Genomic DNA, 56,553 nt, shown 5'->3' with positions numbered 1-56,553 from the left:
GTGCCGACTTCTGCTGCGCGTCCTTGGTGATGTCGACGAGCACCGGGCCGGGTCGGCCGGTGGTCGCGATCTGGTACGCCGCAGCGATCGTCGCGGGCACGTCCTCGGGCTTGGTGACCAGGAACGAGTGCTTCGTGATGGGCATCGTGATGCCGACGATGTCCGCCTCTTGGAAGGCGTCCGTGCCCATCAGGGTCGAGAACACCTGGCCGGTGATCGCGATGAACGGCACCGAGTCCATGTAGGCGTCTGCGATCGCGGTGACGAGGTTCGTCGCTCCGGGGCCGGACGTGGCGATGGCGACGCCGACCTTGCCGGACGAGGACGCGTAGCCCTCGGCGGCGTGCCCGGCGCCCTGCTCGTGCCGGACCAGGACGTGGCGGATGGTCTTCGACGCCATGAGCTCGTCGTAGAACGGGATGATCGCACCACCGGGCAGACCGAAGACGTCGGTGATCCCGAGGTGCTCGAGGGACCGCAGGACGGCCCCCGACCCGGTGAGGACCTCCGGCGAACGGCGCGCTCCGGTGGCCGCGGACAGCGGTGTTGCTTCCGTGGGCATGTGGGGTTTCCTGCCTGGAGAGATGGCGATGATGCGGGTGTCGACGCTAGCCCGTGACCGCGCCCTTGGCGGCGGACTGGACGAGCTTGGCGTACTTCGCGAGGACTCCGCGGGTGTAGCGCGGGGGCAGCGGCGCCCAGCCGTCGCGGCGGGCCTCCAGCTCGGCCGGGTCGACCAGTAGGTCGAGCGAGCGAGCCGCGATGTCGACACGGATGCGGTCGCCATCGCGCACGAACGCCACTGGACCTGCGTCCACGGCTTCCGGTGCGATGTGGCCGATGCAGAGGCCGGTTGTGCCGCCTGAGAATCGACCGTCGGTCAAGAGTAGTACATCCTTGCCCAGACCCGCGCCCTTGATGGCCGCGGTGATCGCGAGCATCTCGCGCATGCCGGGGCCGCCCTTGGGACCCTCGTAGCGGATGACGACGACGTCGCCCTTCTGGATCCGGCCCTCGGTGAGGGCGTCCATCGCCGCGCGCTCGCGGTCGAACACGCGCGCGGGACCCTCGAAGACCTCGGCGTCGAAGCCGGCGGTCTTCACGACGGCGCCCTCGGGGGCGAAGGAGCCCTGCAGGATCGTCAGGCCGCCGGTGGCGTGGATCGGGTTGTCGATCTTCCGGAACACCTCGCCGTCGAGCTCGGGCGGGTCGATCTCGGCGAGGTTCTCGGCGACGGTCTTGCCCGTCACGGTCATGCACTCGCCGTGCAGCAGTCCGGCGTCGAGCAGCGCCTTCATGATGACCGGGATGCCGCCGTTGCGGTCGACGTCGACCATGACGTACTTGCCGAACGGCTTCATGTCGGCCAGGTGCGGAACCGTCGAGCCGATGCGGTTGAAGTCGTCGAGGCTGAGCTCGACCTCGGCCTCGTGCGCGATCGCCAGCAGGTGCAGCACGACGTTGGTGGAGCCTCCGAGGGCCATCGCGACGGCGATCGCGTTCTCGAACGCTTCCTTGGTCAGGATCTGGCGCGCCGTGATGCCGTGCTTGAGCATGTTCACGACGGCTTCGCCCGACCGGTGCGCGTAGTAGTCACGGCGACGGTCGGCGCTGGGCGGCGCGGCGGAACCCGGGAGGGACATGCCGAGTGCCTCGGCGACGGACGCCATCGTGTTGGCCGTGTACATGCCGCCGCAGGCGCCCTCGCCCGGGACGATCGCGCACTCGATCTCCTTGAGCTCCGCCTCGCTCATGGTGCCGGCCTTGCACGCGCCGACGCCCTCGAAGGAGTCGATGATGGTGACTTCCTTCATCGTGCCGTCGGCCTGCTTCACGTAGCCCGGCATGACCGACCCGGCGTACAGGAAGACGCTCGCCAGGTCGAGGCGTGCCGCAGCCATGAGCATGCCGGGCAGGGACTTGTCGCAGCCGGCGAGCAGCACCGTGCCGTCGAGGCGCTCGGCGTTGACGACGGTCTCGACGCTGTCCGCGATGACCTCGCGCGAGACGAGCGAGAAGTGCATGCCCTCGTGGCCCATCGAGATGCCGTCCGACACCGAGATCGTGCCGAACTGCAGCGGGTACCCGCCGCCGCCGTGGACGCCTTCCTTGGCGCCCTGGGCGAGCCGGTCGAGGCTCAGGTTGCAGGGGGTGATCTCGTTCCAGGACGAGGCGATGCCGATCTGCGGCTTCTCCCAGTCCTCGTCGCCCATCCCGACGGCCCGCAGCATGCCACGCGAGGTGGTTGCTTCGATCCCGTCGGTGACGACCCGGCTGCGCGGCTTCACGTCGATGTCAGGCATGCGCTGAGTCTAGGACGGATTGGGATACCAGCGGCGCACGTCCATGCGTCCGCATGGTGATGGGCCGGGTGGGAGGCTCGGCACGAGCCCGCCACGCCGGCGCGCCTCAGCGCGTGGCGCGGAGCCTGGCCAGCTGCTTCAGGACGTCGGTCAGGGCCGCCGGGTCGGCGACGCGGTGGCCAGCGAGCGTGTCGCCCTCCCCCACCTTCACGCCGACGTCACCGTCGCCGAGCACGCGGAAGGCGTCCTCGTCGGTGACGTCGTCCCCGGCGAAGAACACCGCGTCCGCACCCCGCAGCGCGCGCAGTCGGTCGATCGCGTCGCCCTTCGTGACGTGCCGGACGGCGAACTCGAGGATGTCCTTGCCGCCGCGCTCGAGCACGTCGGCGTCCGCCTCGTGTGCGGCCGCACTGGCCGCGGCGTCCGCCTCGGCAGCGACCTCGGCGCTGACCCGGCGGGTGTGCACGCCGTGGCCGGCCGGCTTGTGCTCGATGACGACACCGGGGAAGCGCTCCCCCACGGCGTCGAGCGCAGCGCCGATCCGCGCGACGCGAGCGTGTTCGTCCTCGGTCAGCGCCGCCTCGTCGTGGCCGTCGACGCGCCACTCGACGCCGTGCGAGCCGACGAGCGACATGCCGTCAGGGGCCTGCGAGACCCGAGCGAGGCTGTCGAGCGGCCGCCCGGAGACCAGGACGACCTCGGTGTCCTTCGCGCGCTGCAGGGTCAGGACGGCCGCCCAGCTGCCCGGCAGCGCCCCGACCTGACCGGGGTCGTCCGCGAACGGGGCGAGCGTGCCGTCGAAGTCCAGCGCGACGAGCAGGCGGTCGACCGCCGCCAGGTCCGCCAGGGCCGTGTCGAGCCCTGGAGCCGTCGTGTCGTCGACGTGCGTGGTCTGTTCAGGCATCACGGGCCTCCCGGGTGTCCTCGGCGGCACGCGCGGTCTGCGCGTCCTGGTCGAAGATGGACATGCTGTCGGTCTGCGCCTCGCGGTGCGTCTCGCGCTCGGCGCCGGAGGGGTCGATCCGCGCGGTGCGCGGTGCGTGCCGGTCGAGCGCCTCGAGGAAGGAGCGCGACCAGCGGGCCACGTCGTTGTCGCGGACGCGCTTGCGGAGCGCGCGCATGCGCGTCGAGCGCTCGCGGCGCGGCATCTCGATGGCGCGTTCGATCGAGTCCTTCAGCGCCCCGATGTCGTGCGGGTTGATGATCACCGCCTGCTTCAACTCGTCGGCGGCACCGGCGAACTCGGACAGGATGAGCACGCCGTCGTTGTCGAACCGGGTCGCGACGTACTCCTTGGCGACCAGGTTCATGCCGTCGCGCAGGGCCGTGACGAGCATGATGTCGGCGGCCAGGTAGAGCGCGACCATCTCCTCGCGCGGGTAGCCGTGGTGCAGGTACGAGATCGGCTGGTGGCCGATGGTGCCGAGGTCGCCGTTGATCCGGCCGACGCTCAGCTCGATCTCGTCACGGAGGGTCCTGTACGTGTCGACGCGCTCGCGGCTGGGGCTGGCGACCTGCACGAGCGTCGCGTCCTCGACCCGGATGCGGCCGTCCTCGACGAGCTCGCCGAAGGCCTTGATGCGGTGCCGGATGCCCTTGGTGTAGTCGAGACGGTCGACCCCGAGCAGCACGGTCTTCGGGTTGCCGAGCCCCTGCCGGATCTCGCGGGCACGCTCCTGGACCTCGGGCCGCCTGGCGATGTCCTCGAAGCTCTCGGCGTCGATCGAGATCGGGAAGTGCCGTGCCTCGACGTGACGGACCGTGATGCCCTTGCGGCTGCGGGGTGCATCGGGGTCGTCGACCGGCACGTCGATCGTGGTGCCCTTGGTCGTGTAGCCCTTGATGTGGCGGACGGCGCGCAGGAAGTCACTCGCGTCGTCGTGGCGCTGGAAGCCGATGACGTCGGCGCCGAGCAGCCCGTCGAGGATCTGCGCGCGCCACGGCAGCTGGGCGTAGATGCCGACCGGCGGGAACGGGATGTGGTTGAAGAAGCCGATCGTCAGGTCGGGACGGAGCTCGCGCAGCAGGGCGGGGACGAGCTGCAGCTGGTAGTCCTGCACCCAGACGATGCCGTCCTGCTCGGTGATCTCGGCGATCTGCTCGGCGAACCGCTTGTTCACGCTCTTGTAGGCGATCCACCAGTCGCGGTGGTAGCTCGGGTGCTCGATCACGTCGTGGTAGAGCGGCCAGAGCGTGTCGTTGCTGAAGCCCTCGTAGTAGTCCTCGACGTCGGACGCACTGAGCGGGACCGGGACGATGTGGATGCCCTCGTTGTCGAACGGCTCGACCGCGACGTCGGGCTGTCCGACCCACCCGACCCAGGCGCCGTCGTTCGCGCGCATCACGGGCTCGAGCGCCGTGACGAGCCCACCGGGTGAGTGCCGCCAGCCCTCGTTGCCGTCCTCGTCGACGACGCGGTCCACCGGCAACCGGTTCGAGGCGACGACGAAGGAGTACTTGCTGGACGAACTGGAGGGAGCAGACACGCACCGAAACTACCAGCGGCCCGTCACACCGGACCGGAGGGGGCCGTCACACCAGACCGGAGGGGGCCGGTCGGTAGGCTCGTGGCCATGGTCAGCACGCGCTCGTGGCGGAACGGATCGGCAGCCGAGCGGGACTTCCCGGTGGAGCGGGTGTCGGACTGCATCGCCGACGGCGACGGCTTCGTGTGGGTGGACTACACCGATCCGGACGCCTCGGACCTGCGACAGCTCGAGGACGAACTGGACATCCACGCGCTGGCGGTCGAGGACGCCGTCGAGCGCGGTCAGCGCCCAAAGCTCGACCGGTACCGCGACAGCCTGTTCCTGGTGGTCTACGACGTCCAGGGTCGTGACCGCGACGGCGGGCTCGTCACCCGCGAGGTGAAGGCGTTCGTCACGAAGCACGCCCTGGTGACGATCCACGGTCCCGAGGTGGACACGGCCGCGATGGAGCGTCGCCTCACCTCGAACGCCGACCTGGCGGGGCACGGGGTGCCGTGGCTCGTGTGGGGGTTGCTCGACTCGGTGGTCGACCACGCGACGGCCGAGATCGAGGCCATCGAGCAGGACATCGACGACCTCGAGGACGACCTGTTCGAGCGGGGCGACCCCCGCGAGCAGCAGATCCAGCGCCGGTCGTTCGCGCTGCGCAAGGCGCTCGGGGTCATGCGCCGGCTCGTGGTCCCCACGAAGGACAGCGTCGCCTCGCTGTTGCACGGTGACGCCGAGACCGTCGCCGACGGGGTCCGGCCCTACTTCCGCGACGTCGAGGACCACCTCGTCTCCATCGCCGACTCGGTCGAGGAGCTCCGCGATGCCGTGTCGAGCGTGCTGGACACCAACCTCAACCTGGCCTCGAACCGGCAGAACACGGTCATGAAGAAGGTCACGAGCTGGGCGGCGATCATCGCGATCCCCACGGCGATCACGGGGTTCTTCGGGCAGAACGTGACGTTCCCGGGTGAGAGCTCGTGGAGCGGGCTGTACCTGTCGCTCTCGCTCATCGTGGTGACGTCGCTGGTGCTCTACCGCGCGTTCAAGCACCGCGACTGGCTGTAGTCCGGGAGCACCGGTCGGGCAGCACGGTGCGAGGTTCGCGGCCACACCCGGCGGGCAGCACCGTGCGAGCTTCGCGCCCCGTGCCGGGTTGATGGTCCCTTGCGAGGAACCAACCGCGCACGAGACGAGCAACCGCGCACGGGCCCGGAACTCGGCACCGTGCTCCCGCGCCCCGCGCCCCGCGCCCCGCGCGCCGCTACAGCCGCAGCGCGAGCACGCCGGCGACGACCGTCAGCGGTGCGACGACGCAGCCGAGCGCCATGTACCGACCCCACGACAGGTGCACGCCCTCGGCGGCGAGCCGCGCGTGCCACAGCAGCGTCGCGAGCGAGGCCCACGGCGTGATGAGGCAGCCGGCGTTCACGCCGATCAACAGCGCGGCGTAGCGCAGGGCCTCGTGGCCGGCTGCCGGCTCGAGCACCAGGTAGGCGGGCAGGTTGTCGATCGCGTTCGCGGCCACCCCGCCCGCACCGGCGAGCACCAGGAGCGACCCGGTCCCCGTCCCGCCCGGCAGCGCGTTGACGATCGGGTCGGTGATGCCGGTCGTGTGCAGCGTCTCGACGACGACGAACAGACCCGCCGCGAAGACGAGCGTCGACCACGGCACCCGCGAGGGCTTCAGTTCGGACGGTGCCCGGAAGGCCGCGACCACGACGAGCGCGACGGCAGCGACCACGGCGGCGATCCACACCGTGACCCCGGCGGTCAGGGCGATCACGAGGGCCACCAGGACGATCGAGGCCGCCGTGAAGAACACCCGGTCGGCCGGGGGTCGGACCGTGACGGGCGTGTAGCGGCCGAACAGCTTGCCGCGGAACACGACGAGCAGCACCGCGCATGGGACCACGACGCCGGCGAGTGCGGCCCAGACCATGAGCCCGGCGAACGGGATCGGACCGTCGAGCCCGATCCGGTCGACGGCGAGCAGGTTCGTCAGGTTCGACACGGGCAGCAGCAGCGAAGCGGTGTTCGCGAGCCAGACGGTGGTCAGTGCGAACGGCATCGGGGGCAGGTCGACGCGGCGCGCGAGAGCGATGACGATGGGCGTCAGCAGCACGGCGGTGGTGTCGATCGACAGGAACACGGTGCAGAGCACGGCGAGGACGACGACCGCGCCCCAGAGCCCGATCGTGCGGCCGCCGCCGATGCGCGCCGCGACGTCCGCCAGACGGTCGAAGACCCCGGCGTCAGCGGCGAGCTCGGACACGATCGTCAGTCCGAGCACGAACCCGAGCACGGGCAGGACACGGTCGGCGAGTTCGACCAGGTCGGGGACGGGCAGCAGACCGAGGGCGACGCACACGGCACCGACGACCAACAGGACTGCACCGATGACGGCTTGACGCACTGCGACTCCTTGGTGAGCGGCCGCGATCGGCGGCGCTCCAATGTAGCGACCAGTAGCGTGGAGGCCGACGACGACAGGAGGAATCCGTGCGCAAGTTCTTGTTCAACGGTGCGGTGTGGAGTTCGATCATCAGCGGCTACAGCGTGATCCAGACCACGCGGCAGGGTCCGCGCGACTGGCGGCTCGCCCTGACGTGGGTGGCCTGGTTGTCCACCACGATCGTGGCGATCGGCACGGTGGTGGAGGACGACCGCGCGGTCCGGTCGCGCCAGCCGTGACCTGAACGCTCCATCAGACGGGAGGCCCGGTGCCAGCTGGCACCGGGCCTCCCGTCTGCTCTCGGGGGTGCGGCTACCGCTCGGACGGCGGGATCTTCGCGGTCTGGATCGGACCGGTGAAGAGCGCTCCGCGCTCGTCGTCCTCGCCGAAGAGCGAGCTGTCCCCCTCGGCGGAGCGGCCGCGCGGCCGCGCCGGCACGCCGGGTTCGGCGAGCTGCACCCGCTGGATCGGCAGCGCGTCCGGGTGGGTGCGCTGGATCCAGTCGACCATCTCCTCGCGGACGTAGCAGCGCAGGTCGAACAGGCCGCCGGCGTCCGGAGCCGTCACCAGGATGCGGACGCGCACGAGCCCGCCGACGGCGTCCGTGACCTGCAGGACCTTCGTGCGGCGGTCCCAGATCGTCGAGGTCTCGAGGATGCGGTCGAGCTCCTTGCGCATCTCGGCCGGGCTGACCCGCCAGTCGAGGTCGAACTCCACGGCGCCGAGGAGCTCGCTGCTGGTGCGGGTCCAGTTCTCGAACGGGGTGCTCGTGAAGTAGGTCGAGGGCAGCACGAAGCGTCGGTCGTCCCACAGGTGCACCACGACGTAGGTGAGGGTGATCTCCTCGATGCGACCCCACTGCGTCTCGACCACGACGACGTCGTCGACACGGATCGATCCCGAGAACGCGAGCTGCATGCCGGCGATGACGTTGCCGAGGGTCGACTGCGCGGCCAGGCCCGCGATCACCGAGATGAGTCCGGCTGACGCGAGGACGCTCGCGCCGGCGGCCTCAACCCCCGGGAAGGTCAGCAGGATCGCGCCGACGCCGATGATGACGAGCACCGCGACGGTGACCCGTCGCAGGATCAGGACCTGCGTGCGGACCCGGCGGGCGACGCGGTTGTCGGGGACGTCGACGCGGTAGCGGTGCAGCCCGAGGCTCTCGAGGAAGACCGCGAGCTCGCACGCCAGCCACGTGCCGACGCCGATCGTCGCGACGAGGAACGCATGCGAGACGTGCCCGCGCCACGGGGACGCGTCGCTGTCGGGGACCGAGGTCGCGAACGCGACCCAGAGCGACGCGACGAGCAGCATGGTCCTGGCGGGGTGCTTGGTGCGACGGGAGAGCGCGGCGGCCCAGCGCTCACGGCGTCCGAGCGTGCGGAACACCAGGTGGAGGACGAGGGCGGCCACGGCGGTCGCGAGCAGGGCGAACCCGACCGCGATCAGGAGGCGGAGGAGGATGTCCATCCGACCATGGTGCCGGATCGACGACGTCCGTCGTCCAGGCCGCGGACAAGTCGATGCGCATGTAGCGTGTCGGCCATGACAGCGCAGAACGACACGGGCGTGGACCGTGCGAAGGCGAACGACTTCTCGCACGAGCAGGAGGGCTACCAGCACGGGCTGAAGCCCCGGCAGCTGCAGATGATCGCGATCGGCGGCGCGATCGGTACCGGTCTCTTCCTCGGTGCCGGTGGACGACTGCACACGGCGGGGCCGGCCCTGGCGGTCGTCTACCTGATCGCCGGCGTGTTCGCGTTCTTCATCCTGCGGGCACTGGGCGAGCTGGTGCTGCACCGCCCGTCCTCCGGCTCGTTCATCTCCTACGCACGCGAGTTCTACGGTGAGAAGTTCGCCTACGCGGCCGGGTGGATGTACTTCCTCAACTGGGCGATGACGTCGATCGTGGACACCACCGCGGTGGCGCTCTACCTGCAGTACTGGCGCGCGTTCACGGCCGCGCCGCAGTGGCTCCTGGCGCTCATCGCGCTGGTGGTCGTGCTGGCCGCGAACATGGTCGCGGTCAAGGTGTTCGGTGAACTCGAGTTCTGGTTCGCGATCATCAAGGTCGTCGCCCTGGTGGCGTTCCTGGTCGTCGCCCTGGTCTGGCTGATCTTCGCGTTCCCCGTCGAGACCGGTGGCGAGGCGGTCCGGACCGGCTTCTCGATCTGGCAGGACAACGGCGGTCTGATCCCGAACGGCCTGCTGCCCGCGGTGCTCGTGGTGCAGGGCGTCGTGTTCGCCTACGCCGCGATCGAGCTCGTCGGCACGGCGTCCGGCGAGACCCAGGACACCGAGAAGGTGATCCCCCGCGCGATCAACTCCGTCGTGCTGCGCATCGCCGTGTTCTACGTCGGGTCGGTCGTGCTGCTGTCGCTCCTGCTGCCGTACACGTCGTACAAGGAGGGTGAGAGCCCCTTCGTGACGTTCTTCTCGTCGCTCGGCAACCCGCAGGTCGGTGTCGTCGTCGGGTCGATCATGAACTTCGTCGTCCTCACCGCCGCGCTGTCCTCGCTCAACGCCGGGCTGTACTCGACCGGCCGCGCACTGCACTCGATGGGCATGAACGGGTCCGCGCCGAAGTGGACCACGAAGATGACCAAGGGCGGTGTGCCGTTCGCCGGCATCCTGCTCACCGCGGCCTTCACGGTCGCCGGCGTCGCCCTGAACTACTTCGTCCCCAGCCAGGCGTTCGAGATCGCACTGAACATCGCGAGCCTCGGCATCATCACCGCCTGGGGCACGATCATCCTGTGCCAGATGCGCCTGCGGCAGTGGGCGAAGCAGGGCCTGGCGAAGGAGCCGTCGTTCAAGCTCCCCGGCGCCCCGGTGACCTCGTGGTTGACGCTGGCGTTCCTGGTCTCGGTGCTCGTGCTGATGGCGATCGACTGGCCCGTCGGCACGCTGACCATCGCGTCCCTCGTCATCATCATCCCGCTGCTGGCCGTCGGCTGGTTCCTGCAGCGCGACCGGATCCTCCGCATCGCCCAGCTGCGCGAGGGCGTCACCGGCCCCTACCCGGTCACCGGTCGTGACCCGGCGAACCAGGTCCGCCGCGACGCCACGGACAAGGAGTGACGCTGTCCGCGCAGCGCGACCCGCGTCCGAGCGACGCGGAGCGCTCCGGCGTCCCCCAGTACGATCAGCGGGTGCCGGACCGCTCTGCTTCCCCCACGCTCGACCTCCAGCTGACCTGGCGTGGCGCCTTCGGCCGCGTGCGGGTGTTCCCCGACCGGGTGCACGCCGAGACGAGCTACGAGCGCGACGCGCTGCAGCCGGTGCCCATGGACGCACTGCGGGGCTGGCGCATCCAGCCGTGCGACTTCGACGCGGTGTGCGTCGAGTTCCTCACGCCGGACGACACGTGGCGGGTGCTGCTCGACACGTCCGACGAGCAGGTCGCCGCGCTCGCGTTGCGCCGGGTGCTCGGACAGCCGGTGCCCGCCGACTCCTGAGGCCTGGCAACGACCCCTGCGTCGCGCGTCACGCGGTGTACTGCATCACCCGGAACGATGCGCCCTGCGGGTCGACGACGTCGGCTGCGCGGGTCGCCGATCCCTCCCACGTCGCGAGCACACGTCCTCCGAGCGTCGTGACCCGGGTTGCCGTGTCGTCGCGGTCCTCGACCCCGAAGGTCACGTACCAGTCGTCCGGTCCCTCGTCGACCCGGGCGAGCGCCGCGACGACGTCGGCGAACTCCGCCGGCGCGCCGGCCTGCCGTTCGCGGATCTGCGGGTCGGACGTCGCCGCGAGGTGATCGCCGTACCCGGGGAGCAGGAGCATCGCGCTCGGGCCCTCCTGCACCGACGACCGCTCCCAGCCGAAGAGCCGTGCGTAGAACGACAGCGCCGCATCGGGGTCGGTCGAGCGCAGGTCGCTGAGGACCCAGCCGCCGGGAGCGTTGATGTACTGCGCCCCGAGGCGGTCGCGCGCCTGCCAGAGCGCGAACGTCGCACCGCGCGGGTCGACGCACTCCGCGCCCCGGCCGGCAGCCCCTCCCGGACCGGCGTCCATCGGTGCCGTCGCCGTCCCGCCGAGGTCGACGACACGAGCTGCGGTGACGTCGACGTCGTCGACCGCGATGGTGGTCCCCCATGCGGCCGGATCGTCGCTCGAGCCGATCGCGCCGACGTCGTGGCCGTCGACGCTGGCGATCCGGTAGGACCCGGGCGCCGACGGCGGAAGCCGCTCCTCGAACCGCCAGCCGAACAACCCGCCGTAGAAGTCGGCTGCGGCGTCCGGGTCGGGGAACCGACCCTCGATCCAGCTCGGGACGCCCTGCGGGTACCTGCGTGGTGTCGCGTCGGTCATCGTGGCCTCCGATCGGGTCCGGTCGATGCGCTCCGGTCTACTCCGCCCCGAAGCCGTGCGACCGCCCGATCGCCGGAGCCCACGTCACGACCCGATCGGTCAGTCGTCGGTGTCGACCGTGTTCGTCACGACGTCACCGGAACCGGCGTCGATCCGGATGCTGTGCTTGGTGCCCGCGGAATCGCGGACGTCGCCCTCCCACACCACGGTGCCGGTGTGGTCGTCGAGCCCGAGCTCGGTGACGGTGCCAGCGACGGTGTCGGTGAGCCGACCCGCGGCGTCCTCGACGTCGAGCTCCGCGGCGGCGACGAACCGACGGTGCTCAGCGACGTCGTCGGCGTCGGTGTCGTCAGCGCGCGGTGTCCCCTCGGCACGGGTGCCGGCCGCGTCGGTGTGGACCTCGTGCTCCGCCCCGTCGTCCGTCACGACGAGGACCTCCCACGCCGAACCGTTGCGCTCCTGCTCGACCGAGATCACGGTGCCGGACCCGACGGCCTCGCGGGCGGTGGCACCGGCGGCGACGAGCGCCTCGTTCGAGTCGGACGCGGTCCGGGCGCCAGCACCGGTGGACGGCCCGGTCCCCGCGGACGAGTCGCTCCCGGATGACGAACCGACACCGGCGGTGTCCGTGTCGTCGGAGTCGGCGCAGCCGGTGACGGCGAGGGCTCCGGCGAGCAGGACTGCTGCGGAGAGGGCGATGCGGCGGGTACGGGGCATGTCGGTGATGGTCATGCGGTGAGCCTGCCGACCGGGTGCTGAAGCAGACCTGAAGCGAGCTGGCCGGACGGTGGACGCCGAGGGCCCGACTCTGCACGGCTCCGGTGCCGAGTGCGTCCGGCGCCGCCTGCACCCGGAGGTCAGTCGCTGCGCGGGAGCCGGACGACGAACCGTGCGCCGCCGCCAGGGGCGTCCTCGACGCGCACGCTCCCGCCGTGCGCCCGGACCGCGTCCCGCACGATCGCGAGCCCGAGTCCCGATCCGCCCTCGTCGCGGCTGCGGGCCTCGTCCAGCCGGACGAACCGGTCGAAGACCCGCTCGCGCTCCGCCGGCGCGATCCCGCTCCCGTCGTCGTCGACGACGACCTCGGCTGTGTCGCCCACGGTGCGCACCCCGACGGCGACCCGACCATCCGCGTGCCGGACGGCGTTGTCCACGAGGTTCCGGACCACCCGTCCGAGCAGCCGCTCGTCGCCGAGGACCCGCGCGGGTCCGATCCCCGAACCGTCCACCGCGACGAGACCCGCCGACCGCACGCGCGCGACCTCCGCCAGGGCGAGGTCGTCGAGGTCCACCGGGCGTCCCTCCACTGCTCCCCGCTCGTCGAGCCGCGAGAGCTCGAGCAGCCCGTCGACGAGCGCGGCGAGACGGTCGTTCTCGGCCGACACGACGTCGGCGAGCTCGACGAGGTCGACGCGGTCGGGGTGCGCCCTGGCGACTGCGGCGTGCTGCCGGACCGAGGCGATCGGGGAGCGCAGCTCGTGCGATGCGTCCGACACGAAGCGCCGCTGCGCCGCCGCCGAGCGGTCCAGCCGCTCGAGCATGTCGTTCATCGTGGCGGCCAGCCGGGCGACCTCGTCCCCGGTGCCCGGAACGGCGACCCTGGCTCCGCGGGACGCTCCCCCGACTTCCGCGACCTGCCGCCGGATCCGCTCGACGGGGCGGAGTGAGCGCCCCACGACGACCCAGGTGCCGACACCCATGAGCAGGACGAGGACGGGCACCCCGACGCCGAGCAGCGTCACCACGGTGGTGGTCGCAGTGTCGGCCGCGTCGAGCGAGGCACCGAAGACGACGGTCGCCTCGGTGCCGTCCGGCAGGTCGACGTCGTCGGCGACGAGCAACCACCGGTCGCCGTCGTCCGACCACCGCGACTCGTCGGCCGTCGGCAGCGCGGGCGGGTCGGCGTCGTCCCCGTGCGCCAGGACGCGGCCGCCACGGCCAACGACCTGCACCAGGACCTCGTCGTAGCCGTCGACGGCACGCGCGCCGTCAGCCTCGACCCGGGCCGTGGCCTGCTCGAGACCGCTCTCGGCGGTGCTCCGGACGCCGTCGAGCAGCACCAGGCGGAGCACGGTGACGAACACCACGGAGCCCACGACCAGCGCCGCCAGCACCAGCAGCACCGCCGCGAATGTGGTCCTGGCGCGGACGCTCCGTGGCCGCGACAGCGCTGCGCGCTGCGCACGCTCAGGCATCGGCCACTGCCAACCGGTACCCGGCGCCGCGCACCGTCTCGATCGTGGCCCGCCCGAACGGCCGGTCGACCTTGCGGCGCAGGTGCCCGACGTACACCTCGACGATGTTCGGGTCCCCGTCGAAGTCGACGTCCCACACGTTGTCGATCACCTGCCGCTTCGAACAGACCTGCCCGGCTCGTCGCACCAAGAACTCGAGGACCGCGAACTCCCGGCTCGTCAGGTCGAGCGCGACGCCCCCGCGGTGGACGGTCCGGGCAGCGGGGTCCAGCACCAGGTCGCCGACGGTCAGGACGCTCGGCCGCTCCCGTGCCCCGCGCCGCACCAGAGCGCGCAACCGTGCGACGAGCACCGGGTGCGAGAACGGCTTGGTGACGTAGTCGTCGGCCCCGGCGTCGAGCGCCTCGACCTGGTCCCACTCCCCGTCCTTCGCCGTGAGCATGAGCACCGGCGTCCAGTCGTGGTCGGCGCGGAGCTGCGCGCAGACGGCCCATCCGCTGAGCCCCGGCATCATCAGGTCGAGGACGATCGCGTCGTAGTCGAACTCCCGCGCGTGCCACAGCCCGTCGACGCCGTCGTGTGCCACGTCCACGGCCCAGCCCTCGGCCTCGAGACCCCGTCGGACGCCGTCCGCCAGCCGGACCTCGTCATCGACCACCAGGACACGCATGGACCGCAGTCTGTCGTGCGGCGCTGAAGCGCCGCTGAAGTGGCGGCACACGCCGCATCGGACGGGAGGCCCGTGGCGGCGCCGCCACGGGCCTCCCGTCCGTCACTCGGTCGCGTCCGGAGCCGGGCGGGAGCCGATCAGACCAGCAGCAGGATCCCCGCGACCACCGAGGCGAGGGTGATCGCCATCGCGACGAGCAGCAGGACCAGGTGCACGCGGTAGAACGTGGTCGGGCGGCCGGAAGCGTCACGGGCCCGGGTGTCCTTCGCGACCCGCTGGAAGAAGCGCGGCCAGGCGATGAGGTTGAAGACGGCACCGATGAACAGGACGACTGCGGCGAAGACGAGCACCGGATGATCCTACCGAGCGGGGCTGGAGCGGCCGGTGCCCGTGCACAGCGATCGGCAGCGCACAGCGATCGGCAGCGCACTGCACACGGCCAGCGGCGGCGCTCGGCCGCCCCCAACGCGGCCGAGTCCCACCGGCGATCACCACACGGATGTAGCAATTGCTACAGACACTACACGGTGGTCGAGACGTCGTCGAGCCACCCGTTCGGGTCACCGTCGCGCTCCCCACCGTGGCGCGCGCCGGCCACGACACGGAGCCGCGCCGGCCCCGACCAAGCCCGGACGAGCGCACGACTCGTCGCCAGTGGGACGGTGCGGTCGGCGGCGCTGTGCACGACGAGGAGCGGCATCGTCGCGCCGGTGACGACCGGCGGCCGGACCCGCAGCGGCACGGGCTGGCCTGCGAGTCGAGCCAGCCCGGGCACCGCGAGCAGCGCGAGCACCCCGTGGCCGAGGGCACGACCGAGCCGGCCACCGCCGACGCCGTGCGCGATGGTTTGGACCCAGTCGGTGAGCGGCCCCGTGAGCACCACCGCCCGGACCGCGACCGGCAGCGGGCCCGCGCGGTCGAGCACGCGGAGCCAGAGGAGCGCGCCGAAGGACCAGCCGAACAGGACGACCTCCTGCGCGCCCGACGCGGCGGCGAAGCGGAGCCAGGCGAGGGCCTCGTCGGTCTCACGCTCCCCGAACCCGTGGCGACGGGCCGGCCACCGTGCCGAGTGCGCTGCGAACAGACAGGTCAGGCCGTGCTCGGCCAGGGCGGGGGCGATCTCCTGGTGCCGGAGCGGATGCGAGCCGAGGCCGGGCAGTGCCACCGCCCACCGGGTGCCGGCACCGACGGCGGGGGTCACCCAGCCGGGCAGGTCCTGGCCGGCGGCGTCGGGGACCGCGACCCGCTGGAGCATCGGCGCCGGCTCGGTCGCCGGGGCCGGGTACAGCGCCGCCGCACGTCGGGCGACGAACGCCAGTGCCCCGACCGCCGTGGCGGCGAGGCCGACCGTGATGCCCACTGCTGTCGCGGCACCGCGCCGTGTCCTACGTGACATCGAGCGCGGCCTCGGCGTGGGCGAGCACGGCGCGTTCGCGGTCGCTCAGGGACGCCCGGGTGCTGCGGACCCCGTCGTTGATCTCGACGATGAGCCGGCTGAGTCGCGTTGCCGGGTCGTCGGTCGCGGGGTACTCGTTGTCGCTGCCGAGCCGGGCGTGCAGGGGTGCCAGGGTCGCGATGGCGCGCTCGACGTGCCGCGATCGCCGGGCCTGGGCGACGCGGTGGCCGATGACCAGGAGCAGCATGCCGGTCGCGACGAAGACCACCGCGCCGGGCGTCAGGACGTCGTACGGCAGCGAGAGCGTTCGGAGGAGGGACAGGTCCCCCAGCACGTGGGCCAGGTCCATCACCACGACGACGACCATGCGCACGACACCGAATGCCCCGCCGACGACGAGCACCCACAGCCCGACGAGGTCCGTCCGGACGCGGGCTTCGCGCAGGTGCAGGACGCAGATGATCCCCGTGGCGCCGAGCGCGACACCGAGGTAGACGGTCTGCGCGATCGAGTACACCGCCGCGGACGGGTGGTCGCCGGCGTCGAGCATGAACGTCGTCGTGGTCGGGGGCTTGTCGAGCACGGCGAACGCGGTGACGATCACGACACCGACGACCGCGCAGAACACGATGATCGCGTTGCGCAGCCAGGGTCCCGCAGCGCCGACGGCCTTGGCCACGCCCCACAGCAGCGTGCTCGTCCCGGCGATCATCAGGCAGTCGCTGACCACGGTCACGACGTTGAACCCGCCGAACAGCGGGTCGAGCCACCGGTACAGCGGGTCGACGTTCGTGACGATCGTGGCGCAGAACAGCAGGAACGTGACGGCGAGGGTGCGGTCCTGGCCGCGCTGCAGGACGAAGAGCACGACGGCGCCGGCGACGAGCAGGACAGCCTGGACGACGGCCAGGATCACAGGAGCGTTCCCGTTGCCGTGGCGTCGAGCCGGGCCCGCACCGGCGGTTGCCCCGTCATCCGAACACGCCGCGGAAGGCGCTGGGCCGACCGCGGTGGTCGCGGATCAACGCCGCGAGCTCGTCGGCGAACAGCTCGGCCTCACGCTCGAACTCGTTCTCGAACAGCCCCCGGGCCATCGCGCGCTCGACTTTGTACTCGGGCAGGTCCGGGATGACGTCGCGGATGTACGCCGACTGCGCCGAGGCCTCGTGGTGGGCGTGCAGCACGTGGCCGAGCTCGTGTCCGATGACGAACGAGCGGAACGTCGTGGACGGGGTCGGCGAGATCATGATGAGGTGCTGGTGTTCGAGCGTGGCGACGAAGCCGCAGACCGGCTCGGCAGCGAGGAACGCCTCTTCGCGGACGACGATCGGCTTGCCGACGACCTGCGCCGCGGCGGCGACGGCCTGGTCGACGCTCGACCACCCTTCGGCACGGCCCCGTTCCCAGAAGCGCGCGACATGAGCGGTCACGGCACGATCCCCCGCTGCGACTCTTCCTCGATCACGGAGGCGATCCGCCGCAGGGCCTCGGGCGACAGCTCGCCGGGGAACGTCCGTGCCGCGAAGCCGCTGACCCGGGCCGACCGGAGCGAGCGGACGAGGGCGAGCTGGGCGCCGATGCGCTCGGGGACGTCACTGTCCTCGAGCAGGAAGCGCTCGTCGACCTCGAAGAACCCGGCCAGCAGCTGCAACAGGGCGGTGTCCCGGTTGCGGCGTCCGTCGCCGGAGAGCATGTACGTCCACTTGGCCCGCGAGAGCGACCCGCCACGGGCGTCGATGTACTCCTCGATCGCGGAGAACGGCACCGGGGTCCCGCGCTGGGACTCCTCGAAGTCGAGCAGCAGGTTGAGACGGCGAGCGAGCTCTGCGGCGTCGAGGGCACCACCCTTGGGTTCCCGTGTCATCATGCTTCCCCCCGGACCGCCTCGGGGACACCGCCTGTGCAGACGCAACCCCTCGGATACACGGGAACCCCCGCCGGAGCGAGGGTTCCTTGTTCGTGGTGCACCCCCTCGGACTTGAACCGAGAACCCACTGATTAAGAGTCAGTTGCTCTGCCAATTGAGCTAGAGGTGCATGCCCGTGTTGCCTGGGCTTCGTTGTGGTGTGTGCCGCAACGGGAATCAACAATAGCATGGGTTTCGCGTGCCCGAGAACACCTGCGGGCACCGACCGAACAGGAGCACCATGACCGACCGCCTCACCCCCGGCGACACCGCACCCGACTTCACGCTGCAGGACCAGGACGGCGCCGAACACACCCTCGGAGCGCTGCGCGGGCGCAAGGTCATCGTGTACTTCTACCCCGCGGCGTCGACGCCGGGCTGCACCACCGAGGCGTGCGACTTCCGCGACAACATGTCGTCGCTGCAGGCCGCCGGCTACGAGGTCCTGGGCGTGTCCAAGGACGAGCTCCCCGCCCTCAAGCGGTTCCAGCACGAACAGGCGCTGACCTTCCCGCTGCTGAGCGACCCGGACCTGGCCGTGCACGAGGCGTACGCGGCCTGGGGCGAGAAGAACAACTACGGCAAGGTCGTCACGGGCACCATCCGCTCGACGATCGTCGTCGACGAGGACGGCCGCGTCGAGCTCCCGCTCTACAACGTCAAGGCGACGGGGCACGTCGCGAGTCTGCGGAAGAAGCTCGGCCTGGTCTGAGCGGTGTCGTCTACTCCACGCGACGGGCCAGCGCGGCCGTCACCGACTTCGACAGCACCAACGTGATCGCGACCAGGGCGGGCAGCAGCAGTGCCCACCCGACCGACGGCACGCGGAAGACGCCCTGGAACGCGCCGATCGCGAGCGCCCCCTGCAGGACCTGCCACACGATGATGCCGCTGCGCACCCAGGGGCGGCGGCGCCAGAGCCCGACGAGCATCGAGCCGAGCCAGAGCGCAGCGATCGCCGTCAGGACCGTGAGCGCGATGCCGGAGGCCAGGCTCGAGGCGGGCGAGACCACCACCTCGACCAGCAGGACCACCGTCGCCACCACCAGGGCCGCGAACTCCAGCGCGACGACCGCGAGCAGCACGAGCATCGCCCGGGAGCGGGGCTCACGACGCGGCTCGACGGGGTCGTACGAGTTCGAGGTGGGCTCAGACACAGTGTTCCTCCAGCATTGCAACCCTTGATTTGGCCATATCAGTATGGAACGATGTCCGAGGTCGTTTGGACGGCACGATGTGGTGTGCGTCTCCCGTGGTTCGATGCTCCTCCCCCGAGCATCTGCGGGCGTCGGACTCTCCCCGCACGGTTTCCTCCCCACAGGATCCTCCCGTACGTCACATGAGCATGTGCAGAGTCCTCGAGCCCCGAACCACGGCCCCGGCCTGCCGTTCGAGCATCGACATCAAGGAGCACCACCACATGGACTGGCGTGACAAGGCAGCGTGCCTCACCGCGGACCCCGAGCTCTTCTTCCCCGTCGGGAACACCGGGCCGGCTGTTGACCAGATCGAGAAGGCCAAGTCGGTGTGCGCACGGTGCACCGTCACCGAGATGTGTCTGCAGTACGCCCTCGAGAACAACCAGGACTCCGGCGTCTGGGGCGGCCTCAGTGAAGACGAGCGTCGTGCCCTGAAGCGCCGCGCCGCTCGCGCGCGTCGCGCATCCTGACACCGCAGCACTGACCGACCAGCACTGACCCTCGACGCCCGTCGCGCCCCTCGGGGCACGGCGGGCGTCGTCGTGCCCGGAGCGGCGACCGTCTGGAGGCCCGGTGCCGGCCCGCCGGACACGCACCGGGCCTCCAGGTGGTCAGCTCCGTACCGCACCGCGGGACGGACACGACACCGCGCATCGGCGCGGTGTCGTGTCCGGATCCCGGTGTGCTGTCGGTCCGCACCATGACGGGCCTACGCTGCCGCGGTCTCCCACCGGAACGGGATGGAGATCGTGACCTCGGTCCCGCTGCCGGTCAGCGTGTGCCAGTCGATCGTGCCGCCGAGCTCGCCCTGGATGAGCGTCCGGACGATCTGCGTGCCCAGGCCGGAGCCGACCTTGCCCTCCGGCAGGCCCACCCCGTTGTCGCGCACCTGGATCGACAGGTGGTCGTCCGACCGGTGGGCGACGATCTCGACCTCGCCGTCGCGCCCGTCCAGGCCGTGCTCGACCGCGTTCGTCACGAGTTCGGTGAGCCCGAGCGCGAGCGGCGTGGCGGCCTCGGAGGGCAGCACCCCGAACTCCCCCGTCTTCTTCGGGTGCACCGTGGTGTTGTGCGACGCCGCGACCTCGGTCACGAGCTTGAGCACCGAGTCGAAGACCTCGTCGAAGTCGACGTTCTGGCTGAGCCCGGTCGACAGGGTGTCGTGCACGACGGCGATCGCCGCCACACGACGCATGGCGTTCTGCAGCGACGTCCGCGCCTCGTCGGAGTGCGTGCGCCGCGCCTGGATGCGCAGCAGCGACGCCACGGTCTGCAGGTTGTTCTTGACGCGGTGGTGGATCTCGCGGATCGTCGCGTCCTTCGTGATGAGCTCACGCTCCTGGTGTCGCATCTCGGTGACGTCGCGGCAGAGCACCACGGCGCCGATCCGCTCACCGTGGTCACGCAGCGGGATCGAGCGGAGCGTGACGGTGACGCCCTTCGACTCGATGTCCGCCCGCCACGGGGCACGTCCGGTGACCACGAGCGGCAGGGACTCGTCGACGTCGAGCTGCTGCCCGAGGAGCTCGGTGGTGACCTCGGCCAGGGACTTCCGCTCGAGCTCTTCCTCGAAGCCCATCCGGTTGAACGCGCTGAGGCCGTTCGGGCTGGCGAACGTCACGATGCCGTTCGTGTCGAGTCGGATCAGACCGTCGCTGGCTCGCGGGGCGCCTCGGCGCGGACCGGCCGGTGCCCCGAGGTCCGGGAAGTCCCCCGTGGCGATCATCCCGAACAGGTCGTTCGCGCTCGCGGTGAAGTTGAGCTCCTGCCGGCTGGGGGTGCGGGACTCGTCCTGGTTCGAGTGCCGGGTGACGACGGCGATCGGACGGTCGGTCGTCTGCTTGCTCTTCGGGCTGAGCCGACGCAGCACCGGGATCGCCCGCACGCGGGTCGGGGTGTCCTCGTACCAGTCGGGCTCCGCCGAGTCCGTCACGCGCGAGCTGCCGAAGCTCTCGGTCACCTGGTCGCGCCACTCCTCGCGGATCTCCTGCCCGACGATGTCGCGGTAGAAGAGCGTCGCAGCGGACGACGGCCGCGCGTGGGCGACAGCGACGAACGACCCGTCCTCGGCGGTGGGGACCCAGAGCACCATGTCCGCGAACGACAGGTCGGCGAGCAGTTGCCAGTCGCCGACGAGGAGGTGGAGCCACTCCACGTCCGCTTCGGAGGACCGGCCTTGTGCGAGGACGAGATCACTGAGTGTCGACACCGGATCAGTCTAGGTGCGGCGGCCTGTGGAGAAAGGACCTCCGTCCACAGGTGAACACCGGGTGAAATCCGAATGTTGCATTCACCATACGCTCGGTCTCCGATGGAAGGGGCCGGGGTGGCGCGGGAAGCACAGCGGATCGATGACGACGCAGAGGGCGAAGCGTGGGGAGTGAGGGCACCGGGGCTGCCGGACGACGTGGTCGTGGGTGGGGACGGCGGTCTGGTGGAGCCCCTCGAGCCGGACGGGCAGGTCGGACCGGACGGGCAGGTCGGACCGGACGGACCGGTCGGGCAGGTCGGACCGGTCGGGCCGGTCGTCGGTCGACCGGGCGATCCGACTCCCCGCACACTCGATGACCCGGCCGTCACCGCGAAGGCGCTCGCCCTCTGCGTCGCGGAGATCCTCACCGGAGCCCGTGAGGTCGACAGCATCGCGCGCTGGATCACCGAGGACGTCCACCGGCACCTCCAGCAGCGTGCCGCGTACGCCGCGCGTGCACGGTCGGCGACGCGACACCGCGGCCGACGCGCGTCCATCCGGGTCGGCAGCGCCGTCGTCAGCCGCCCGGTCGACGGTGTGGCCGAGGTGAGCGTCGTGGTGCACACACGGTCACACGCCCGCGCCGTGGCGATCCGGCTCGAGGTCCGCGCCGGGCGCTGGCGAGCCACCGCGATCGGCATGCTCTGACGACGCTCGGCCGGATGGTCCGGAGCGTGCGCGGACACGTCCGACGCGACCGTCTGGAGGCACGGTGCCGGTCCGTCGGGCGGGCACCGGGCCTCCGGAGCGGCCGGATGCGGCGGCGGCCAGGAGACGACCGGGATCGACGGACGACCACCGGGCAGACCGACGTCGGGCCCGGTACCTGACGGCACCGGGCCCGACGTGGTCGGTCGTGTGGGCGGGTCAGCCCTTCTTGGCTGCCTGTCGACGGTCGGCGCGGTTGTTCGCCGTGGACGTCGCCTGGCCGGTGGCGGTCGCCGCCGAACCGAAGGCGGAGCCCTTCTCGGGCATCGCGGCCGCTTCTTCCTCGGCCTGGGCGCGCTGTGCGAGAGCGGTGGCTGCCTGCTCGAGACGACCGCGCTCGTCGCGGACCTCGACCTCGCCGTCGATCGACGGCGCGGAGTACTCGAGACCCGGGGTCTCCTCTTCGGAGAGGCCCTTCGCCTCGATGACCGCGTTCTCGCCGTCGGACTGCACCTGGACCTCGAGGTTGAACAGGAACCCGACTGACTCCTCGCGGATCTGGCCCATCATGCTCTGGAACAGGGCATAGCCCTCGCGCTGGTACTCGACCAGCGGGTCGCGCTGCGCCATCGCACGCAGGCCGATGCCGTCCTTGAGGTAGTCCATCTCGTACAGGTGGTCGCGCCAGCGGCGGTCGACCACGGAGAGGACCACGCGGCGCTCGAGCTCCCGCATCGCTTCCTCGCCGAGGCTCTCCTCGCGCTGCGAGTAGGCGAGCTGAGCGTCCGAGAGGATCTCGCGGCCGAGGAACTCCCGCGTCGCCTTGCCCTTCGAGCCGGCTTCGGTGATGACCTCGTCGATGGTGATCGAGATCGGGTACAGCGTGCCCAGCTCGGTCCACATCGCGTCGAGGTCCCAGTCGTCCGGCGAGCCCTCGCCGGTGTGGGTGTCGATCACGTCGTCGACCACGCTCTTCAGGAACGACTGCGTGCGCTCGTGCAGGTCGTCGCCCTCGAGGATGTGACGGCGGTCGCTGTAGATCGCTTCGCGCTGGCGGTTCAGGACGTCGTCGTACTTCAGGACGTTCTTGCGGATCTCAGCGTTGCGGCCCTCGACCTGGGACTGTGCGGAGCGGATCGCCCGGCCGACGAGCTTGTTCTCGATGGCCAGGTCGTCCGGCACGTTCGACCGGCCCATGAGGCTCTCGGCGGCACCGGAGTTGAACAGGCGCATCAGGTCGTCGGTGAGCGACAGGTAGAACCGGCTCTCGCCCGGGTCGCCCTGACGGCCGGAACGACCGCGCAGCTGGTTGTCGATGCGGCGGGACTCGTGGCGCTCGGTGCCGAGGACGTAGAGCCCGCCGGCGTCGCGGACCTTGTCGCCCTCTTCCTCGACGATGGCCTTCTGGCTCGCGAACACCTCGTCCCAGGCGGCTTCGTACTCGTCCGGGGTCTCGGTCGGCGACAGGCCCTTCGCGTGCATCTCCTGCACCGCGAGGAACTCCGCGTTGCCGCCGAGCATGATGTCGGTACCACGACCGGCCATGTTGGTGGCGACGGTGACCGCGCCGAGGCGACCGGCCTGGGCCACGATCGCGGCTTCACGCGCGTGGTTCTTCGCGTTGAGGACCTCGTGCTTGACGCCCTTCTTGGCGAGCAGCTTGGAGAGGTACTCGGACTTCTCGACGCTGGTGGTGCCGACGAGGACGGGCTGGCCCTTCTCGTGGCGCTCCTCGATGTCGTTGGCGACCTGCTCGAACTTCGCCTGCTCGTTCTTGTAGACGAGGTCGGTCTGGTCGCGGCGCTGCATCGGACGGTTCGTCGGGATCGCGACCACGCCGAGCTTGTACGTCGACATGAACTCGGCCGCTTCGGTCTCGGCGGTACCGGTCATGCCCGAGAGCTTCTGGTAGAGCCGGAAGTAGTTCTGCAGGGTCACGGTGGCGAGGGTCTGGTTCTCCGCCTTGACCTCGACGCCCTCCTTCGCCTCGATGGCCTGGTGGATGCCCTCGTTGTAGCGGCGGCCCATGAGGATGCGGCCCGTGTGCTCGTCGACGATGAGGACCTCGCCGTTCATCACGACGTAGTCCTTGTCGCGCTTGAACAGGGCGTCGGCCTTGATGGCGTTGTTGAGGAACGAGATCAGCGGCGTGTTGGCCGACTCGTAGAGGTTGTCGATGCCGAGGTAGTCCTCGACCTTCTCGATGCCGGGCTCGAGCACGCCGACGGTGCGCTTCTTCTCGTCGACCTCGAAGTCCTCGCCGGCGGTGAGCCGACCGGCGATCGACGCGAACTCGGTGAACCACCTGTTCGCTTCCCCCGAGGACGGTCCGGAGATGATGAGCGGCGTGCGGGCCTCGTCGATGAGGATCGAGTCGACCTCGTCGACGATCGCGAAGAAGTGGCCGCGCTGGACCATGTCGGCCGCCTGCCACGCCATGTTGTCGCGGAGGTAGTCGAAGCCGAACTCGTTGTTCGTGCCGTAGGTGATGTCGGCGGCGTACTGCTCGCGACGCTCGGGCGGCGACTGGTTGGACACGATGCAGCCCGTGGTCATGCCGAGTGCGCGGAACACGCGGCCCATGAGCTCGGACTGGTACGACGCCAGGAAGTCGTTGACGGTGATGACGTGCACGCCGCGGGACGGGATCGCGTTGAGGTAGGCGGCCGTCGTGGCGACGAGGGTCTTGCCCTCACCGGTCTTCATCTCGGCGATGTTGCCGAGGTGCAGTGCGGCGCCACCCATGAGCTGCACGTCGAAGTGCCGCATGCCCAGGGTGCGCTTGGAGGCCTCGCGCACGGCGGCGAAGGCCTCGGGCAGGAGGTCGTCGAGGGTCTCGCCGTTGGCGTACCGCTCGCGGAGCTCCTTGGTCTCGTCCTGGAGCTCCTCGTCGGTGAGGCTCGCGAAGTCGTCCTCGAGGTCGTTGATGGCCGAGGCGTACGCCTTCAGCCGACGGAGGGTGCGCCCTTCACCGATGCGGAGGACCTTCTCCAGCACGTTTGCCACGTGAACTCCTTACGGGGTCGTCGCGCGCGGGTGGCGCGCCGATCAGCCAGTCATGCTAGCAACCCGCGGGGGCGGACTGCTGGGAGCAGCGATGTGCGCGGCCCGTCGTCGGACCGCGCACACCGTGTCGATCGGGGTCAGCGCCTAGGCGATCGCGCTGGCGGCTTCCTGCGGCGTGCCCTGGGCCGCGGCGGCGGCGGACGCATCGGCCGTGTCGGTGCCGTCGAGTCCGATGACGCCGTAGTCCCAGCCCTTGCGCCGGTAGACGACGCTCGGTCGACGGGTCTCGGCGTCGACGAACAGGTAGAAGTCGTGTCCGACGAGCTCCATGTAGTAGAGCGCGTCGTCGACGGTCATCGGGGCGGCCTCGAACACCTTCTCGCGGATGACGACCGGCGAGTAGACCTCGTCCGCTTCCTCGCGCGCCTCTTCGTCGACGACGCTGATCGACCCCGTCGCGACGTCCTCGATGAGCTTGCCGTCGGCCGGCACCACGTCCATCCCGTCGAACGCCGACCCGGCGGCCTCGGCCACCGACGTCGGACGGTGACGCCCGCGGTGCACCTTCTTGCGGTCGCGCGCCCGACGCAACCGCTCGGACATCCGTGCGAGCGCGAGGTCGAACGCCGCGTACTTGTCCGACGCCGCGGACTCGGCGCGGACGAGCGGTCCGGGGCCGATCAGCGTCAGCTCGACGCGGTCCTCGCCCTGACTGCTGCCACTCTTCTCGTGGTGGCGGCTGATGCGCACCTCGAAGGCGAGGGCGCGGTCGGCGAGCACGTCGATCTTGTCGGACTTCTGCTCGACGTAGGTCCGGAATCGGTCGGTGATCCCGACGTTCCGGCCTGTGATCGTCACGTCCATGGCGGCTCCCATCCGTACTTCGGCGCGTCGCCTCCATCCGGCGACCAACAACGCCTTGACGGGACACGCTAGACCCGCGGCGCGGCCCGCGTCACGCCATCGCGACACTGCGGCCGGACACCCACCGGATGCACAGTGGACACCGGGCGTCCACCCGGGCGACACGCACCGCTCGACCCTCGCGAGTCGCGAGTCGCGAGTCGCGAGTCGCGAGTCGCGCACAGCGGTCGCGGCCTCACGACTCGACGCTCGCGGTCGCGACGCACCGCACCACCCGCCCGCCCGCGGCCCGGACCGCACGGACGGCCTCGGCCATGGTGACCCCGGTCGTCACGACGTCGTCGACGAGCACGAAGTCGCGGCCCTGCACCCCGACCGCCCGGAGCGTGCCGACGGTGGCGTCGACCCGCTCGAGCGCGGTGCGCTCCTTCTGCCCGCCGGCACCGACCGCTCGACGGCCGCGAACCCGTCGCAGCCGGCCCGTGCCGCGCACCCCACCGCGGCCGAGCAGCAGCACGACGGGGTCGAACCCCCGGCGCCGACGCCCGCGGGGCGACGGCGGCACCCGGAGCACGCGGGTGCCCGGTGGCGCCGCGGCGAGCGCCTGCCGCACCAGGGCGGCGGTGGGCCGTCCGAGTGGGGTGGCGACGTCGACCCGACCGCGCAGCTTCAGTTCGAGCAGCAGCGTGCGCACGAGTCCCTCGTACTCGAAGGCGGCGTCGAGACGCGCCCCGGCGACGAGACGGACGCGACCGGGACGGGCAGCGAGGTCCGCGCGGCACCGCGGGCAGAGCGCGTGGTCCGGTGCCGCACAGCCCAGACAGCTGACGGGTAGGAACAGGCCGACCACGGCGGCCACGGCTGCCCACCAGGAGCGGGTGTCGGACGGGGGCGGTGTCGATGTCATGCACCGAGCCTCCCGTCCGCACCGTCGTCGGGTGGCCCGCCCGACGCAACCGTGGACGGCGGAACCGTCTGCCCGTGCTGTGGAGGAAGGGTTGCTCGTCAGCGCTGGATGCCGAGCACCGACGCCGTGACGCCGGTCCGGTCCCAGCCGCCGCCGGCGGACTGCAGGACCTGCCCGTCGGACATCAGCAGCAGCAGCGCTCCCCCGCTGCCGCCCGCGATCGCCTTCGCGGTGCCGTCCGGTTTCTGCAGGGTGGTCGCCTGGCCGCCGATCGTGGACCGGACGATGCTCGGCCCGCTCGGGCCCTGGCCGAGCGACGCCACGTCGAGGTCGCTCACCCAGGTCGCGCTGACGGCGGTCCCCGTCGCGGCCTGCAGCCGCACCGGGGCGCCGAGTGCCGTCGGGGTGCGGTCCGAGTCACGCACGATCGCCATCACGTAGAGGGCGGGCCCGCCGTCGGTGTCGATCAGCGCGAGGGCCCTGGTCGAGTCGCGCGACACCTGGAAGGACACGAGTTCGCCGTCGGGCAGCGTCGAGGTCACCTGGTGCTGGTCGCCGCGGAAGCCCCACGCCGTGATGGTGCGCGTGTTCGACGACTGCGCGGTCCAGACGAAGCCCTGGTCGTCGACGGACGGCGGGATGAGGTCCTGGCTGTCCGTGAGGCGCACGGGCTTCTTCCCGCTCTGCACGACGAAGACCCCGGCGTCGGTGCCCACCGCGACGTCGGTCCCCGACGCGGTGATCGCGACGGACTCGGGGGACAGCGCTGCGACGGCGTCGCCCACCCCGCTGGCCAGCTTCGCCACGTCCCCCGTGCCGGGTGCCGCGTAGCCGACGGCCTTCCCGTCCACGACGAGGGGTCGGGGGTCGACGTCGGGGTTGACGACCGCGCTGGTGCCGCTCGAGTCCGGGACCGCGAACGTGGTGCCCTCGGCGGTGATCTGGACCGACGACACGGTGGCCACGGAGGACAGCGACCGGGCCAACTGTTCGCGCATGCGCACGCGGTCGACGGTGGTCGCTCGGAGTGCGTCCTGGGAGAGGTCGACCTGCGCGCTGCCGTTGTCGACGGTCACGGCGTTCAGGGAGAGCTGGGTGCCCTCGGGGAACGAGGAGAGCACGGCACCCTTCATCCAGTCGGCGGGACCGGCGAGCAGGGCGCTGACGATCCGGGTGCTCGTCGACGACCGGGCCAGGAACCAGCGTTCGTCCGGCACCAGGTACCGGTACGTCGGGTCGTAGAAGTACAGGGCGTGGGCCTGGAACACCTGTCCGAAGCTGACCGGGGTGAGGATGATGCCGTCCGGCGCGTAGCTGATCCGCCACTGGCCGTCCTGCTTGGTGAACTGGAAGGTCAGCGTCGACGAGGTGGGGCGGACGGCCTGGGTGTACTCGCCGTCTCCGTCGACCGTCGCGCTCGCCGTCAGCGTGTAGGTCAGCTCGCGGTCCCCGACCTGTTCGACGTCGCCGTCGCCCTGCCGGATCGTGGTGCTCTGCCGCGGGTTCCACTTCTGGGCGAACGAGTCACTGAGGAACTCGCGGGCGACGGCGTAGTTGTCCTGCGCGCCCGTGGCGGCGTTCACGAACCCGCGCAGGATCGCGCTCTGGCTCGAGCCGTCCTCGGGGGCACTCGGGCGGTAGTCCACGCCGGACACCGACTCGTCCTTGAGGCTCTGCCCGGTGCGGACCGGGCCGCCGGTGGGGATCGCGGCGCAGGCCGACACCGCGACGAGCGTCACGGCGGCGAGCACGACGGCGAGCACGCGGCGGGTACGGGAGGCGGTGCGGGTCATCGGGAGGGGTCCTCTCGTGGGCCGTCGTACGGCTCGTCGAGTTCGGGCAGCCGGATCGCGGACGTGGCCGTCGGCTCCTGCCCCTGCCGCGGCACGGTCAGCACGAACGCCGACCCCTCGCCGGGCCGGGACCAGACGTCGATGCGGCCGCCGTGGAGCTTGGCGTCGCCCAGGCTGATCGCGAGGCCGAGCCCGGTGCCGCCGATGGTGCGCTTGCGGCTGGGGTCGGCCCGCCAGAACCGGTCGAACACGCGGGTGGTGTCCTCCGGGGGCATCCCGACGCCGTGGTCGCGCACGGCGATCGCCACGGTCCTGGCGTCGCTGTCGACGACCACGTGCACGGGCTTGGCGTCGCCGTGCTCGATCGCGTTGCCGACCAGGTTGCGGAGGATGCGGCGGATGCGGCGGGCGTCGAGTCGCATCGTCGTGTGGCCGCCCGGCGTCGCCAGGCGCAGCTCGACCCCGGCCCGTTCGGCGAGCGGACGGAACTCGTCGACGATGTCGGTGGTCAGCGCGGCCGGGACGACGAGCTCGGTCTCGAGCTCGACCGCCTGGGCGTCGTAGCGCGAGATCTCCAGCAGGTCCGACAGCAGCAGCTCGAAGCGCTCGATCTGGTCGTGCATGAGCTCGGCGGACCGGCTGATCGCCGGCTCGAAGGCGTGGCGCGCGTCGTAGAGCACGTCGCCGGCGAGCCGGATCGTGGTGAGGGGGGTGCGGAGCTCGTGCGAGACGTCGGACACGAACCGCTGCTGGACGCGGGAGAGCTCGGCGAGCTGGGTGATCTGTCGGCTGACCGCGTCCGCCATGCCGTTGAAGCTGCGCGCCAGGGTCGCGACGTCGTCCTGCCCGCGCACCGGGATGCGCTCGTCCAGACGCCCGGCCGCGATCTTGCGGCTCGTCTCGGCGGCGCCGCGGATGGGCACGACCACCAGCCGCACGACGAGCGACGTGACCAAGGCGATGAGCACGATGAGCGCCACACCGCCGATCGACAGTGTCTGGGAGACGAAGTCGAGGGTCTGCTGCGCGTCCGACAGGTCGTAGACCAGGTACAGCTCGTACTGGCCGGCGCTCGGCACCTGCAGCGTCGAGCCGACGACGATGCCGGGTTCCCGTCGGCCGCCGTCATCCAGGCGGACGGCCTGCAGGTGCAGTCGGCCGGTGTTCTTGCCCACTTCTCTCCGGAGCGCGTCGGTGATGACGGCGTCCGGGAACTCCTGGCTCGCCCGGTTCTGCAGCGTCTGCGGCGTGGACTGGTCCGGGGACCGCTCGATGGCGATGCTCGTCCCGCCCGGGCTGGTCGTGTTCGACAGGATCGCGCGCTGCGCCTCGTTCTGCAGCGTCTCGAGTTCGGACTGGTTGTTGTCCTCGGCCGCGGTGGCGGCGTCGAAGATCCCTTGCGCGACGTTCGTGGCCCGTGCGGACTCGGCCTCGATCTGGTCACGCCGCTGTGCGTAGACGTTGCTCGAGATGCTCAGCATGACCGCGGTGCCGATGACGGCGACCGCGAGCCCGGTCGTGGCGACGGTGATCGCCACGGACCGGACCATCAGGGAGCGCCGCCACAGGAACGCGAACCCGCGCCACCCCCGTCTGGCCCAGTGTCGGAGTCGTCGGCGCACGCGCCCCAGGCCCGACGAGCCCGAGGTCGTCGGCGGCACGGGACTCAGGCTCCCCCGGCGCGGTAGCCGACGCCGCGGACGGTGGTCACGATGCGCGGGGCGTCCGGGTCGTGCTCGATCTTCGCGCGGAGGCGCTGGACGTGCACGTTCACCAGTCGGGTGTCCGCCTTGTAGTGGTAGCCCCAGACCTGTTCGAGCAGCATCTCGCGCGTGAAGACCTGGTTGGGCTTCTCGGCGAGGGCACGCAGCAGGTCGAACTCGAGCGGGGTGAGCGCGATGACGGCGTCGCCGCGGCGGACCTCGTGCCCGGGGACGTCGACGGTGAGGTCCCCCACGTGCAGCACGGTGGCGTCCGAGGCCGCCGGACGCAGCCGGGTGCGGATGCGGGCGACGAGCTCCTTCGGGTTGAAGGGCTTCACGACGTAGTCGTCGGCGCCGTTCTCGAGCCCGGCGACGACGTCGGACGTGTCGCCCCTGGCGGTGAGCATGATGATCGGCGTCCCGCTCTCGGCACGGATGCGGCGGCAGACCTCGATGCCGTCGATGCCGGGCAGCATCACGTCGAGCAGGACCAGGTCGGGCTTGGTCGCGTGGAAGGCGTCGACCGCGTCGTTGCCGTCGGCGCTGAACTCCGGCTCGTAGCCCTCGGAACGGAGGACGATGCCGATCATCTCGGCGAGGGCCTGGTCGTCGTCGACGACGAGGATGCGCGGTGTCATGTGATGAGGACTCTTCGGTGGCATGCGGACGTACCCGGCCGGGCACGTGTCCTTCACGATAGCCGAGTGCCCCACGGCGGCGGGTTTTCCGCCAGGATGGTCGTGTCCGCGCCGTGCCGCGCGGCCGATGTGAGGGGGCGGTTCCATGGCGGGCGACGAGTGGCGCGTACCCGGTGCGTCCGACGGGCCGGACGACCGACCGGGAGGCCCGGTGCAGCCCCCGACGCAGCCCGCATCCGCGGGACCCGCCGGGGCACCGCCGTGGCCGGGTCAGCAGGGACCGTCCGGACCGCAGGGACCGCAGGGCCACCAGGGCTGGGCCGGCCAGCAGCCGCCGCCACCGCTCCCGCCCGGGCAGCGCCCGGTCATCCCGCTGCGACCGCTCGGACTCGGCGACGTCCTCGCGGGGGCGTTCACGGTCTTCCGTCGCAACGCCCGCGTGCTGGTCCTGTGGGCGGTGCTGCTCTCCGGCGTGCTCGGACTGGTGTCCACCCTGGTCACGACGTTCGGCCAGCGGACGCTGCAGTCCCGCATGCTCTCGGCCGTCGACGGCGGGTCCGACGCGGACAGCATCATCGCGGGCAGCGCGACGCTGTACCTCGTCCTCGCGGTCGCCGTGCCGTTCCTGGCGTACCTGGGCCGCGGCTTCCTGGTCGCGCCGGTCGCGGTCGACACCGGGCAGCGCGTACTCGGACGCCGGGGCACCTTCCGCGGGCTGTGGTCCCTGCTGGCAGGACGCCGGTGGAGCGTCGTCTGGTGGATCCTGCTGCAGCTCGGCGCCGGGGTCGTCGTCGGCGGCCTGTTCGTCCTGGTCGGCTTCGGCCTGCTCGGTGCGGTGACGGCGAACGACGGCAACGGGGTCGTCGGTTTCGTGCTCGGCATCATCGGCATGGTCCTGGTGTTCGTCGTCCTGCTGGCGTTCCTGACGACGCGGTTCGCGTTCACGGTCCCGACCATCGCGCTCGAGGGCCGGGGCGTGTTCTCGGCCGCCGCCCAGTCGTGGCGGCTCACCCGCGGTGCGTTCTGGCGCACGTTCGGCATCCTGCTGCTCGTGCAGGTGGTGTTCGGCTTCGCGGCGAGCATCGCCGGTCTGCCGCTCTCCCTCGGCGCCACCCTGGTGTCCGGCGTCTTCGACCCCCTCGGCCAGACGGACTCCGGGTCGGGTGCGTCCGTCGGGGCGGTCGTCGCCCTGGTCGTCGGCAGCCTGCTCGTGATCGCCGTGCAGTGCGTCACCGACGTGCTGAGCGCGTCGGTGACGACGTTCCTGGCGATCGACCGCCGCATCCGCACCGAGGCCCTCGACCAGCGGATCGCCTCGCACCTCGAGACCGGGCAGCCGGGTGACCCGTTCGCCCCGGCGGATCCGGTCGCCCGGCCACCGTGGACCGCCCAGCAGCAGTGGCCGCAGCAGCAACCGGGGCAACAGCCGTGGCCGCAGCAGCAGCAACAGCCGTGGCCGCAGCAGCAGCCGGGGCAGCCGCCGTCGGGACGACAGCCGCCGCGGCCGCCGCAGTGGGGACCGCCCCGTCCCGGCGGCCACGGATGACGGGCGTCGACCCGGACCAGGCGCGACGGTTGCTCGAGCGCGAGCTCGCGAAGCAGGACTACAGCGGCGCGCACGTGACCTGGTGGGACCGCGCGTCGCGCTCGTTCCTCGACTGGCTCGGCACGATCGGTCCGGACGGCCTGGGCTCCGAGGGGTTCGGGCGCACCGTGCTCGTCATCGCGATCGTGGTCCTGGTCGCGGTGGTGGTGCTCGTCGTCGTCGCACGCGGGCTCCCCCGTCGGCGAGCCAGGCTCGCGGCCACGGCCGACGGCGGGGTCTTCGACGGCGACGACCAGCGCACGGCCGCCACGCTCGCCGCCGCAGCCCGACGGGCCTTCGACGTGGGCGACCACGACCAGGCCGTGCTCGAGGGCTACCGCGCGATCGCCAGGGGCCTCGGTGAACGCGACCTGGTGCCGGACGTCCCCGGCGCCACCGCCCGCGCGATCGCCGACCGCGCCAGCACGCCCTTCCCCGGGCTCGCGGACCACCTGCACGTCGCCGCGGTGACCTTCGACGCGGTCCGCTACCTGGGCGACCGTGCCGACGAGCCCGGCGCACGGCAGGTCCTCGAGACCGAACGGACGCTCCGCGGGACCCGTCCGGCCCGGGTGGGCGGACCGACGGTGCCCGCATGAGCACCACGACCACGCCGCGCCGACACCGGGACGCCGACCCGACCGCGGACCCGACGGCTCCGGCCGGGTCACGGCGTGAGGGCCGCTGGGCGCGGACCGGGCTCTGGGTCGCGATCGCGCTGATCGGCGTCCTGCTCGCGGCGCTGACCGCGGCGGTGGGCGGTGGGGACGGCCCGACCGACACGCCGCTCGACCCGACCTCCACGACGGCGAGCGGGTCCCGGGCGCTCGTCCGCGTGCTCGAGCAACAGGGCACCGACGTCAGCATCGTGCACGACGTCGACCGCCTCGACTCGGATGCCGGCACGGTCTTCGTCGACGACTCGGCCGGCGTCCTCGCCCCCGCGGTCGCCCGACGCATCGCGCGCTCGGCACCCGACGTGGTCCTGGTGACGACGAACCCGGGCGTGCTCGAGGCGTTCCGTACGCGGGCGACTCCGGCCACCACGGTCGAGTCCGCCGCCACCGTGTCCACACGCGGCTGCGCCGTCCCCGCGGCGAGCGCCGCCCGTCGCGTCTCGACCGCCGGGGTGAGCTACACCGTCCGTGGCTCCGACACCCTCCGCTGCGCCTCGACCGGCTCCGGCAGCGACCGGACCTGGGGGCTCGTGCAGACCCCGACCGCCGCGGGCGTCGTCACCCTCGTCGGCACCACGGGCGCGTTCCGGAACGACACCGTCACGACCGCGGGCAACGCCGCCCTGGCGCTCGGGCTGCTGGGCGGCGGCGACCGTCTCGACTGGTACGTCCCGACGACGGGCAGCGCGGACGCCGCTCCGTCGCTCGGCGACCTCGCGCCGCCGTGGGTGCCGAGCGCCCTCGCCCTGCTCGGGGCCGTCGCCGTGGCCGCCGCCGTGTGGCGTGGCCGACGGCTCGGCCCCCTCGTCGTCGAGCAGCTCCCCGTGGTGGTCCGCGCCGCCGAGACCACCGAGGGCCGCGCCCGCCTGTACGCCAGGACCCGCGACCGGACCCACACGCTGGACACCCTGCGGATCGCCGCGGTGCGTCGCACGGCACGCCTGCTCGGGCTGCCCCGGTCCGCGCACGTCGACGAGGTGGTGCGCCGCGCCGCCGGGGCCACCGGCCGCACGCCCGGTGCGGTGGGTGCCGTGCTCGTCGGTGGACCGACCGCCGACGACCGCGCACTCGTGGACGGAGCGGCCGCACTCGACGAACTCGAGCGCGCCGTGACGCGAGCCGTCGCCGGGGACGCACCACGGGCCTCCCCTCCGACCACCCCGGCACCCTCCGACCAGCCCCGCCAGCCGACCGACCCCCGACCAGGAGGACGACCATGACCGACCTGCCCACCACCGCGACGAGCCCCGACACGCTCCGCGACGCCTTCGGCCGGGTCCGCTCCGAGGTCGGCAAGGCCGTCGTCGGCCAGGAAGGAGCCGTGTCCGGCATGATCGTCGGGCTGCTCGCGCAGGGCCACGTCCTGCTCGAGGGCGTCCCCGGCGTCGCCAAGACCCTGATGGTCCGGAGCCTGGCGGCCGCGATGGCGCTCGACACCAAGCGCATCCAGTTCACACCGGACCTGATGCCCGGCGACGTCACCGGTTCGCTCGTGTACGACGCCTCGACGGGAACGTTCCCGTTCCGCGAGGGGCCCGTCTTCACCAACGTGCTGCTCGCCGACGAGGTGAACCGCACGCCGCCCAAGACCCAGTCGGCGCTGCTCGAGGCGATGGAGGAACGCCAGGTCAGCGTGGACGGCACCCCGAAGCCGCTGGCCGACCCGTTCTTCGTCGCGGCGACGATGAACCCCATCGAGTTCGAGGGCACCTACACGCTGCCCGAGGCCCAGCTCGACCGGTTCCTCATGAAGCTGACGCTCGAGATCCCGCCGCGCGACGTGGAGTGGCAGGTGCTCCGCCGGCACGCTGACGGCTTCGTCCCGCGTGACGTCCGCTCCGCCGGCATCACGCCCGTGGTCGGCGTCGACGAGGTGCGCGCCGGGCAGCGCGCGGTGCGTGCCGTCGGTGCACGCGACGACGTGCTCGCGTACGTCGTCGACCTGGCCCGGGCCACGCGTGCGGCACCGTCCGTCCGGGTCGGTGTCAGCCCGCGCGGTGCGACGGCACTGCTGGCGGCGGCCAAGGCGTGGGCGTGGTTGACCGGCTACGACGCCGTCACGCCCGACCACGTCCAGGCGATGCTGCTGCCCGTCTGGCGACACCGTCTGCGGGTGGCCGCGGACGCCGAGCTCGAGGGCGTCGGGGCCGACGGGGTCCTGCAGCAGGTGCTCGAGCAGGTCCGGGTGCCCATCTAGTGGCCATCTCGGGGCGGTTCGTCGCGCTGCTCGCCGTCGGGATCGTCCCCACGGTGCTGTTCGCCAGCGGATGGGGCGCGCTGGCGTGGGTCGGCCTCGTGCTCGTCGCGGGCGCGGTCGACGTCCTGCTGGCCGCCGACCTCGGCACCGTCCGCGTGGAGCGACGGATGCCCCGCCTGGCACGGCGTGACACGACGACGGACGGCACGCTCGTGCTCGCCAACGACGGGCAGCGGGCACTGCGCGCCGTGGTCCGCGACATGTGGGAGCCCTCCGCGGGCCACACGCCGCTCCGGATGCACCTGGACGTCCCCGCCGGTGAGCGACGGACCGCACGGATGCGCTTCGCCCCGTTCCGGCGTGGCCGTCGGCGCACCGCGGGTGTCGCCGTGCGGGCCTTCGGGCCACTCGGCCTGGCCGCCCGCCAACGTGTGCTCGACGCGCCCGCCGAACTGGTCGTCACGCCGCCGTTCCGGTCGCGGCGGCACCTGCCCTCGCGGCTGGCGCGGCTGCGCGAGCTCGACGGCGAGACCACGTTGCAGCTGCGCGGGCACGGTACCGAGTTCGACTCGCTCCGGGACTACGTGCGCGGGGACGACGTCCGGTCGATCGACTGGCGGGCGACGGCACGCCGCCAGGACCTCGTCGTGCGGACCTGGCGCCCGGAGCGGGACCGGCGGGTGGTGGTCGTGGTCGATGCCGGACGCGCCGGTGCCGGCCGGGTCGGGGACGAACCCCGGCTGGACACCGCCATCGAGGCAGCGCTGCTCGTGGGTGCGCTCGCCGCCGCCGCCGGCGACCGGGTGGACCTGGTCGTGATGGACGACCGGGTGCGTGGCCGGGTGCACGGCGCCACCCGGATCGACGTCGTCCAGCGGTTCGGCGAGACCCTCGCGCTCGCGGAACCCGGGCTCGCCGCCACGGACTGGGCCTCGGTGCCGGCGATCGTCGACGCCGTCACGACACAGCGTTCGCTCGTTGTGCTCGCCACGAGCCTGGACTCCGTCGGTGCCTCCGGTGACCTGCTCGCGGTGCTGCCGGCACTCGCCCGGCGCCATGCGGTCGTGGTGACGGCCGTCGAGGACCCGGCCGTCGGCGCGATGGCGACCGGCGGCCCAGGTGCCGACCGCGGCGGCCGCACCACGGGCCTCCCGTCGGCCGCCGGTCGCGACGTCCACCGGCGGGCCGCGGCAGCCCGCACCCTGCTCGACGCCGACGGCGCTGCGGACGTCGCTCGACGCATCGGCGTCGAGGTCGTGCGCGGCACCCCGGAACAGGTGCCGCCGTCGGTCGCCGACGCCTACCTGCGCGCCAAGGCGACCGGGAGGCTCTGACCGACTCCGGTTCGCCCGCTGCGGTCGAGCGCGGCGGGAGACCACGGCGGGACGCCACGGCGTCGCACCCCGCTGCGCGCACCGCGCCCCGGTGCGCGGGGGCGCGATGTCACCCCGGGGGCGCGAACCACGGCGGACCGCTCAGCCGGCGACGATGGCCGAGGCGCCGCGGTCGAACTCCTCGACGTCCCCGCGCTCACCCGCCCGGACCGCACGACCGCCGATGACCCACTGGTAGTACAGGACCGCGGCCAGGGCGACGGTGCCGATGCCGATCTTGACCGGCCAGGGCCAGTCCTGCCGCGTGACGGTGCCCTCGACGATGCCGGACAGCAGCAGCGTGAGCACCAGGCCGATCGCGACGGCAATGAGCGCCCGACCGTCCTCGGCCAGGGCCTGTGCTCGGGTGCGAGGGCCGGGGGCGATCCAGGACCAGCAGATCATCAGCCCGGCGGCCCCGGCGAGGAAGATCGAGTACAGCTCGAGCTGGCCGTGCGGGGCGATGTAGAGGAAGAAGTCGCCCAGGCGCCCCTGCGAGTGCATGATCGACGCCGAGACCCCGAGGTTGAGGGCGTTCTGCAGGATCGAGTACGGGACGAACAGCCCCGTGATGCCGAACGCGACCATGCTCGCGGCGATGTACGCGTTGTTCGTCCACACCTGTGCGGTGAACGCCCCCAGGCCGTGGTCGGAGTAGTAGTCGACGAAGTCCTGGGTGGCGTACTGCCGGAGCGCGGCGTCCGTGCCGAAGGTCGCGACCGCGCCGGGCGTCGTGCTGATCCAGACCGCGGAGACCGCGGCGACGACGACCGTCGCGACGGCCACCCAGATCGTCACCCAGCGGATGCGGTGCAGCGCCGCGGGCAGCTGCCGGCCGAAGAACGTCGTCAGCACGGTGAGCGGGTCGGCCGGCGTGCCGGTGAACCGGAGCCGGGCTCGGTGCAGCGTCAGCGAGAGCCGGTCACCCGTGGCCGAGCGCGGGAGGGCGCCGCGGATGCGTGCCAGGTCGGTCGCGGCGGCCTGGTAGCCCGCGACCAGCCGGTCGACGTCCTCGCCCGTGGCTGGCCGACGTGCCGCGAGGCGGTCGAGGTCCTGCCACCCGTCACGGTGGACCTCGGCGTAGGCGTCCAGGTCCATGCGGCTCCCCCTCGTGCGCGGTGCGGTCCTTCGGCCAGTATGGTCCCATGCCGAAGCGATCGACGCCCCGTGACCTGACGGACGCGCGGTTCGTCCGGACGCTCGACGACGCCGGGGACGAACTCGTCGTGGGCGAGGCCGTCGCGCTCGACGTGCTGCCCGCCGGCATCGTGCTCCGCCTGGCGGCCGCGCTGCTCGACGGGCTCTGCCTGATCGCGCTGTACGTCATGCTGCTCATCGGGCTCGCGCGGGTCTGGCCCCGTGGACTCGACGACGCCTGGCAGGCCGCTGCGCAGATCGCGTCACTGGTCGTCGTGCTCGTGCTGGTGCCCGCCGCGGTCGAGACCGTCACGCGCGGCAAGAGCGTGGGCCGGTACGCCTTCGGCACGCGGGTCGTCCGGCTCGACGGGGGCGCGGTGTCGTTCCGGCACGCGTTCACCCGTGCACTGGTCGCCCTGCTCGAGCTCTGGGGCACGTTCGGCTCGCTCGCGTTGCTCGTGGCGCTGTTCGGCTCGCGGCCGCGGCGGCTCGGGGACCTGCTGGCCGGCACGGTCGTGCAGCACGAACGGCTCCCCCGTACCCGCGACCCGGTGGTGCTCCTGCCGCCGACGCTGACGGGCTGGGTGTCCGTCGCCGACGTCCGGGCACTGCCCCAGCGGCTCGAGAACCGCCTCGGGGCGTTCTTCCGCGGGGCGGCGACGGTGCAGCCCGCGCTGCGCGAGGCCACGGCGCGCGCCCTGGCGTCCGAGGTCGCCGCGTACGCCCACCCCGTGCCGCCGGTGCCGGCCGAGGAGTTCCTCGCCGGGGTCGTCGCGCTCCGCCGGGGCCGCGACCGTCGGGCGTTCGAGGCCCGCGCGCGGCTGCTGGCCGGCGCTGCCGTCACGGCCACGGCCCGCCCGCCGGGCTTCCCGCGCTGACGGCCGCGGCGCGGCGTGCGTCGCACCCCTGAACAGACATCGCGCCCCGTGGAGACGGGGCGCGACGTCGGCCAACGGGTGCGAACTGCGGAAGGGGCTCGACGGCCCCCGCCTCAGTAGCGGTAGTGGTCCGGCTTGAAGGGGCCCTCGACGGGGACGCCGATGTAGGCGGCCTGCTCCGGGCGCAGGGTCGTCAGCCGGACGCCGAGGGCGTCGAGGTGCAGGCGCGCGACCTTCTCGTCCAGGTGCTTCGGCAGCACGTAGACCCCGGTCGGGTACTCCGACCGCCGGGTGTACAGCTCGATCTGGGCGAGGACCTGGTTCGTGAACGAGTTGCTCATGACGAAGGACGGGTGCCCGGTGGCGTTGCCGAGGTTCATCAGCCGCCCCTCGCTGAGCACCAGGATCGAGCGACCGGTCGGCAGACGCCACTCGTGCACCTGCGGCTTGATCTCGACCTTCTCGGCGCCGGCCAGCGACTCCAGGCCCGCCATGTCGATCTCGTTGTCGAAGTGTCCGACGTTCGCCACGACCGCCAGGTGCTTGAGCGCGAGCATGTCGTCGACGCCCACCACACCGAGGTTGCCCGTGCACGTCACGACGATGTCCACCTGGTCCACGACGTCCGACAGGCGCGCGACCTGGTAGCCGTCCATCGCCGCCTGCAGCGCGCAGATCGGGTCGACCTCGCTGACGATGACGCGTGCGCCCTGGCCGCGCATCGCCTCGGCGGCGCCCTTGCCGACGTCGCCGTACCCGACGACGAACACGACCTTGCCGCCGATCAGCACGTCGGTCGCCCGGTTCAGGCCGTCGGGCAGCGAGTGCCGGATGCCGTACTTGTTGTCGAACTTCGACTTGGTGACCGAGTCGTTGACGTTGATCGCGGGGAACCTCAGGTCACCGGCGCGGAACAGCTCGTACAGGCGGTGCACCCCGGTGGTGGTCTCCTCGGTGACGCCCTGCACGTCCGCGGCGATGCGGGTCCAGCGGTCGGGCGACTCGGCGAGCGAGGCGGCGATGGTGTCGAGGACGATCCGGTACTCGGTGCTCGCGTCGGCTCCGGCGTCCGGGACGCGCCCGGCTGCCTCGGCATCGGCTCCGGTGTGCACGAGCATCGTCGCGTCCCCACCGTCGTCGAGGATCAGGTTCGGGCCGGTCCAGGCCGCCCCGGCCGCTGCCGCCTCGGCGCTCCAGTCGAAGACCCGGCTGGTGCACCACCAGTACTCCTCGAGCGTCTCGCCCTTCCACGCGAACACCGGAACCCCGGCGGGGGCGTCGACGGTGCCGTCCGGCCCGACGGCGACGGCGGCCGCGGCCTCGTCCTGCGTCGAGAAGATGTTGCAGCTGGCCCAGCGGACCTGGGCACCGAGCGCCGTGAGGGTCTCGATGAGCACCGCGGTCTGCACCGTCATGTGCAGCGAGCCCGCGATCCGGGCACCGGCGAGCGGCTGCGCCGGACCGAACTCCTCGCGGAGCGCCATGAGCCCCGGCATCTCGTTCTCGGCGAGACGGATCTGGTGGCGACCGGCCGCGGCGAGGCCGAGGTCGGCCACGCGGAAGGGTGCGGCCTGCGTCTGGGTGGTCATGGCGTCAGTCTGACACGCGGTCCGTGGGCACGGTCCGAGACTGCGCACGGTGACGGACGGGAGGCTCGGTGCGGGCCAGCACCGGGCCTCCTGTCCGGTCTCCGGTCCGGTCAGTCCGCGGTGCGCTCCTCGCGGAGCGGCGCGCGTCGGATGACGTGCCAGCCCTGCGGCACGCGCAGGCCGGCGGCGTGCCGGGCACAGAGGTCGTATCCGTGCGGTTCGATCCGGGTCGAGAGCGGGCCGACGACCACCATCGAGTCGCCGTAGTCGTACGTCAGGGTCGCCGAGGCGCTCGCGCCACAGGCGACCTTGCTGCAGATCCGTACGTCCATCCCGTGGACGACCCTACCGGCCCGCCCGACGGACACCCGCCGCGTACGATGTGGGGATGCGCCGCAAGCCCCGACTCGTCATCCCGGTCGACCGTGGCCGAGGACGCTCCCGTCACGGTCGTGGCTACCGTTCGAGCATCACCGGCCCGGAACTCGCGCCGGTGATCACGCGGGCCGAGGCGTTCGACCGCCTGGTCGGCGACACCGCGCACTACCTGCTGGGGCTGTGGCCCGACGAGCTGCAGGGTGTGGTCTTCCAGGTCGCGGACATGCCCACCGACACGGCCGTGCCGGAGTCGATGCCGCGCTGGCGGGTCGAACACGACGAACGCCGCGTGACCGTGTACCGGATCCCGGTCGAGCGCCTGGCACGCTCACCCGAGAAGGACGACACCGATCGCCGCGTGGTCGTCGAGACCGCGGTGTTCCGCGCGGTCGCCGAGCTCATCGACAAGGACCCCTGGGACCTGGCGCCCGACCGCTACCGGCACTGGTGAGCCACGCTGCCCGTCAGGGGCAGACGTGCACCGGGTGCGCGCCCGTCCGGGGCCGACCTGCACCGGGGTGCGCGCTGCCCGTCAGGGGTAGACGCGCACCGGGGTCGAGACCTCGCTGGCCGGACGCACCGGGAACCCCGCGACGCCGTCCCGGCCCGCGTAGCTGACGCCCGCCACCAGACCGCGGGCTCCCGTGATCTCGAGCTGCTTCGAGGCCGGCACCGACACGGTCGCGGTCGACTGCGAGGGGACCTCGACGGTCTGCCGGTCGTCGCCCGAGCGGACAGTGACCTCGGCGTCGCGGGTCGTGGGGTTCACCAGGTCCATCCGGGCGGCGGCACCGGCCGCGACGGCGGTGATCGCGCGGGACCCGAGAGGCTCGGCCGAGGCGAACCACCCCAGGTCGGTGGCGCCGTCCTCGGTCGGGGTGGTGGTGCGGGCACCGGTGACGACGGGCTGGGTGGAGCTCACGGTGAACGAGTACCGGCCGTCCGGGAAGTCGTCGAGCGCCACGTCCGTGACGACCCCGGGCTCGGCCGTGGTGTTCACGGTCGTGCCGCCGCCGTCCGCCGTGGTGATCCCGAGCGTCACCCGGGCCGACTCCGTGCCCGGGACGAAGATGCGCACGACCGGGGCCGCGTCCGCGGTGTCCTCGCCGCGCTGGGACTCCTGTACGCCGCGGAGCGCGACCGCGGGGATGACCTGGTTGCGGGAGGGAGCCGCACCGCCGGACACGATGTCGAACCCGCCGGGGGTGAGCGTCCGGACGACGCTCTCCTGCATGTGGGCGACGATCTGCCCGCCGGACGAGGTGACGTGCACGACGGTGGAGCCCTGGTCGGACACGAACCCGGACAGCGGGACGACCTTCTGCGAGTTCGGCGCCACGACGATGCCCGTGGTCCCGGGTGCGCTGACGAGCCCGGTCGCGTCGTGGATCTCCAGGTCGACGGTCGCGTTGACGTCGGTCGGGTTCGACAGCGTGATCAGGCTGGTGCGCCCGGTCTCGGTCGAACCGCCCACGAGCCACGTCGACTGCGAGGGGTCGTCGCACGACGCGGCTGCGATGCCGACCAGGTCGCCGTCGGACACGCTCTGGTAGCTCGACCCGGCGACCTGCGGGGTGCTGTCCCCGGCCGGTGCGGTGAGCAGCGTGGGGTCGCTGCTGCCGGTCGTCGAGGCCTGCAGGTCGGTGCGGTCGACCGTCTGCCCGGTGGTGGCCGTGGCGATCGTCGGACGGCCGACGGTGCTGGCGGTGGTCGCGTCGTTGCCCGCGTCGTCCGACAGGCGGAGGGCACTGCCCGCGCAGACGCGCTCGGCGTCGGCCGGCACGGGGGTCACGGTGCGGCCAGCCGGTCGTCCCGGGGTCTCGGACGTGCCGATCGTGTGCGCGGCCGCGATGGTCCCAGCGGCCACCACGACGGCGATCGCGGTGGCGGTCCCCCGGATGACCCAGCGCCGCGTGGTGGAGGTGCGCTGCGTGGTGGCGGTCATTCGTCGCGCTCCTCGTCGAAGGTGGTGGCGGGTTCGTCGGCCTCGATCACGTTCGAGGTGGCACGGCGACGACGGGGCGCGGTCGGGACGGCGAGCAGGGCGGCTGCGCCGAACACCACGCCGAGCACCACGAGGTACAGCGCGTGCGTGGCCTTGGTGGCGGCGGACCCGGTGCTCGTCCGGTCGACCCGGCCGTCGTAGAGGAAGAGCTGCCCGTTCGTGGTGTCGCCGATGCTCGTGAACCGCGCGTCCTGGCCGATCGCGCCGGCCGCCCGGTCGTGCACCTGCTGCGCGAGGTCGTCGTCGGACGCGTCCTCGAGCAGCACGAAGCTGATGCCGAGCTCACGGAGCGCGGGCTCGGGGTCGTAGCCGCTGCGGCTCGCCAGGTTGCCGGCCAGGGTCGCCAGCCGGGAGCCGGACCGGCTCAGCGAGAGTGCCGTCGCGTCGAGCGTGTTCTGGTCGTCGAGGGTCGAGCCCTGCCCACGCTCGAGTGAGACCGCGAGGGACCCGTCCGACTGCGGGTCGACCACGAGGGTGCCGACGTCCGGGTTCGCCTGCGCCTCGGCGTTGACGTAGGCGCTGAGGACCCGGCCGGTCGTCGGCTGGATGGCGGTGTTGCCGAGGTAGAACGCCGCGAAGGCCGGAGCGACCGCGACGCCGGCGAACACCGTCGCGACGAGGCCGACGACGGGCGCCTGGCGCGGCAGCGTGTCGACGCCGATGCAGGCGGCCACGACGATCGCGAGCCAGTACACGCTGAGGCCGCTGCCCGGCCACACGATCGTGGTGGTGGACCCGACCCCGGTGACGGCGACGTGGGTGGCGGCGAAGGCGGTCGCGAACCCCAGCAGACCGGCGAGCAGGGCCGTGCCCGCGACCGACCAGCGGTGCCCGAGCATCGCCCCGAGGGCGCTCGCGGCGATCGGCAGCGCCAGGACGGCCAGGGCGACGGGGAGCGCCGCGGCGACCAGGTCGAGCGGGGAGCTCGCCGACAGCCAGCCGTTCCAGTCGGGCAGGGGCTGCCCGATCGCGAGCTGCAGTGCCGAGGGTGCGCGGGTGGCCGAGGGCACGCCCGGGTCGGCGAAGACGCCGAGCAGGTTGCCGCGTCCGACCTGCGTCAGGACGAGCGGGACGAACAGCACGGCTGCCGGCACCGGGATGAAGACCCGGCGGTGCGCGTGCCGCCATCCGGCAGCCAGTGCGACGAGCCACCCGATCAGCAGGACGGGGAGCAGCGACGGCGCACTCGCGGCCACCGCGGCGAACAGCAGGGCGGCGCCCGATGCCGAGGCCCACGACCGGTGCGCCTCGAGCACGGTGAGGAACAGCCAGGGCAGCAGCACGTGCGCGATGACGGCGCCGAGGTGCCCCGTCGTCACGGCACCGACCAGTGCGGGGGCGATCGTGTAGAGCGCGGCACCGATGACGGGCACCCAGGTCCGGGTGGTCAGCTTCCGCACCACGAACCACGCGCCGAGTGCGGACACCGGGAACGCCAGCAGCATGACCACGACGACGGCGGTGGACGGCGACCAGAACACGATCGAGCCGAGCACGGCGAGCACCGCGGCGAACGGGTCGCTCGGGCCGGTGGACCCGGTGCCGAGCGAATGGAAGCCGTAGCCCACGTTCTGCCACAGCTGCGACACCGTGGTCGACATCGGCAGCAGTCCGCCGCCGGTCAGAGCGGGCGAGCCGAGCAACGGGAAGAGCGTGACGACGCTGAGCAGGGCCGCCGCGAGCACGACCCAGATGCCCCCGTCGCCGAGGAAGGACGCCCGCGCGACCGGGGCGTCCTCGACCCGTGCGAGCTCCACGTCACGCGAGGTGGTGCGACGCTCGTGCACACGGCGCCAGCTGATGCGCAGGGGCTCGACCGCGGCCCACCCGAGTCGCTTCGAGCGCGCCAGCGCCCTGCGGGAACGGGCGACACCGCCGCCGAAGGCCACGGCGACCGCCGCGGCGAGCTCACCGGACACGGCTGCGGGGTGCTTCGCGACGAGGTGTCCGACCGCGCGGCCGATCGCGAAGGGCACGAGGGTGAGCCAGTGGATCCAGAGGACCCCCGCGGGCGCGTAGGTCATTCGCCGGTGCAGCTGGGCCTGCCGGTGCAGGCGCACGCGACGGGCCTCGGACACGCGCTTGCGGCCGAACTCCTCGATCGGGCCGGCGGTGCTCGCGCGCGCGTCCGGCACGACGGCGACGCGGTGCCCGGCCAGACGGACCCGGACACAGAAGTCGAGCGCGGCGTCGACGTCGGGCAGTGCGGAGTCGAACCCGCCGAGCGTCTTCCACACGGAGCGGCGGACCAGCATGCCGCCGGCGGCGACCGCCATGACGTCGGTGTTGCGGTCGTGCTGCCCCTGGTCGAGCTCGTCCTGCACGAGGACCACGGAGCGACCCATCCGGGTCATGCTCTCGCCGAACGCCCGGATGCGGGACGGGTCCTCGACCGCGGTGAGCTTCGGACCGGCCACGGCGACGGACGGGGCGATCTCGACCGCGGCGAGCATCTCGGCCAGCGCGGTCGGGGCCGGGGCGTTGTCGTGCCCGATGAGCCAGAGCCACTCGTCGACGGCTTCGTCGGGCTCGGGGTGCGGTGCAGCCTGTTCCCCGACGGCGACCGCGTCCCCGAACGAGCGGCCCGCGGGGATCCGGGTGAGCTGCGCGGAGCCGCCGAACTCGAGCTGGGCGGTGGAGCCGTCGGTCGACCCGACGTCGACGACGACCAGGTTCTCGGGGTGCCGGGTCTGGTTCGCGAGGGCGGCCAGGGTCCGGTCGAGGTGGTCTGCCCCGTTCGCGACGACCAGGACGGCAGTGACACGGGGCTGAGCGGAACTGGGCTGCATGACGGGCGTCACTCTACGGTTCTGGAGGACCGGTGCCGGACCGTCGGGACGGCGCGCCGTGAACCTGTGGAGACGATCACCGCACGGTGTGCGACGGGCGAGCCGGGCCTCCACGGCTGGTCCCCGGCGCCGTGGTCGCAGGCGCCCATGGCGCACGCCCGGACGGCGCCGGCGCGCCGTGACCGCTCAGGCGCGCTTGCGCAGCTTGCGACGCTCGCGCTCGGACAGGCCGCCCCAGATGCCGAAGCGCTCGTCGTTCTCGAGCGCGTACTCCAGGCACTGCGACCGGACCTCGCACGAGGTGCAGATCTTCTTGGCCTCGCGCGTCGAGCCGCCCTTCTCGGGGAAGAATGCCTCGGGGTCGGTCTGCGCGCAGAGCGAGTCGACCTGCCAGGCCAGTGCATCGTCCTGGTCCGTCTCGGGACGCCGGACTCCGGGGACGCCGAGCGCCACGGGGTCGACGTGCCAGTCTTCCGGAACTCCGGCGTGGAAGTCGGAACCGCTCACCCTGATCACCCCTTGGTTTCCTCGCTCGCAACCCATCGCCCCGAACCCTGTCGGGCGATGTCGTTGCCTGTAATTACAGCGGTGTGATTCCCAAAGGTCAAGTCGCGGATCATAGAAGGCTCTGACCGTTCCGGCGTGTCATGTCCCCCGTACGGGCGTGTCGCGGCAGTTCTGTCGGCAGTCCGGGGGACGTCCCGTGTCCCTCAGCCGACGCGGCGGCGGGCCTCCCAGGCGCTGGTGACCATCTGGTCGAGGGTGTGGCGCATCGCCCACTCGAGGTCGCGAGCGGCCGCTTCGCCGGTGGCGACGATGCGCGCCGGGTCCCCCGCGCGCCGCGGGGCCACGTCGGGCTCGAAGTCGATGCCGGTGCCGCGGGCCATCGCGTCCATGATCTGCCGGACGCTCACCCCGTCACCGCTGCCGAGGTTGTAGGCGCGCTCGAGGGGCTCACCCGACTGGAGCTTCCGCGCCGCGACGGCGTGCGAGTGCGCGAGGTCGGCCACGTGCACGTAGTCGCGCACGCAGGTGCCGTCCGGCGTCGGGTAGTCCGTCCCGTTGATCCGCGGCGTGCGGCCGGCCAGCAGCGCGTCGAACACGAGCGGGAACAGGTTGTGCGGGCTGGCGTCGTACAGGTCCGGCTCCCCCGAGCCGACGACGTTGAAGTAGCGCAGCGACGTCGTGGTGAAGCCGCGGGCGACCTCCATGTCGCGGAGCAGCCACTCGCCGATCAGCTTCGACTCGCCGTAGGGCGACTCCGGGAGCTTGGGCGTGGACTCGACGACGTTCTCGACGTCCGGCGTGCCGTACACGGCGGCGCTCGACGAGAAGACCACCTTGTCGACGTCGACGTCCGCCATCGCCCGCAGCAGCGTCGCCATCCCGGTGACGTTCTGCTCGTAGGTGTGCAGCGGCCGCTCGACCGACACCCCGGCGTACTTGAACCCCGCGACGTGCACCACCCCGGTCACGCCGTGGTCGCGCATCGTCCTGGCCAGCAGCTCGCCGTCCAGGATCGTGCCCTCGACGAACGGCACGTCCGTGGGCACGAAGCCCCGGAAGCCGCTCGAGAGGTCGTCGAACGCGACCGTGTCGATGCCGGCGGCGCCCAGGGCGCGGACGACGTGGGACCCGATGTACCCGGCACCGCCGGTGACCAGCCAACTCATGCTGGTCACGCTAGCGGACCCGTGCGACGCGTCCGGTGCGACCGCGCGGCCGGTGCGGGACGCGTGCGTGGAGCCGCAGCGTCCGACCGGGCCGACGGGATGGGTCAGGTCGTCGGCGTGCCCGTCGCGATGAAGACCGTCGACGTCAGCCCGGTCGCGGAGTCGGCCTCGACCGTGACGTCGCCCTCGTCCGGCGTGACGAAGCAGGACTCACCCTGCCGCAGCAGTGTGGCCGACGTCGCGCCGACCAGCGTCACCACGCCCTCGGTGCAGACGGCGATCGAGGGACCGGAGAGCGGGGCGACGCCGCCCGTGCTCAGGCCGACCGGCCCGCCGTCGCCCGTGACCCGGACGAGTGCGAAGCCCACCCCCTCGGGGGCGAAGCGGTCGACACCGACCGCGAGCTGCTCCGGCTCGAGGAGCGGCGCCGGGTACGCCGTGAAGTCGAGCACGCGCAGGAGCTCCGGTACGTCGACGTGCTTCGGCGTGAGGCCACCGCGCAGCACGTTGTCCGACGGAGCCATCAGCTCGATGCCGAGGCCGTCGAGGTAGGCGTGGATGTTGCCGGCCGGCAGGTACATCGCCTGGCCGCGGGTCAGGGTGACGCGGTGCATCAGCAGCGAGACCACGATGCCGGGGTCGCCGGGGTACGACTCGGCGAGTGACGCCACGGTGGCGGTGTTCGGGCTCGGGTCCTGCACGTCCTGGGCCAGGTGGCTGGCGGCGTCGATGACCGCCTGTGCGGACGGGTCGGCGGTCTCGAGCCAGCGGACCGTGTCCTCGAGGCCCTGCTGCAGGTGTGCCACGAGGGGGCCGAGCCGCCCGCTGCCGGCGTCCAGCACTTCGACGTCGGCCAGTGTCTCGCCGACCGGACGGAAGCCGCTGAGTGCCTCGAACCGCTCGCTCAGCGCCACGACCAGCTCGGGCTTCGGGAACGGGTCCTTGTAGTTGCGCGCGGGGTCGTCGACCGGGACGCCGGCTGCCTCTTCGCGATCGAAGCCCTCGCGCGCCTGCTCCGGCGTGGGGTGCGCCTGCAGCGAGAGCGGTGCCGCAGCCGCCAGGACCTTGAGCAGGAACGGCAGGCCCGTGCGGTCGTCGCCGAGCGCGGTGTGCGGCTCCGCGGCGATCCAGTCGAGGACGGTGTCGGCGCCCCCGACCATCGCCGGGTTGACGACGACGCTCGGGCTGCCGGGGTGGGCTCCGAGCCAGAGTTCGGCCTGCGGAGCGCCGGTGACGGTCCGCCCGAGCAGCTCCGGGATGGCCGTGACGGATCCCCAGGCGTAGTCGCGCGGGGTGTTGGTGATGCCGAGGAACATGAGCCGAGCGTATCGGCCGCTCGCACGGCGTTAGCCTGGTCCCCGTGACGAACACCTGGCCCCTGGCCCGCGGAGCCGTGTCCGAGCGCGAGGCCTTCGCCTTCGCTGCCGCCGTCCTGTTCATCGTGTTCGCCGGCGACGCGCTCCCGAACACCCTGACGTGGTACGGCGCGGCCGTCGTGTGGGCCCTCGCCGGAGCCTGGGGCGTCGTGCTGGCGGTACGGGCGAAGCCGACGATCCAGCGGACGCCACGAGCGCTGTGGATCTTCCTCGGGTGGTGCCTGGTGACGACGCTGTGGTCGCACTGGTGGGCGGCCACGCTCGCGAGCATGGTGGCACAGGTCCTCTGTGCCCTGGTGGCGTTCGTCATCGCGTCGACACTGACCTGGCGGCGGATCCTCGACGCCCTCAGCGTCGCGATGCGCTGGGTGCTCCTGCTGTCGCTCCTGTTCGAGGCCGTCGTGGCGGTCGTCGTCCGACACCCGATCGCACCGATCTGGACCCACTACGGCGACCGGCACATCCCCGACGCCTTCTACTTCTCACGAGCGGAGCTCTTCACCGGCGGGCGCATCCAGGGCCTGCCGGGCAACGCGAACCTGCTGGCGATGGTCGCGCTGCTCGCCGCGATCGCCGTCGCCCTCCAGCTCGCCGAGGGCCGCATCCGCCGTGCCCGGGCGATCGGCTGGCTCGTCGTCGCAGCGGTGGTGTTCGTGCTCGCACGCTCCTCGACGATCGTCGTGGCGGCCGTCGTCGTCGCGGTGGTGGCGCTGGTGGCCCTGTGGATCCGGCGGACCCCCACCGAGCGCCGGACCCCGCGCTACCTCGCCGTCGCCGGTGTCGCCGTCGTCGTGGTCGCCGTCGGGGTGACGGCACGCGGCGCGCTGCTCGGGCTGCTCGGCAAGAGCTCGGACCTGACCGGACGCGGCGAGATCTGGTCGCAGGTGCAGGGCCTCATCGACCAGCACCCGGTCGTGGGGTGGGGCTGGATCGGCTACTGGTGGCCCTCGATCCCGACGCTCGCCGACCTGGCGCACCGCAAGGGCGTCACGTACCTGCAGGCGCACGACGCGTACCTCGACGTGTGGATGCAGACCGGCATCATCGGTCTGGTGCTCTTCGCGATCTACGTCGTCACGACGCTGTCCCGCTCGTGGGCCTCGGCGACGCGGATCGGCTACGACGCCGCGCTCCGTCCCCGCACCTTCGACGCGGTGTCGCTGCTGCCCCTGCTGGTCGTCGTGGCGCTCCTCGCGCAGTCGGTGGCCGAGTCGCGGTTGCTCTACCAGGGCAACTGGATCCTCTTCGCCCTCATCGCGATCAAGTCCCGGATCGTGCTGGTCGGCGAGGAGCCGGTGTCGATCGGTGACGGCCCGCGCACGCCGCCCGCGAAGCGCGAGTTCCGCTGGGCCGGCACGCGCTGACCCCGTCCGAGCGGCTCACCGTCCGCCGAGCACCAGCGTGCAGGGCAGCGTCGTCCCCCATGGTGCCGTCTTCGCGTGCACCACACCCGACGGGTCGGCCCGGCACGCGTCCGTCTGCGACGCGACCTGCGGACGCCATGCCGGTCCCCCGCTGCGTTGCGTGTCGCCCGGCGCGACGTTCGTGACCGCCGCCGCGACCACCACCGCGATCGCCAGCCACCCGACCGACGCCCCGCCGATCGCGAGCCACGTCGAGCCGGCGTCGACCGACCGGCTCCGTCGGTCGATCAGCACCGATGCGGCCAGGACGACGCCCTCGGTCAGCAGCACGGCGGAGGCCGCCGCGTAGCGCGTCGGTGGCGCCGCGGTGAAGGCGGTGACCGCCTGCTCGCCCCACTGCCCGTTCGCGCTGGCGTTGAGGACGAGTGCGGCGGTCCACACCACGACGGAACCGATGCCGAGCGCCAGCACCTGCACCCGCGCGCGCCACGGACCGACGACGACCGCGACGACCAGCAGCACGGCCACGAGGACTGCGGGGAGGACCACGACGACGGCGCCGTGGTGCTCGACCGCCGCGGCGACCGACCCCACCCGCCGGGTCCACGCCCCGGCGAGCGGCTGGAGCAGGTACCCGTGGACGACGTCCCGGATGCTCGGGTCCCCGGGTCGCGAGGCACGCTCGGTGGTGAGCGCGGTCGTCACCTGCGCGGCACCGGCGAGCACCGTGGCCACGGTGACCGGCAGCGCGCGGAGTCGGTCCCGGAGGCCCGGGCGCCACCAGGCGACGACGAGCAGGGGCGCGAACAGCAGCGTCTGCGGTTCGGTGAGGACGGCGCCGAGGGCGAGCACCGCGACGAGCGCGGACCCCCACCACGTGCGGACCCGCGCGGCGAAGAGCCACGGAACCAGCACGAGCATGAACCAGTGCAGGTTCGCGGCGTTCCCGCTGATCTCGAAGGGCACGACGGGCACCACCACGGGCACGGCCGCGAGCACCACGCGGAGCGGCCACGCGGGCACCAGGTCGCGCGCGAGCACGAACACCGCGGCCGAGACGACCCCGACGACGACGCAGCACGCCCCGGCGACGGTGACCGCGTACTCCTCGATCGGACGCGCGAACCCGAGGTCGACGACCAGTCGCGGCAGCAGGTGCAGGTACCCGGCGTACGGACGGAGCAGCGAGTCGACGGGCCCGTCCGCCAGCCGGTCGCGGAAGAAGGGCCCGCCGTCCTCGGCCCAGACCGTCGCCCGGGTGACCGGGCCGAGGCGGTACCAGGCGCCGGCGGTGGCGACGACGAGCACGACCAGCGCGGCGACCGCCGTGGGCAGGGTCCTCGGCGCGCGGTCCATCGCCGGCAGACGCTACCGGAGATATCGCGCCGTGCGATATCGACGCACCGCGATGACGGCGGCGACACGCAGAGGGGTGCGAGAGGATGGTCCGGTGACGGACAGCAGGGTGACCAGGCGCGCGCTCGCACGCCGGTACCTGTCCGCGTGGATCGGGTTCTCTGCGGGCGGCCGGTTCAGCCAGGCACTCGCCACGGTGATGCTGCTGTTCGCGTTCGGGCAGCCCACGGTCCACGCCCTGGTCGGGACCGCCGGCACGTGGGCGGTCCTCGTCACCCTGGTGGTCCTGGCCGGGCTCAGCCTGCTCGGGCAGCGCTACCGCATCGAGTGGCACGGTGTGCTGCCCCTGTCGCTCCTGGCCTTCGTCGGGTACTGCGCGCTCAGCGTCCTGTGGAGCGAGTACTCCTGGGTCGCGCTCCGCGGCTTCGTCGCGACCGTCTGCTTCATCGGGCTCGGCCTCTACCTGGCGCTCGGCCGCGACCTCGTGCAGGTCATCCGGGCCTCCGGCGACGCGTTCCGCATCCTGCTCGTCATCGCCCTCGGGCTCGAGGTCATGTCGGGCCTGGTGCTCGACCTGCCGATCCCCGCGTTCGGCATCCGCGGCGACATCGCGGACGGCGGCCCGATCCAGGGCATCGGCGGGACACGGAACTTCATGGGCTTCGTCGCCGCGGTCGCCCTCGTCACGTTCGTCGTCGAGTTCCTCACCCGGTCGGTGACGATGTGGCGCGCCGTCGCCTCGACCGCGCTGGCCGTCATCGCGCTCATGCTCGTCCAGTCCCCGATCACCGGCCTGGCGATGATCGCCCTGGCCGTCACGGCGCTCGCGCTGTGGTCGCTCCGGCACGCGCAGCCGCGCACGCGGCCGGTGGTCAACGCCGTGCTGGGCGCGTTCGTGATCGCGATGGGGATCGTCGGCGTGCTGGCCCGCCACCGGATCCTCGCCGAGATCGGTGCGGCCGGCGGCAGCGCCATCCGGCTCGACCTGTGGGCGCAGATCCGGCTGCTCAGCGACCAGTACCCGATCCAGGGCTGGGGATGGGTCGGCACCTGGCCGCACGAGGCAGTGGTCCCGTTCTCGACGTTCGTCGACCCGTCCGGCACCCGCTTCACCTCGGGGCTCAACGCCTTCGTCGACGCGTGGCTGCAGATCGGGCTGGCCGGCATGCTCATCCTGCTCGCCACCGCGCTGCTCGCCTTCGCGCGCGCCTGGGTCACCGCCACGACCTTCCCCGGCGTCGCGTACGTCTGGCCGGCAGCGATCCTCGTCCTGCTCGGCGTGACGAGCACCGCGGAGAGCTACCTGCTGCACGGCGCCGGCCTGATGCTCTTCGCCACCGTGATCGTCGTCGCGGCCCGCCGCCGCTCCTGGCGGCGGCACCTGCCGCGCACCGAGCACCTGACCTGACCCGGCCGGCCGAGCCGGGCCGCGATCGCGACCGGAGCCGGACTGGAGGCGCGCTGCCGGGCCGACCCGGGCCTCCAGTCCGTCGCGTCGCGGGTCGCACCCCGTGAGCGGCTACCGTGATCGGGTGCACCCCCGCCCGCTCGAACGTCTCGCCATGTGCGTGGTCGCCGCCGTCGCCACGGTCCTCAACGTGCTGCTGAAGCTGCCCTGCACCCTGCCGACACCCGAGGGCGTCGTGCGGGGCGCGTTCGTCTCGCGGTACGGCTGCTGGTCCGACGTCGCCGCACTCTGGGGCTCGCGCGACCTGGCTGGACACGTCTTCCCCTACGTCACCGGGTCCGAGCTCGGCAACGGCACGGTCGAGTACCCGACGCTCACTGGCGTGTGGGTGTGGCTGACGGCACTGCCCGTCGGGTCCGCACACGGGTTCCTGCTCGTCACCGGCGTGGTCGCGGTCGTGCTCGCCGTCACCGTCACGCTCCTGCTCGTCCGGGTCGCCGGCCGTCGCGCGTGGCTCTGGGCCGCGACGCCCCCGTTGGCGCTGTACGCCGTCTACAACTGGGACCTGCTCGCCGTCGCGTGCAGCGTGGTCGGGCTCGTCGTCGTGGTCCGGCCGCCGTCGTCGTGGTCGACCACCACCCGGTACGCCGTCGCCGGAGCCGCCTTCGGGGTCGGCGGGGCGTTCAAGCTGTACCCGCTGATGTTCCTGGCCCCGCTGGTCATCGCGGCGCTGCTCGACCGTGACGCCGAGCTGGGGACCCGTGTCCGGCGCACCGCCGCCGCGCTCGGATCCGGGGTCGGGGTCGTCCTGGCCGCGAACCTGCCCTTCGTGCTCGTCAACCTGCCGGGGTGGCTGTCCGTCTTCACGTTCCAGGCCTCGCGGCCGATCGGCGCCTCGACGATGTCCGTCTGGTACTACGGGCTGCTGCCGTGGTCGACCGACCTGGACGGGCCGATCCAGCAGACGATGGGCGCCATGTCGACGGTCGCGACGGCACTCGGGATCGTGGCCGTGCTCGTCGTCACGGTCGTGCTCGCGCTCCGCCGGGGCACCACACCGTGGGTGCAGTCCGCCGCGGCGCTCCTGGCCGTCTACATGGTCTGCAACAAGGTCGCGTCACCGCAGTACGTCCTGTGGCTGCTGCCGTTCCTGGTCGTGCTGCGGGTCGGCGGCTGGTGGATCGCGGCGTACCTGGTCGCGGACGTCTGCGCGGTGGTCGGGTTCTTCCGCAACACCTATTACCAGGCGATCGGTGTCGGGACGGACACGTGGGCCTACCAGGCGATGACCGCGGGGATCTGGGGCCGTGCCGCCCTGCTCGTCGCCCTGGTCGTCGTGTTCCTGCGGACGCCGGTGGTGACCCGGCCGGTCCGGGGCACGTCGGAGCGGACCGACTCCGGGCGGTCCGGGACGTCGGGACCGGCGCTGGCCGACCCCTCGGACGCCGACCGGGTCGTCAGCGGCGACCGGGTCGTCAGCACCGACCGGGTCGCCACCGGCGAGCGGGTCGTCAGCACCGACCGGGTCGTCAGCGGCGAGCGGGTCGTCAGCGGCGACGGGCGAAGCGGCGCTGCAGACCCCACTGCGTGACGCGCAGCATCGCCTCGAGCACGATCGCCTGGCTCATCTTCGACACCCCGTGCAGCCGGTCGCGGAACCGGATCGGCACCTCGACGATGCGGCCGCCCAGGTCGTGCACGCGCAGCGTCATGTCGACCTGGAAGCAGTAGCCCTTCGAGTCGACCGCGTCGAGCGCCATGCCCGCGATGACCGCGGCGCGGTAGACCCGGAAGCCGGCGGTGATGTCCCGCACGTCGATGCGGAGCATCCAGCGCGCGTAGGCGTTCCCACCACGGCTGAGCGCCTCGCGGTACCAGGGCCAGTCGACGACCGACCCTCCGGGCACCCAGCGCGAACCGATCGCGAGCTGCACGTCGGGCTGCGACCGCACCGCGTCGATGAGCGCCGGCAGCCGGTCGGCGGGGTGCGAACCGTCGGCGTCCATCTCGATGAGCAGCTCGTACCCGCGCTCCAGGCCCCACCGGAAGCCGGTGACGTAGGCGGTGCCGAGGCCGAGCTTGCCCGAGCGCCGCAGCAGGTGGACGCGGTCGTCCGTTGCCGCGATGCGCTCCACGACGTCACCGGTGCCGTCCGGGCTGGCGTCGTCGACGACGAGCACGTGCGCGTCCGGAACGGCGCCGAGGACGAGTCCGAGGATGTCCCCGACGTTCTCGGCCTCGTCGTACGTCGGGACGATGACCAGGGCGGCGGCAGCCGTCATCGGGTCGTGCCGTCGCTCGGGCGCTCCCGCCCGAGCGTCTGGCGCGCGACCTCGGAGGGTGTCTCGCCCTCCGGGGCGGAGTGCTCGGTCAGCAGCCGACGGACCGTGCCGCCGGCAGCCGAGTACGTCAGGTAGTTCAGGCGACTGGTCTCGCGACGCAGCCGGGTGATGCCCTCGAGGATGAAGCCGAGGGTCCAGGTCAGGAACGCGATCACCATGAGCGACGCGGCCAGGAACGCCGTCGGGAACCGCGGCACGAGCCCCGTGCGGCTGAACTCGATGAACAGCGGGATGGCCAGGACGACGGCGACGACCGCGAACACCGCGCCGATGACCCCGTGGAACAGCACGGGGCGCTCGAAGCGGATCAGGTGCGCGATGAGCGACAGGATCTTGAACCCGTCGCTGTAGGTGTTCAGCTTCGACTCGGTGCCCTCGGCGCGGTCCTTGAAGCCCACCGGCACCTCGGTGTGCGGCACGCGCAGGTTCATCACGTGCACCGTGAGCTCGGTCTCGGTCTCGAACTCGCGCGACAGCGCGGGGAACGACTTCACGAAGCGGCGGGACATCACGCGGTACCCGCTGAGCATGTCGGAGACCGGCGTGCCGAACAGCTTGCCGACCACGCGGTTGAACATCCGGTTGCCGGCCTCGTGGCCCGGGCGGTACGCGGTGGCGTTCGGGTCGTCCTGCCGGACACCGAGGATGTGGTCGTACGGCCCTTCGAGCAGGGTCTTGATCATCTCGGGGGCAGCAGCGGTGTCGTAGGTGTCGTCGCCGTCGATCATCAGGTAGACGTCGGCGTCGATGTCGCCGAACGCCCGGCGGATGACGTTGCCCTTGCCCTTGGTGTGCTCGTACCGGACCTCGGCACCGGCGCGACGGGCGACCTCGTCCGTGCCGTCGGTGCTGTTGTTGTCGTACACGTACACGTGGATGCCCGGCACGGCGGCCTTGAGGTCGGTCACGACCTTGTGGATCGCCGGTGCCTCGTTGTGGCAGGGAACGATCGCGGCGATGACGAGGTCGTCGGGAGTCACGGGATAGGGTCCTTCAGTGGTCGCGGATCCGTCGAGCGGCGGGGTCTGCGGTCACGAAACCCCTGCGAGAGATTAACAGTTCCCCGGTTGCGCGGTGCCCGCCGCCCCGGGACGGGAAGGACAGCGTGGCGAACGCATCGGAGTGGTTCCTGGGTCACCTCAAGCGCGGGGGCTCGTTCCTCGTCGTCGGTGGGATCGGCTTCGTCGTCGATGCGGTCGTCTACAACGCCCTGGTGTTCTGGGGCGGACACGGCCCGCTCTTCGCGCTGCCCCTGGTGGGCAAGATCATCGCGATCGCGATCGCCAGCGTGGTCACGTACTTCGGCAGTCGGCTCTGGACCTACCGCGACCGCGCCGATGCGCAGACCCTCAGGAGCTTCCTGGTCTTCGCCCTGCTCAACGTCATCGCGATCCTGCTGCAGCTCGGCTGCCTGGGGTTCTCGCGCTACGTGCTGCACCTGGACTCTCCGCTCGCCGACAACGTCTCCGGCACGCTGATCGGCCAGGGCGTCGCCACCGTCTTCCGGTACTTCGCCTACGGCAAGTTCGTCTTCAAGGACGACAAGGAAGGCGCCGCCGAGGCGGTCGCCGAGATCGTCTGAGTCGCGGTCCGACCGCACCACGAGACGGACGGGAGGCCCGTGGCGACACCGCCACGGGCCTCCCGTCCGTCACCGGTTCGACCCGGGTGCGGTCACCGGACCCGGTAGATGTGCAG

Annotated in this window: 52 protein-coding genes and 1 tRNA gene (1 of these 53 running past the window's edge); 18 read left to right on the top strand and 35 right to left on the bottom strand. The window is 72.1% G+C overall.

Going from position 1 to position 56,553, the window contains the following annotated elements:
* The 4 genes from ASG04_RS15740 to otsA all read right to left on the bottom strand — a co-directional run.
* Positions 1–562 carry the 5' end (the start) of an acetolactate synthase large subunit gene (locus ASG04_RS15740; protein WP_056126284.1) on the bottom strand. Its footprint begins 1,262 nt before the window's first position, so only the first 562 of its 1,824 coding nucleotides appear in the window; it begins with the start codon at positions 560–562; its stop codon lies off the left edge, out of view.
* A gap of 46 nt (positions 563–608) precedes the next feature.
* Complete coding sequence (gene ilvD, locus ASG04_RS15735) at positions 609–2,303, bottom strand: dihydroxy-acid dehydratase (RefSeq protein ID WP_056126281.1); 1,695 nt, start codon at positions 2,301–2,303, stop codon at positions 609–611.
* Between the two features lie 106 nt (positions 2,304–2,409).
* On the bottom strand, positions 2,410–3,207 hold the full coding sequence (gene otsB, locus ASG04_RS15730; RefSeq protein ID WP_056126279.1) for a trehalose-phosphatase: 798 nt from the start codon (positions 3,205–3,207) through the stop codon (positions 2,410–2,412).
* Complete coding sequence (gene otsA, locus ASG04_RS15725) at positions 3,200–4,789, bottom strand: alpha,alpha-trehalose-phosphate synthase (UDP-forming) (protein ID WP_056126277.1); 1,590 nt, start codon at positions 4,787–4,789, stop codon at positions 3,200–3,202. The genes otsB and otsA overlap by 8 nt, the downstream gene beginning before the upstream one ends.
* An 87-nt stretch (positions 4,790–4,876) precedes the next feature.
* Between otsA and ASG04_RS15720 the strand changes: the two genes are divergently transcribed.
* Entirely contained in the window at positions 4,877–5,848 is a 972-nt protein-coding gene (locus ASG04_RS15720; RefSeq protein ID WP_056126274.1) for a magnesium transporter CorA family protein, read from the top strand.
* A 196-nt stretch (positions 5,849–6,044) separates the two neighbouring features.
* On the opposite strand, the gene ASG04_RS15715 is transcribed toward ASG04_RS15720, so the two are convergent.
* Entirely contained in the window at positions 6,045–7,196 is a 1,152-nt protein-coding gene (locus ASG04_RS15715; RefSeq protein ID WP_056126272.1) for an SLC13 family permease, read from the bottom strand.
* Between the two features lie 86 nt (positions 7,197–7,282).
* On the opposite strand from ASG04_RS15715, the gene ASG04_RS15710 reads away from it, so the two are divergent.
* Entirely contained in the window at positions 7,283–7,474 is a 192-nt protein-coding gene (locus ASG04_RS15710; RefSeq protein ID WP_056126270.1) for a hypothetical protein, read from the top strand.
* Between the two features lie 73 nt (positions 7,475–7,547).
* Here ASG04_RS15710 and ASG04_RS15705 read toward each other — a convergent pair whose 3' ends face one another.
* Entirely contained in the window at positions 7,548–8,708 is a 1,161-nt protein-coding gene (locus ASG04_RS15705; RefSeq protein ID WP_056126269.1) for a mechanosensitive ion channel family protein, read from the bottom strand.
* Positions 8,709–8,783: 75 nt separating this feature from the next.
* On the opposite strand from ASG04_RS15705, the gene ASG04_RS15700 reads away from it, so the two are divergent.
* Both ASG04_RS15700 and ASG04_RS15695 read left to right on the top strand, forming a co-directional pair.
* Positions 8,784–10,319, top strand: a complete 1,536-nt coding sequence (locus ASG04_RS15700; RefSeq protein ID WP_056126267.1) for an amino acid permease — start codon at positions 8,784–8,786, stop codon at positions 10,317–10,319.
* Between the two features lie 71 nt (positions 10,320–10,390).
* Complete coding sequence (locus ASG04_RS15695) at positions 10,391–10,696, top strand: hypothetical protein (RefSeq protein WP_156463714.1); 306 nt, start codon at positions 10,391–10,393, stop codon at positions 10,694–10,696.
* A gap of 28 nt (positions 10,697–10,724) precedes the next feature.
* Here ASG04_RS15695 and ASG04_RS15690 read toward each other — a convergent pair whose 3' ends face one another.
* From ASG04_RS15690 to ASG04_RS15645, 10 genes are all read right to left on the bottom strand, one after another.
* Positions 10,725–11,552 carry a VOC family protein gene (locus ASG04_RS15690; RefSeq protein WP_056126263.1) on the bottom strand — a complete coding sequence of 276 codons (828 nt, stop codon included), beginning with the start codon at positions 11,550–11,552 and terminating at the stop codon, positions 10,725–10,727.
* Between the two features lie 99 nt (positions 11,553–11,651).
* Positions 11,652–12,284 carry a PepSY domain-containing protein gene (locus tag ASG04_RS15685; RefSeq protein WP_056126261.1) on the bottom strand — a complete coding sequence of 211 codons (633 nt, stop codon included), beginning with the start codon at positions 12,282–12,284 and terminating at the stop codon, positions 11,652–11,654.
* Positions 12,285–12,409: 125 nt separating this feature from the next.
* Complete coding sequence (locus ASG04_RS15680) at positions 12,410–13,747, bottom strand: sensor histidine kinase (protein ID WP_056126259.1); 1,338 nt, start codon at positions 13,745–13,747, stop codon at positions 12,410–12,412.
* On the bottom strand, positions 13,740–14,417 hold the full coding sequence (locus tag ASG04_RS15675; protein WP_056126257.1) for a response regulator transcription factor: 678 nt from the start codon (positions 14,415–14,417) through the stop codon (positions 13,740–13,742). Before ASG04_RS15675 ends, ASG04_RS15680 begins: the two co-directional genes overlap by 8 nt.
* Before the next feature lie 137 nt (positions 14,418–14,554).
* The gene (locus ASG04_RS15670) at positions 14,555–14,767 is read right to left on the bottom strand and encodes an SCO4848 family membrane protein (protein ID WP_056126255.1); all 213 of its coding nucleotides are present in this window, start codon (positions 14,765–14,767) and stop codon (positions 14,555–14,557) included.
* A 170-nt stretch (positions 14,768–14,937) separates the two neighbouring features.
* Positions 14,938–15,813, bottom strand: coding sequence for an alpha/beta hydrolase (locus tag ASG04_RS15665; RefSeq protein WP_156463713.1), 876 nt, complete (start codon positions 15,811–15,813; stop codon positions 14,938–14,940).
* On the bottom strand, positions 15,803–16,729 hold the full coding sequence (locus ASG04_RS15660) for a hypothetical protein (protein WP_056126251.1): 927 nt from the start codon (positions 16,727–16,729) through the stop codon (positions 15,803–15,805). The genes ASG04_RS15665 and ASG04_RS15660 overlap by 11 nt, the downstream gene beginning before the upstream one ends.
* Before the next feature lie 55 nt (positions 16,730–16,784).
* Positions 16,785–17,243 (bottom strand): ImmA/IrrE family metallo-endopeptidase, encoded by a 459-nt coding sequence (locus ASG04_RS15655; RefSeq protein WP_056126249.1) that lies wholly within the window; start codon positions 17,241–17,243, stop codon positions 16,785–16,787.
* A complete protein-coding gene (locus tag ASG04_RS15650; RefSeq protein ID WP_146245220.1) occupies positions 17,240–17,677 on the bottom strand; it encodes a hypothetical protein in 438 nt (145 codons plus the stop codon). Before ASG04_RS15650 ends, ASG04_RS15655 begins: the two co-directional genes overlap by 4 nt.
* Positions 17,678–17,773: 96 nt before the next feature.
* Positions 17,774–17,849: transfer RNA gene (locus ASG04_RS15645), tRNA-Lys, on the bottom strand.
* Between the two features lie 111 nt (positions 17,850–17,960).
* Here ASG04_RS15645 and bcp point away from each other — a divergent pair.
* Positions 17,961–18,431, top strand: a complete 471-nt coding sequence (bcp, locus tag ASG04_RS15640; protein ID WP_056126245.1) for a thioredoxin-dependent thiol peroxidase — start codon at positions 17,961–17,963, stop codon at positions 18,429–18,431.
* Between the two features lie 10 nt (positions 18,432–18,441).
* Here the strand turns inward: bcp and ASG04_RS15635 are convergent, their stop codons facing one another.
* Positions 18,442–18,876, bottom strand: coding sequence for a hypothetical protein (locus ASG04_RS15635; RefSeq protein WP_056126242.1), 435 nt, complete (start codon positions 18,874–18,876; stop codon positions 18,442–18,444).
* Positions 18,877–19,139: 263 nt separating this feature from the next.
* Here ASG04_RS15635 and ASG04_RS15630 point away from each other — a divergent pair, with 263 nt between their 5' ends.
* Positions 19,140–19,388 (top strand): WhiB family transcriptional regulator, encoded by a 249-nt coding sequence (locus ASG04_RS15630; protein WP_017888820.1) that lies wholly within the window; start codon positions 19,140–19,142, stop codon positions 19,386–19,388.
* A 239-nt stretch (positions 19,389–19,627) separates the two neighbouring features.
* Here ASG04_RS15630 and ASG04_RS15625 read toward each other — a convergent pair whose 3' ends face one another.
* Positions 19,628–21,127 (bottom strand): sensor histidine kinase, encoded by a 1,500-nt coding sequence (locus ASG04_RS15625; protein ID WP_056126240.1) that lies wholly within the window; start codon positions 21,125–21,127, stop codon positions 19,628–19,630.
* A 117-nt stretch (positions 21,128–21,244) separates the two neighbouring features.
* On the opposite strand from ASG04_RS15625, the gene ASG04_RS18005 reads away from it, so the two are divergent.
* Positions 21,245–21,817, top strand: a complete 573-nt coding sequence (locus tag ASG04_RS18005; protein WP_156463712.1) for an Rv3235 family protein — start codon at positions 21,245–21,247, stop codon at positions 21,815–21,817.
* A 219-nt stretch (positions 21,818–22,036) separates the two neighbouring features.
* Here ASG04_RS18005 and secA read toward each other — a convergent pair whose 3' ends face one another.
* The 6 genes from secA to mtrA all read right to left on the bottom strand — a co-directional run bounded on the left by secA (position 22,037) and on the right by mtrA (position 30,728).
* Positions 22,037–24,823, bottom strand: coding sequence for a preprotein translocase subunit SecA (gene secA, locus ASG04_RS15615; protein WP_056126236.1), 2,787 nt, complete (start codon positions 24,821–24,823; stop codon positions 22,037–22,039).
* 144 nt (positions 24,824–24,967) lie between these two features.
* Entirely contained in the window at positions 24,968–25,687 is a 720-nt protein-coding gene (gene hpf, locus ASG04_RS15610; RefSeq protein ID WP_056126234.1) for a ribosome hibernation-promoting factor, HPF/YfiA family, read from the bottom strand.
* Positions 25,688–25,922: 235 nt separating this feature from the next.
* Positions 25,923–26,594 carry a ComF family protein gene (locus ASG04_RS15605; protein WP_082518295.1) on the bottom strand — a complete coding sequence of 224 codons (672 nt, stop codon included), beginning with the start codon at positions 26,592–26,594 and terminating at the stop codon, positions 25,923–25,925.
* Positions 26,595–26,692: 98 nt separating this feature from the next.
* Positions 26,693–28,387, bottom strand: a complete 1,695-nt coding sequence (locus ASG04_RS15600) for an LpqB family beta-propeller domain-containing protein (protein WP_056126230.1) — start codon at positions 28,385–28,387, stop codon at positions 26,693–26,695.
* Complete coding sequence (gene mtrB, locus ASG04_RS15595) at positions 28,384–30,009, bottom strand: MtrAB system histidine kinase MtrB (protein WP_056126227.1); 1,626 nt, start codon at positions 30,007–30,009, stop codon at positions 28,384–28,386. Before mtrB ends, ASG04_RS15600 begins: the two co-directional genes overlap by 4 nt.
* A 44-nt stretch (positions 30,010–30,053) precedes the next feature.
* Positions 30,054–30,728 (bottom strand): MtrAB system response regulator MtrA, encoded by a 675-nt coding sequence (mtrA, locus tag ASG04_RS15590; RefSeq protein WP_056126225.1) that lies wholly within the window; start codon positions 30,726–30,728, stop codon positions 30,054–30,056.
* A gap of 145 nt (positions 30,729–30,873) precedes the next feature.
* Between mtrA and ASG04_RS15585 the strand changes: the two genes are divergently transcribed.
* From ASG04_RS15585 to ASG04_RS15565, 5 genes are read left to right on the top strand one after another with little or no spacing between them, the layout of a single operon-like run.
* Positions 30,874–32,274, top strand: coding sequence for a glycerophosphoryl diester phosphodiesterase membrane domain-containing protein (locus tag ASG04_RS15585; RefSeq protein WP_056126223.1), 1,401 nt, complete (start codon positions 30,874–30,876; stop codon positions 32,272–32,274).
* Positions 32,271–32,912: a DUF4129 domain-containing protein gene (locus ASG04_RS15580; protein ID WP_156463711.1), complete on the top strand. Its 642-nt coding sequence runs from the start codon at positions 32,271–32,273 to the stop codon at positions 32,910–32,912. Before ASG04_RS15585 ends, ASG04_RS15580 begins: the two co-directional genes overlap by 4 nt.
* Complete coding sequence (locus ASG04_RS15575) at positions 32,909–34,210, top strand: DUF4350 domain-containing protein (RefSeq protein WP_056126219.1); 1,302 nt, start codon at positions 32,909–32,911, stop codon at positions 34,208–34,210. Before ASG04_RS15580 ends, ASG04_RS15575 begins: the two co-directional genes overlap by 4 nt.
* Positions 34,207–35,187 (top strand): AAA family ATPase, encoded by a 981-nt coding sequence (locus tag ASG04_RS15570; RefSeq protein WP_056126217.1) that lies wholly within the window; start codon positions 34,207–34,209, stop codon positions 35,185–35,187. Before ASG04_RS15575 ends, ASG04_RS15570 begins: the two co-directional genes overlap by 4 nt.
* The gene (locus ASG04_RS15565) at positions 35,187–36,521 is read left to right on the top strand and encodes a DUF58 domain-containing protein (RefSeq protein ID WP_056126215.1); all 1,335 of its coding nucleotides are present in this window, start codon (positions 35,187–35,189) and stop codon (positions 36,519–36,521) included. Before ASG04_RS15570 ends, ASG04_RS15565 begins: the two co-directional genes overlap by 1 nt.
* Positions 36,522–36,662: 141 nt before the next feature.
* Here ASG04_RS15565 and ASG04_RS15560 read toward each other — a convergent pair whose 3' ends face one another.
* Positions 36,663–37,658 carry a stage II sporulation protein M gene (locus tag ASG04_RS15560; protein WP_056126214.1) on the bottom strand — a complete coding sequence of 332 codons (996 nt, stop codon included), beginning with the start codon at positions 37,656–37,658 and terminating at the stop codon, positions 36,663–36,665.
* 47 nt (positions 37,659–37,705) lie between these two features.
* Between ASG04_RS15560 and ASG04_RS15555 the strand changes: the two genes are divergently transcribed.
* On the top strand, positions 37,706–38,575 hold the full coding sequence (locus ASG04_RS15555; RefSeq protein ID WP_056126212.1) for an RDD family protein: 870 nt from the start codon (positions 37,706–37,708) through the stop codon (positions 38,573–38,575).
* Positions 38,576–38,688: 113 nt separating this feature from the next.
* Here ASG04_RS15555 and ahcY read toward each other — a convergent pair whose 3' ends face one another.
* Together ahcY and ASG04_RS15545 are read right to left on the bottom strand one after the other, a co-directional pair.
* Positions 38,689–40,164, bottom strand: coding sequence for an adenosylhomocysteinase (ahcY, locus tag ASG04_RS15550; RefSeq protein WP_056126207.1), 1,476 nt, complete (start codon positions 40,162–40,164; stop codon positions 38,689–38,691).
* Positions 40,165–40,274: 110 nt separating this feature from the next.
* Positions 40,275–40,496, bottom strand: coding sequence for a DUF3499 family protein (locus ASG04_RS15545; RefSeq protein WP_056126205.1), 222 nt, complete (start codon positions 40,494–40,496; stop codon positions 40,275–40,277).
* A gap of 56 nt (positions 40,497–40,552) precedes the next feature.
* Between ASG04_RS15545 and ASG04_RS15540 the strand changes: the two genes are divergently transcribed.
* A complete protein-coding gene (locus ASG04_RS15540) occupies positions 40,553–40,993 on the top strand; it encodes a metallopeptidase family protein (protein WP_056126203.1) in 441 nt (146 codons plus the stop codon).
* Positions 40,994–41,074: 81 nt separating this feature from the next.
* Here ASG04_RS15540 and ASG04_RS15535 read toward each other — a convergent pair whose 3' ends face one another.
* From ASG04_RS15535 to manA, 5 genes are all read right to left on the bottom strand, one after another.
* The gene (locus tag ASG04_RS15535) at positions 41,075–42,487 is read right to left on the bottom strand and encodes a DUF5719 family protein (protein WP_056126201.1); all 1,413 of its coding nucleotides are present in this window, start codon (positions 42,485–42,487) and stop codon (positions 41,075–41,077) included.
* Positions 42,484–45,336, bottom strand: a complete 2,853-nt coding sequence (locus ASG04_RS15530) for a glycosyltransferase family 2 protein (protein WP_156463710.1) — start codon at positions 45,334–45,336, stop codon at positions 42,484–42,486. The genes ASG04_RS15535 and ASG04_RS15530 overlap by 4 nt, the downstream gene beginning before the upstream one ends.
* Before the next feature lie 186 nt (positions 45,337–45,522).
* Entirely contained in the window at positions 45,523–45,879 is a 357-nt protein-coding gene (locus tag ASG04_RS15525) for a WhiB family transcriptional regulator (protein WP_082518291.1), read from the bottom strand.
* 167 nt (positions 45,880–46,046) lie between these two features.
* Positions 46,047–47,009, bottom strand: coding sequence for a UDP-glucose 4-epimerase GalE (gene galE / locus ASG04_RS15520; RefSeq protein WP_056126195.1), 963 nt, complete (start codon positions 47,007–47,009; stop codon positions 46,047–46,049).
* A 104-nt stretch (positions 47,010–47,113) separates the two neighbouring features.
* Positions 47,114–48,325, bottom strand: coding sequence for a mannose-6-phosphate isomerase, class I (gene manA, locus ASG04_RS15515; RefSeq protein WP_056126193.1), 1,212 nt, complete (start codon positions 48,323–48,325; stop codon positions 47,114–47,116).
* Positions 48,326–48,369: 44 nt separating this feature from the next.
* Between manA and ASG04_RS15510 the strand changes: the two genes are divergently transcribed.
* Positions 48,370–49,749, top strand: a complete 1,380-nt coding sequence (locus ASG04_RS15510; RefSeq protein ID WP_056126190.1) for an O-antigen ligase family protein — start codon at positions 48,370–48,372, stop codon at positions 49,747–49,749.
* A gap of 15 nt (positions 49,750–49,764) precedes the next feature.
* Here ASG04_RS15510 and ASG04_RS15505 read toward each other — a convergent pair whose 3' ends face one another.
* Complete coding sequence (locus tag ASG04_RS15505) at positions 49,765–51,105, bottom strand: hypothetical protein (protein WP_056126188.1); 1,341 nt, start codon at positions 51,103–51,105, stop codon at positions 49,765–49,767.
* Positions 51,106–51,199: 94 nt separating this feature from the next.
* On the opposite strand from ASG04_RS15505, the gene ASG04_RS15500 reads away from it, so the two are divergent.
* Both ASG04_RS15500 and ASG04_RS15495 read left to right on the top strand, forming a co-directional pair.
* On the top strand, positions 51,200–52,513 hold the full coding sequence (locus ASG04_RS15500; RefSeq protein WP_156463709.1) for an O-antigen ligase family protein: 1,314 nt from the start codon (positions 51,200–51,202) through the stop codon (positions 52,511–52,513).
* 124 nt (positions 52,514–52,637) lie between these two features.
* Positions 52,638–54,104, top strand: coding sequence for a glycosyltransferase 87 family protein (locus tag ASG04_RS15495; protein ID WP_156463708.1), 1,467 nt, complete (start codon positions 52,638–52,640; stop codon positions 54,102–54,104).
* Here ASG04_RS15495 and ASG04_RS15490 read toward each other — a convergent pair.
* Both ASG04_RS15490 and ASG04_RS15485 read right to left on the bottom strand, forming a co-directional pair.
* Positions 54,061–54,795, bottom strand: a complete 735-nt coding sequence (locus ASG04_RS15490; RefSeq protein WP_056126183.1) for a polyprenol monophosphomannose synthase — start codon at positions 54,793–54,795, stop codon at positions 54,061–54,063. The two genes, ASG04_RS15495 and ASG04_RS15490, sit on opposite strands and share 44 nt — an antisense overlap.
* On the bottom strand, positions 54,792–55,835 hold the full coding sequence (locus tag ASG04_RS15485; RefSeq protein WP_056126181.1) for a glycosyltransferase family 2 protein: 1,044 nt from the start codon (positions 55,833–55,835) through the stop codon (positions 54,792–54,794). The genes ASG04_RS15490 and ASG04_RS15485 overlap by 4 nt, the downstream gene beginning before the upstream one ends.
* 125 nt (positions 55,836–55,960) lie before the next feature.
* On the opposite strand from ASG04_RS15485, the gene ASG04_RS15480 reads away from it, so the two are divergent.
* Positions 55,961–56,437, top strand: coding sequence for a GtrA family protein (locus ASG04_RS15480; protein WP_056126178.1), 477 nt, complete (start codon positions 55,961–55,963; stop codon positions 56,435–56,437).
* Positions 56,438–56,553 lie beyond the last annotated feature (116 nt).

Origin of the sequence: Curtobacterium sp. Leaf183, from assembly GCF_001424385.1 — a bacterium.
Taxonomy (GTDB): domain Bacteria; phylum Actinomycetota; class Actinomycetes; order Actinomycetales; family Microbacteriaceae; genus Curtobacterium.
Note: the sequence above shows the minus strand (reverse complement) of the source record. Positions and strands in the feature narration are given on the sequence as shown.

Bases quoted from the DNA above. Each gene is read 5' to 3' on its own strand.
- ASG04_RS15685 (WP_056126261.1), bottom strand. From the start codon at position 12,284: ATGACCATCACCGACATGCCCCGTACCCGCCGCATCGCCCTCTCCGCA.
- ASG04_RS15630 (WP_017888820.1), top strand. From the start codon at position 19,140: ATGGACTGGCGTGACAAGGCAGCGTGCCTCACCGCGGACCCCGAGCTC.
- ASG04_RS15540 (WP_056126203.1), top strand. From the start codon at position 40,553: ATGCGCCGCAAGCCCCGACTCGTCATCCCGGTCGACCGTGGCCGAGGA.
- ASG04_RS15665 (WP_156463713.1), bottom strand. From the start codon at position 15,813: ATGTCACGTAGGACACGGCGCGGTGCCGCGACAGCAGTGGGCATCACG.
- ASG04_RS15675 (WP_056126257.1), bottom strand. From the start codon at position 14,417: ATGCGTGTCCTGGTGGTCGATGACGAGGTCCGGCTGGCGGACGGCGTC.
- ASG04_RS15600 (WP_056126230.1), bottom strand. From the start codon at position 28,387: ATGACCCGCACCGCCTCCCGTACCCGCCGCGTGCTCGCCGTCGTGCTC.
- hpf (WP_056126234.1), bottom strand. From the start codon at position 25,687: ATGGACGTGACGATCACAGGCCGGAACGTCGGGATCACCGACCGATTC.
- manA (WP_056126193.1), bottom strand. From the start codon at position 48,325: ATGTTCCTCGGCATCACCAACACCCCGCGCGACTACGCCTGGGGATCC.
- ASG04_RS15650 (WP_146245220.1), bottom strand. From the start codon at position 17,677: ATGACACGGGAACCCAAGGGTGGTGCCCTCGACGCCGCAGAGCTCGCT.
- ASG04_RS15585 (WP_056126223.1), top strand. From the start codon at position 30,874: ATGGCGGGCGACGAGTGGCGCGTACCCGGTGCGTCCGACGGGCCGGAC.
- ASG04_RS15545 (WP_056126205.1), bottom strand. From the start codon at position 40,496: ATGGACGTACGGATCTGCAGCAAGGTCGCCTGTGGCGCGAGCGCCTCG.
- ASG04_RS15570 (WP_056126217.1), top strand. From the start codon at position 34,207: ATGACCGACCTGCCCACCACCGCGACGAGCCCCGACACGCTCCGCGAC.
- ASG04_RS15575 (WP_056126219.1), top strand. From the start codon at position 32,909: ATGAGCACCACGACCACGCCGCGCCGACACCGGGACGCCGACCCGACC.
- ASG04_RS15505 (WP_056126188.1), bottom strand. From the start codon at position 51,105: ATGGACCGCGCGCCGAGGACCCTGCCCACGGCGGTCGCCGCGCTGGTC.
- ASG04_RS15560 (WP_056126214.1), bottom strand. From the start codon at position 37,658: ATGGACCTGGACGCCTACGCCGAGGTCCACCGTGACGGGTGGCAGGAC.
- mtrA (WP_056126225.1), bottom strand. From the start codon at position 30,728: ATGACACCGCGCATCCTCGTCGTCGACGACGACCAGGCCCTCGCCGAG.
- bcp (WP_056126245.1), top strand. From the start codon at position 17,961: ATGACCGACCGCCTCACCCCCGGCGACACCGCACCCGACTTCACGCTG.
- ASG04_RS15535 (WP_056126201.1), bottom strand. From the start codon at position 42,487: ATGACCGCCACCACGCAGCGCACCTCCACCACGCGGCGCTGGGTCATC.
- ilvD (WP_056126281.1), bottom strand. From the start codon at position 2,303: ATGCCTGACATCGACGTGAAGCCGCGCAGCCGGGTCGTCACCGACGGG.
- ASG04_RS15720 (WP_056126274.1), top strand. From the start codon at position 4,877: ATGGTCAGCACGCGCTCGTGGCGGAACGGATCGGCAGCCGAGCGGGAC.
- galE (WP_056126195.1), bottom strand. From the start codon at position 47,009: ATGAGTTGGCTGGTCACCGGCGGTGCCGGGTACATCGGGTCCCACGTC.
- ASG04_RS15680 (WP_056126259.1), bottom strand. From the start codon at position 13,747: ATGCCTGAGCGTGCGCAGCGCGCAGCGCTGTCGCGGCCACGGAGCGTC.
- ASG04_RS15555 (WP_056126212.1), top strand. From the start codon at position 37,706: ATGCCGAAGCGATCGACGCCCCGTGACCTGACGGACGCGCGGTTCGTC.
- ASG04_RS15580 (WP_156463711.1), top strand. From the start codon at position 32,271: ATGACGGGCGTCGACCCGGACCAGGCGCGACGGTTGCTCGAGCGCGAG.
- otsB (WP_056126279.1), bottom strand. From the start codon at position 3,207: ATGCCTGAACAGACCACGCACGTCGACGACACGACGGCTCCAGGGCTC.
- ASG04_RS15530 (WP_156463710.1), bottom strand. From the start codon at position 45,336: ATGCAGCCCAGTTCCGCTCAGCCCCGTGTCACTGCCGTCCTGGTCGTC.
- ASG04_RS15705 (WP_056126269.1), bottom strand. From the start codon at position 8,708: ATGGACATCCTCCTCCGCCTCCTGATCGCGGTCGGGTTCGCCCTGCTC.
- ahcY (WP_056126207.1), bottom strand. From the start codon at position 40,164: ATGACCACCCAGACGCAGGCCGCACCCTTCCGCGTGGCCGACCTCGGC.
- ASG04_RS15605 (WP_082518295.1), bottom strand. From the start codon at position 26,594: ATGACATCGACACCGCCCCCGTCCGACACCCGCTCCTGGTGGGCAGCC.
- ASG04_RS15700 (WP_056126267.1), top strand. From the start codon at position 8,784: ATGACAGCGCAGAACGACACGGGCGTGGACCGTGCGAAGGCGAACGAC.
- ASG04_RS15690 (WP_056126263.1), bottom strand. From the start codon at position 11,552: ATGACCGACGCGACACCACGCAGGTACCCGCAGGGCGTCCCGAGCTGG.
- ASG04_RS15490 (WP_056126183.1), bottom strand. From the start codon at position 54,795: ATGACGGCTGCCGCCGCCCTGGTCATCGTCCCGACGTACGACGAGGCC.
- ASG04_RS15525 (WP_082518291.1), bottom strand. From the start codon at position 45,879: ATGGGTTGCGAGCGAGGAAACCAAGGGGTGATCAGGGTGAGCGGTTCC.